This window comes from Streptomyces hazeniae (assembly GCF_031845485.1).
Classification (GTDB): domain Bacteria; phylum Actinomycetota; class Actinomycetes; order Streptomycetales; family Streptomycetaceae; genus Streptomyces; species Streptomyces hazeniae.
In genome coordinates this window covers 230,686-288,356 of sequence record NZ_JAVREQ010000003.1, presented here as the reverse complement: position 1 = coordinate 288,356, position 57,671 = coordinate 230,686, and the positions used below count along the sequence as shown (strand labels likewise).

Annotated in this window: 48 protein-coding genes, 4 pseudogenes and 1 CRISPR repeat array (2 of these 53 only partly in view); of the genes and pseudogenes, 20 read left to right on the top strand and 32 right to left on the bottom strand. The window is 72.2% G+C overall.

The window, feature by feature from the left end:
• The 20 genes and pseudogenes from RM572_RS29845 to RM572_RS06350 all read right to left on the bottom strand — a co-directional run.
• Positions 1-46, bottom strand: the 5' end (the start) of a protein-coding gene (locus RM572_RS29845; protein ID WP_449657210.1) for a recombinase family protein. It extends 230 nt beyond the left edge of the window; only the first 46 of its 276 coding nucleotides appear in the window; its start codon is at positions 44-46; its stop codon lies beyond the left edge, outside the window.
• Between the two features lie 169 nt (positions 47-215).
• Entirely contained in the window at positions 216-383 is a 168-nt protein-coding gene (locus RM572_RS29840) for a zinc finger domain-containing protein (protein WP_449657209.1), read from the bottom strand.
• Between the two features lie 149 nt (positions 384-532).
• Complete coding sequence (locus RM572_RS06430) at positions 533-988, bottom strand: DedA family protein (protein ID WP_394813533.1); 456 nt, start codon at positions 986-988, stop codon at positions 533-535.
• Positions 989-1,004: 16 nt separating this feature from the next.
• A pseudogene (locus RM572_RS06425) lies at positions 1,005-1,246 on the bottom strand (phosphotransferase-like protein); the annotation flags it as partial.
• A gap of 121 nt (positions 1,247-1,367) precedes the next feature.
• Positions 1,368-4,550, bottom strand: a complete 3,183-nt coding sequence (fxlM, locus tag RM572_RS06420) for a methyltransferase, FxLD system (RefSeq protein ID WP_311672298.1) — start codon at positions 4,548-4,550, stop codon at positions 1,368-1,370.
• A gap of 4 nt (positions 4,551-4,554) precedes the next feature.
• Entirely contained in the window at positions 4,555-5,814 is a 1,260-nt protein-coding gene (locus RM572_RS06415) for a lanthionine synthetase C family protein (RefSeq protein WP_311672297.1), read from the bottom strand.
• Positions 5,811-6,383 (bottom strand): thiopeptide-type bacteriocin biosynthesis protein, encoded by a 573-nt coding sequence (locus RM572_RS29725; protein ID WP_394813534.1) that lies wholly within the window; start codon positions 6,381-6,383, stop codon positions 5,811-5,813. The genes RM572_RS06415 and RM572_RS29725 overlap by 4 nt, the downstream gene beginning before the upstream one ends.
• Before the next feature lie 109 nt (positions 6,384-6,492).
• Positions 6,493-6,930 (bottom strand): annotated as a pseudogene (locus RM572_RS29720) (hypothetical protein); the annotation flags it as partial.
• Positions 6,908-7,201, bottom strand: a pseudogene (locus tag RM572_RS06405) (lantibiotic dehydratase); the annotation flags it as partial. The pseudogenes RM572_RS29720 and RM572_RS06405, both read right to left, overlap by 23 nt.
• 413 nt (positions 7,202-7,614) lie before the next feature.
• Entirely contained in the window at positions 7,615-7,806 is a 192-nt protein-coding gene (locus tag RM572_RS06400; protein WP_311672296.1) for a hypothetical protein, read from the bottom strand.
• 320 nt (positions 7,807-8,126) lie between these two features.
• The gene (locus RM572_RS06395) at positions 8,127-8,909 is read right to left on the bottom strand and encodes a hypothetical protein (protein ID WP_311672295.1); all 783 of its coding nucleotides are present in this window, start codon (positions 8,907-8,909) and stop codon (positions 8,127-8,129) included.
• Positions 8,910-8,979: 70 nt separating this feature from the next.
• Positions 8,980-9,744 (bottom strand): hypothetical protein, encoded by a 765-nt coding sequence (locus tag RM572_RS06390; RefSeq protein WP_311672294.1) that lies wholly within the window; start codon positions 9,742-9,744, stop codon positions 8,980-8,982.
• 70 nt (positions 9,745-9,814) lie between these two features.
• Positions 9,815-10,099 (bottom strand): hypothetical protein, encoded by a 285-nt coding sequence (locus tag RM572_RS06385; protein ID WP_311672293.1) that lies wholly within the window; start codon positions 10,097-10,099, stop codon positions 9,815-9,817.
• A 60-nt stretch (positions 10,100-10,159) separates the two neighbouring features.
• Positions 10,160-10,600, bottom strand: coding sequence for an ATP-binding protein (locus tag RM572_RS06380; RefSeq protein WP_311672292.1), 441 nt, complete (start codon positions 10,598-10,600; stop codon positions 10,160-10,162).
• A complete protein-coding gene (locus tag RM572_RS06375) occupies positions 10,600-11,109 on the bottom strand; it encodes a cupredoxin domain-containing protein (RefSeq protein WP_311672291.1) in 510 nt (169 codons plus the stop codon). Before RM572_RS06375 ends, RM572_RS06380 begins: the two co-directional genes overlap by 1 nt.
• Positions 11,106-12,257, bottom strand: a complete 1,152-nt coding sequence (locus tag RM572_RS06370) for a methyltransferase domain-containing protein (RefSeq protein WP_311672290.1) — start codon at positions 12,255-12,257, stop codon at positions 11,106-11,108. Before RM572_RS06370 ends, RM572_RS06375 begins: the two co-directional genes overlap by 4 nt.
• Positions 12,254-13,237 (bottom strand): ATP-grasp ribosomal peptide maturase, encoded by a 984-nt coding sequence (gene tgmB / locus RM572_RS06365; RefSeq protein ID WP_311672289.1) that lies wholly within the window; start codon positions 13,235-13,237, stop codon positions 12,254-12,256. The genes RM572_RS06370 and tgmB (RM572_RS06365) overlap by 4 nt, the downstream gene beginning before the upstream one ends.
• Complete coding sequence (gene tgmA, locus RM572_RS06360; protein WP_311672288.1) at positions 13,234-13,461, bottom strand: putative ATP-grasp-modified RiPP; 228 nt, start codon at positions 13,459-13,461, stop codon at positions 13,234-13,236. The genes tgmB (RM572_RS06365) and tgmA (RM572_RS06360) overlap by 4 nt, the downstream gene beginning before the upstream one ends.
• A 75-nt stretch (positions 13,462-13,536) precedes the next feature.
• Positions 13,537-13,941: a hypothetical protein gene (locus tag RM572_RS06355; RefSeq protein ID WP_311672287.1), complete on the bottom strand. Its 405-nt coding sequence runs from the start codon at positions 13,939-13,941 to the stop codon at positions 13,537-13,539.
• Positions 13,938-14,378, bottom strand: a complete 441-nt coding sequence (locus RM572_RS06350) for a hypothetical protein (RefSeq protein ID WP_311672286.1) — start codon at positions 14,376-14,378, stop codon at positions 13,938-13,940. Before RM572_RS06350 ends, RM572_RS06355 begins: the two co-directional genes overlap by 4 nt.
• A gap of 160 nt (positions 14,379-14,538) precedes the next feature.
• Here RM572_RS06350 and RM572_RS06345 point away from each other — a divergent pair, with 160 nt between their 5' ends.
• Together RM572_RS06345 and RM572_RS06340 are read left to right on the top strand one after the other, a co-directional pair.
• Complete coding sequence (locus tag RM572_RS06345; RefSeq protein ID WP_311672285.1) at positions 14,539-15,945, top strand: XRE family transcriptional regulator; 1,407 nt, start codon at positions 14,539-14,541, stop codon at positions 15,943-15,945.
• The gene (locus RM572_RS06340) at positions 15,942-16,823 is read left to right on the top strand and encodes an aminoglycoside phosphotransferase family protein (RefSeq protein WP_311672284.1); all 882 of its coding nucleotides are present in this window, start codon (positions 15,942-15,944) and stop codon (positions 16,821-16,823) included. The genes RM572_RS06345 and RM572_RS06340 overlap by 4 nt, the downstream gene beginning before the upstream one ends.
• 542 nt (positions 16,824-17,365) lie before the next feature.
• Here the strand turns inward: RM572_RS06340 and tgmC are convergent.
• The 3 genes from tgmC to tgmA (RM572_RS06325) are packed head-to-tail and all read right to left on the bottom strand — an operon-like array spanning position 17,366 to position 19,730.
• The gene (tgmC, locus tag RM572_RS06335; RefSeq protein ID WP_311672283.1) at positions 17,366-18,508 is read right to left on the bottom strand and encodes an ATP-grasp peptide maturase system methyltransferase; all 1,143 of its coding nucleotides are present in this window, start codon (positions 18,506-18,508) and stop codon (positions 17,366-17,368) included.
• Complete coding sequence (gene tgmB, locus RM572_RS06330) at positions 18,505-19,449, bottom strand: ATP-grasp ribosomal peptide maturase (RefSeq protein WP_311672282.1); 945 nt, start codon at positions 19,447-19,449, stop codon at positions 18,505-18,507. Before tgmB (RM572_RS06330) ends, tgmC begins: the two co-directional genes overlap by 4 nt.
• A gap of 26 nt (positions 19,450-19,475) precedes the next feature.
• Positions 19,476-19,730, bottom strand: a complete 255-nt coding sequence (tgmA, locus tag RM572_RS06325) for a putative ATP-grasp-modified RiPP (protein WP_311672281.1) — start codon at positions 19,728-19,730, stop codon at positions 19,476-19,478.
• A 185-nt stretch (positions 19,731-19,915) separates the two neighbouring features.
• Positions 19,916-21,171: a CRISPR direct-repeat array (repeat unit 28 nt; unit sequence GGCAGACCCCCGCGTGTGCGGGGACGAC).
• 672 nt (positions 21,172-21,843) lie between these two features.
• Here tgmA (RM572_RS06325) and RM572_RS06320 point away from each other — a divergent pair.
• Positions 21,844-23,895, top strand: coding sequence for a recombinase family protein (locus RM572_RS06320; protein ID WP_311672280.1), 2,052 nt, complete (start codon positions 21,844-21,846; stop codon positions 23,893-23,895).
• On the opposite strand, the pseudogene RM572_RS06315 reads toward RM572_RS06320, so the two are convergent.
• Positions 23,804-24,196, bottom strand: a pseudogene (locus tag RM572_RS06315) (DEAD/DEAH box helicase); the annotation flags it as partial. The gene RM572_RS06320 and the pseudogene RM572_RS06315 sit on opposite strands and share 92 nt — an antisense overlap.
• A gap of 141 nt (positions 24,197-24,337) precedes the next feature.
• Here RM572_RS06315 and RM572_RS06310 point away from each other — a divergent pair.
• The 6 genes from RM572_RS06310 (at position 24,338) to RM572_RS06285 (ending at position 33,108) form a co-directional block, all read left to right on the top strand.
• Positions 24,338-25,612: a DUF4192 domain-containing protein gene (locus RM572_RS06310; RefSeq protein ID WP_311672279.1), complete on the top strand. Its 1,275-nt coding sequence runs from the start codon at positions 24,338-24,340 to the stop codon at positions 25,610-25,612.
• Between the two features lie 49 nt (positions 25,613-25,661).
• Positions 25,662-26,408, top strand: coding sequence for an NUDIX hydrolase (locus tag RM572_RS06305; RefSeq protein WP_311672278.1), 747 nt, complete (start codon positions 25,662-25,664; stop codon positions 26,406-26,408).
• 89 nt (positions 26,409-26,497) lie between these two features.
• On the top strand, positions 26,498-28,345 hold the full coding sequence (locus tag RM572_RS06300; protein WP_311672277.1) for an ABC transporter ATP-binding protein: 1,848 nt from the start codon (positions 26,498-26,500) through the stop codon (positions 28,343-28,345).
• Positions 28,346-28,467: 122 nt separating this feature from the next.
• Complete coding sequence (locus RM572_RS06295; RefSeq protein WP_311672276.1) at positions 28,468-29,436, top strand: FadR/GntR family transcriptional regulator; 969 nt, start codon at positions 28,468-28,470, stop codon at positions 29,434-29,436.
• 342 nt (positions 29,437-29,778) lie between these two features.
• The gene (locus tag RM572_RS06290; RefSeq protein ID WP_311672275.1) at positions 29,779-31,377 is read left to right on the top strand and encodes an RNA polymerase sigma factor; all 1,599 of its coding nucleotides are present in this window, start codon (positions 29,779-29,781) and stop codon (positions 31,375-31,377) included.
• A gap of 798 nt (positions 31,378-32,175) precedes the next feature.
• Positions 32,176-33,108 (top strand): S1 family peptidase, encoded by a 933-nt coding sequence (locus RM572_RS06285; RefSeq protein ID WP_311672274.1) that lies wholly within the window; start codon positions 32,176-32,178, stop codon positions 33,106-33,108.
• Positions 33,109-33,302: 194 nt separating this feature from the next.
• Here RM572_RS06285 and RM572_RS06280 read toward each other — a convergent pair whose 3' ends face one another.
• Positions 33,303-33,533 (bottom strand): DUF7455 domain-containing protein, encoded by a 231-nt coding sequence (locus tag RM572_RS06280; RefSeq protein WP_136182056.1) that lies wholly within the window; start codon positions 33,531-33,533, stop codon positions 33,303-33,305.
• A gap of 437 nt (positions 33,534-33,970) precedes the next feature.
• Here RM572_RS06280 and RM572_RS06275 point away from each other — a divergent pair, with 437 nt between their 5' ends.
• Entirely contained in the window at positions 33,971-36,097 is a 2,127-nt protein-coding gene (locus RM572_RS06275; RefSeq protein ID WP_027763149.1) for a DNA gyrase/topoisomerase IV subunit B, read from the top strand.
• Between the two features lie 51 nt (positions 36,098-36,148).
• On the opposite strand, the gene RM572_RS06270 is transcribed toward RM572_RS06275, so the two are convergent.
• Positions 36,149-37,798, bottom strand: a complete 1,650-nt coding sequence (locus RM572_RS06270; RefSeq protein WP_311672309.1) for a sensor histidine kinase — start codon at positions 37,796-37,798, stop codon at positions 36,149-36,151.
• A 167-nt stretch (positions 37,799-37,965) separates the two neighbouring features.
• Positions 37,966-38,976, bottom strand: coding sequence for a sucrase ferredoxin (locus RM572_RS06265; protein WP_311672273.1), 1,011 nt, complete (start codon positions 38,974-38,976; stop codon positions 37,966-37,968).
• Positions 38,977-39,108: 132 nt separating this feature from the next.
• Between RM572_RS06265 and RM572_RS06260 the strand changes: the two genes are divergently transcribed.
• The gene (locus tag RM572_RS06260; protein ID WP_311672272.1) at positions 39,109-40,251 is read left to right on the top strand and encodes a CobW family GTP-binding protein; all 1,143 of its coding nucleotides are present in this window, start codon (positions 39,109-39,111) and stop codon (positions 40,249-40,251) included.
• Here the strand turns inward: RM572_RS06260 and RM572_RS06255 are convergent.
• Entirely contained in the window at positions 40,248-42,701 is a 2,454-nt protein-coding gene (locus RM572_RS06255) for a DNA gyrase/topoisomerase IV subunit A (protein WP_311672271.1), read from the bottom strand. The two genes, RM572_RS06260 and RM572_RS06255, sit on opposite strands and share 4 nt — an antisense overlap.
• 211 nt (positions 42,702-42,912) lie before the next feature.
• On the opposite strand from RM572_RS06255, the gene RM572_RS06250 reads away from it, so the two are divergent.
• From RM572_RS06250 to RM572_RS06240, 3 genes are all read left to right on the top strand, one after another.
• Positions 42,913-44,265 (top strand): M16 family metallopeptidase, encoded by a 1,353-nt coding sequence (locus tag RM572_RS06250; RefSeq protein ID WP_311672270.1) that lies wholly within the window; start codon positions 42,913-42,915, stop codon positions 44,263-44,265.
• 29 nt (positions 44,266-44,294) lie between these two features.
• A complete protein-coding gene (locus RM572_RS06245) occupies positions 44,295-45,665 on the top strand; it encodes a M16 family metallopeptidase (protein WP_311672308.1) in 1,371 nt (456 codons plus the stop codon).
• A gap of 202 nt (positions 45,666-45,867) precedes the next feature.
• Positions 45,868-46,668, top strand: coding sequence for a M23 family metallopeptidase (locus RM572_RS06240; RefSeq protein ID WP_311672269.1), 801 nt, complete (start codon positions 45,868-45,870; stop codon positions 46,666-46,668).
• 55 nt (positions 46,669-46,723) lie between these two features.
• Here the strand turns inward: RM572_RS06240 and RM572_RS06235 are convergent, their stop codons facing one another.
• Complete coding sequence (locus RM572_RS06235) at positions 46,724-47,041, bottom strand: HPr family phosphocarrier protein (protein ID WP_311672268.1); 318 nt, start codon at positions 47,039-47,041, stop codon at positions 46,724-46,726.
• Between the two features lie 80 nt (positions 47,042-47,121).
• Here RM572_RS06235 and RM572_RS06230 point away from each other — a divergent pair, with 80 nt between their 5' ends.
• The 4 genes from RM572_RS06230 (at position 47,122) to RM572_RS06215 (ending at position 52,823) form a co-directional block, all read left to right on the top strand.
• Positions 47,122-49,971 (top strand): bifunctional acetate--CoA ligase family protein/GNAT family N-acetyltransferase, encoded by a 2,850-nt coding sequence (locus tag RM572_RS06230; RefSeq protein ID WP_311672267.1) that lies wholly within the window; start codon positions 47,122-47,124, stop codon positions 49,969-49,971.
• Between the two features lie 137 nt (positions 49,972-50,108).
• Positions 50,109-50,708, top strand: coding sequence for a DUF5998 family protein (locus tag RM572_RS06225; protein ID WP_027763157.1), 600 nt, complete (start codon positions 50,109-50,111; stop codon positions 50,706-50,708).
• Positions 50,705-51,922, top strand: coding sequence for an alkaline phosphatase family protein (locus tag RM572_RS06220; protein WP_394813532.1), 1,218 nt, complete (start codon positions 50,705-50,707; stop codon positions 51,920-51,922). Before RM572_RS06225 ends, RM572_RS06220 begins: the two co-directional genes overlap by 4 nt.
• Before the next feature lie 112 nt (positions 51,923-52,034).
• Positions 52,035-52,823, top strand: coding sequence for a thymidine kinase (locus RM572_RS06215; protein WP_311672266.1), 789 nt, complete (start codon positions 52,035-52,037; stop codon positions 52,821-52,823).
• Between the two features lie 21 nt (positions 52,824-52,844).
• Here the strand turns inward: RM572_RS06215 and RM572_RS06210 are convergent, their stop codons facing one another.
• A complete protein-coding gene (locus RM572_RS06210) occupies positions 52,845-53,654 on the bottom strand; it encodes a VOC family protein (protein ID WP_311672265.1) in 810 nt (269 codons plus the stop codon).
• A gap of 127 nt (positions 53,655-53,781) precedes the next feature.
• On the opposite strand from RM572_RS06210, the gene RM572_RS06205 reads away from it, so the two are divergent.
• The gene (locus RM572_RS06205) at positions 53,782-54,612 is read left to right on the top strand and encodes a sulfurtransferase (protein ID WP_311672264.1); all 831 of its coding nucleotides are present in this window, start codon (positions 53,782-53,784) and stop codon (positions 54,610-54,612) included.
• 67 nt (positions 54,613-54,679) lie between these two features.
• Here RM572_RS06205 and sepH read toward each other — a convergent pair whose 3' ends face one another.
• Entirely contained in the window at positions 54,680-55,747 is a 1,068-nt protein-coding gene (gene sepH / locus RM572_RS06200; RefSeq protein WP_311672263.1) for a septation protein SepH, read from the bottom strand.
• A gap of 415 nt (positions 55,748-56,162) precedes the next feature.
• The gene (locus tag RM572_RS06195) at positions 56,163-57,482 is read right to left on the bottom strand and encodes a D-arabinono-1,4-lactone oxidase (RefSeq protein ID WP_311672262.1); all 1,320 of its coding nucleotides are present in this window, start codon (positions 57,480-57,482) and stop codon (positions 56,163-56,165) included.
• 126 nt (positions 57,483-57,608) lie between these two features.
• Here RM572_RS06195 and RM572_RS06190 point away from each other — a divergent pair, with 126 nt between their 5' ends.
• A protein-coding gene (locus RM572_RS06190) for a ferrochelatase (RefSeq protein ID WP_311672261.1) crosses the window boundary here: on the top strand, positions 57,609-57,671 show its 5' end (the start). Its footprint extends 1,050 nt past the window's final position; 63 of the gene's 1,113 nt are visible here — the first part of the coding sequence; the start codon lies at positions 57,609-57,611; its stop codon lies off the right edge, out of view.

Genomic DNA, 57,671 nt, shown 5'->3' with positions numbered 1-57,671 from the left:
TTTTCTCGCTGAAGATCTTGTCCCTCGGGATGCCGTGCTTGCTCAGCGCGTCGAGCTGGGAGCAGAGTTCCTGCCAGAGCGTCGAGCACCGCGCGTAGCCGATGCAGATGTCCGCGCTCGGCAGGTCCGGGTCGATCGGTGCCGGCGGCGGGGTGCCGGGCTGCCACCTCCGGCCCCGGACCGCGGTCGGCCGGGCGGCACCCGCAGCGCCCTCTTCAGCCGGGCACCATCGTGAAGCGTCGGGTGTGGTGGGCGGAGGCGGCCGCGCCGCCGCGCGAGCGGCACGGCGAGCCGGGCTGCGCATCACACTTCGGACAGGCGTGCGCTTCGGCGTTGTCCGCGTCCGACCGGTCGGTCGGGGAAGGCTGCTGAGGGTCCGCCATGAGCCCGGACTTTCGCACACTGCGATTCTCAGAAGAGGGTCTACCACTTTGAGTAAGAACGAGTTCTGCGAACGAATCCGGGTCCGGCGGGGATGCGGTGGCCCATTATTGATCTTGCTCGCGCGAAAGGACCGTTTGTAATTGGTCCATCAGGTGTGGAGGGCGGCCGGGGTGAGGGCTGCGGCTGGGCTCTCGCTGTTGGCTGCGCGGGATCGGCTGCGGCGGATCTTGCGTGCGGCCAGTGCGATGGCCGCGATCACCGCTGCTGCGGCGGCGAGGGTCGGGCCACCATAGGTGATGGCGTGCTGAAAGGAAGTGGCCGCGGCGTATCCGGCTGTGGCCTCGGCGCCGGCCCACAAGGGGGCGGCGAGCAGGCTGTAGGGGGCGATGCGGCGGTAGGGCAAGGCGGTCGCCCCTGCCAGGTGCGGGGTGAGGGTTCGTACCACGGGGATGAACCGGGAAAGGAAAACGGCCTGCCCGCCGCGTCGGGCCATGAGGGCCTGTGCCCGTTGCCAGGCGGCGGTGGGGATGCGGCGGCCGAAGCGGCCGGTGCGCAGGCGGCCGCCATCGCCGCTGCGAGTCCGCTCCGCCGAGTAAGACCTCATCGACGATGATCCGGGCGCCCGCGCGGGCCATCGCGGTGACGCCCGTGATCCACGCCGTCTCCAGTTCCCGGAACGCCGGGCCACGGGCACCTGTCCGTCCGCAGCGAGTTCGATGCCCCGCGTCCGCCTGCATGGACGCGGGCATCGCGGCGACCAGGGTGTCCGTTCCCAGGGTCAGCCACGGTCCGGCAGGACGCGTTGCAGACATCGCGCAATCCCCGACTTCCCGGAGGAAGAGCCACCATTGAGAACGATCATGTTTGTCATCCGATTCACAGTAGAGGCAGCGTCGCGACGCTCGAAGAACCACTCATGCAGGCGGTGGGGGAGGGCTCAGTGAACGCGCAGACCTGCTGCCCCCTACAGATCGCCCCGCCCCTCAGCACGCTTTGCGTTCGATGACGGCTCTACAGACGCGAAGGGCTGGAGGGAGCCCAGCGCAGCAGGTCTGAGGGAGGGCGCCGGTGTCCAGGGCGCAATCGTTGACGATCTGTTTCAGCTGTTCGCCCTGGCTGCCCGTCAGGTGAGCCACTGCGGTGGGGTGGTTCAGCACCTCCCGGGCGGCGTACCCGTCGCACGTGTTGCTTGTGAGTCGGAGGAGCTCGGTGACGATGTCCCGTACGGGCTGGCAGTCGGTGCTTTCGAGGCTGTCGAGGAAGGCGAGCGCGAGACGCGTGTCGAAGACCGCGAGCCCGTCGGCCGCTCCGAGGGCCGTGTACCGGCCCCAAGCAGGCAGTACCTGGTGAGCGGACTGCTGTCCTGCTTCGCGTCGGCTGAAGGCGGTGAGGCAGGCAGTGACGGCGTCTTCCCACGGTTCTCCGGGGGCGGTGTCGTTGAGTAGTGCCAGGGCTTGTCCGTTCTCGCCGGTGCTCAGGGCGGTGACCACAGCGACTTGCCGGCCGTCGAGCATGCGGGAGCCGATTCCGCGGTGCTTCTGGACGTGGCGGAGTGCTTCGGGCCAGCGGCCGGCGCTGGTGAGTGCTCGCGTGCCGTCGGCGATCACCACACGCCACAGCCATCGGCGCACCTCGTGGCGCTCTCCGTCTGTCCGCGTGAGGTCGGCCGGTACGTCGATGCCGTCGAGGACGGTTCCGCGTCCGGTGGAGACGGCTTCGTACAGGGCGAGGAGTAGCGCGTGTCCTTCGTCGTGATGTCCGGCGCGGATGTGGAGGCGAGCGAGGTTGACGAGGGGCTCGAGGCCGCGGATGGCGGGCTTGGCCGGCAGCGGGCGCTGGGCGAGGTAGGCGGTGGCGTGCTCGTGGCACCAGGTCCTCGCGAGGGCGGGCAGGCCGACGTCGGAGGCGAGCAGGGCTGCTTGGTTGTAGACGGTCGAGGCTTTGACGGGGTCTTCCTCGCGCTCGGTCGTGTGGGCAAGCTGTACGAGCTTGCCCACACGGCAGTCGAGTGGGAGGCAGGCGGGCCGGGGCCGTGCGACCAGGGGGAAGCGGGTGGCTATCGGCCCGCGAGCGTCCATGGGGTCACTCCCAGATGACGGTGATGGGGTGGTGGGGCCGTTCCAGGACGAATCGTCCGGCTGCCGGGTCGCTGGCTCGGCGGTGTCCGGGATCTCGAAGCGGACGCTGTGGCTGCGGTAGTCCTTGTTCCAGGTGCGGACGTGCTCGGCGGTCTCGCCCGCCAGGTCCTTTGCTGCCGGGCCGTGGCCGATGACGCCGACCTCGTAGAGCTTTCCGCCGTCCGCAGCCCGTGGCGCGGGGCGGGTGGTGAGGTAGGCGAGGGTCTCACCGCTGGTGGTGGCCATGGTGCCCCACGGGAACATGGGGCTGAGGCCGGTGTTCTCGGCTGCCTCCTTGGTGGCGTTCATGCGCATCAGGGCGTTCGGGAGGTGGAGGCACAGCCACAGGTCCATCCACTCGTAGGGGACTTCGGGCGGGAAGAGGACGCCGGTCCACTCCTCATGCCGCTCGGTGGTCAGGACGCCGTCGAGGGCCTGGCCGTCGACGTCCTGGTCCTTGTGCACCTGGAGGGTGACGTCCTTCGCGGGGGTGAGGGGGACGATGCGGCGGGCGTCGTCGCCGATGCCGCGCAGCGGCATGAACACGGCGAGGGCGCTCCCGCGGCTGACCCAGCGGTCGTCCTCGCGCTCGAAGATGATGCTGCGGGAGTTGGTGCCGCGCAGGCGCAGCGGTACGACGAGGCGGCCGTCGGGGGCGAGTTGGTCGAGCCAGGCCGTGGGGATCTCGTAGGCGCCGACGGTGGCGATGATGCGGTCGTACGGCGCGGCTTCGGCGTGGCCGAGGGCTCCGTCGGCGAGGAGGACTTCGACGTTGTCGATGTCGGCGGCCGCGAGGTTCTTCTGCGCGGCGGCCACCAGGTCGTCGTCTACGTCGATCGTGGTGACGTGTCCGGTGTCTCCGGCGATCGTCGCCATGACGGCGGCGTTGTAGCCGGTCCCGGCGCCCGCCTCCAGCACGCGGTGGCCGGGGGCGATGTCGAGTTGTTCGAGCATGGCGGCGACCATCCACGGCTGGGAGGCGGCGCTGATCCGTGTTCCGTCCGCCGTGGTCTTGGTGTAGACGGGGTTGTCCGCGTACGCCTCTTCCACGGGGAGGCCGGGGAGGAAGAGGTGTCGCGGGGTGGCACGGAAGGCGTTCTCGATGGCGGGTGTGCGCAGGACTTTCTTCTGGCACAGGCGGTCGGCGAGGTCGGCGCGCAGCTGGTCGGCGGAGACGGGACGGCCGTCACTGAGAGTTGTCACGTAGTTGACCCTAGTAGTCGGTTGTGGATGGTCCGGTGGGGGCACGGCGCCCCCGCCGGGGTGGAACACTGCGTCCAACGCCAGCGCGGCCAGGGCTGATTGCTCCTCGGCAGAGAGCCCGGTGCGGTTGGCGTGGAAGATCACGTGGTGCGCGAGGACGGCTCGCAGCCCGCGGCGAAGGAAGCCGTGGTGGGAGAGGTCGCGGAGATCGCGGCCCGCCTGCTGGAAGGCAGCGGCCCACGGCGCACCGTTGGCGAGCGGGCCGCGCGGACCGGTGAGGGGGCGTTCGTCGGCGGACATCAGGCGATGCATCGCCTCGGTGAGGCGCGGGCGCTGGCCGGCCGCGATGGTGCCCGGAGCCAGGGGGCGGAGTTCGGCGACCTTCGACCACACGTCGCCCTGTTCGTACCAGTCCAGGCCGGCGGCGCGGAGCATGGCGCTGCACAGCACCGCCGTGGTCTCGCGCGGGCCGATTTTCGGGGTCGGGGGCTGGAGGATGTGGCGGCTGTCCTGGTGGAACAGCGTGTGGGCGATATTCATGGCTTCGGCGCCGCCGAACGCCGTGGTCTCCGGCTCGTACACGCCGTGGTTCCAGCCCTGGGCCCGGCCGTCGGCCGCGAGCTTGTCCAGCAGGTCGGTGATGGCCGTGGCGGGACGGTCAGCGATGTAGCGCAGCCGCCACGGCCGCTTGCGGACAAACCACCAGGACCGCAGCGCGCCGTCTTCTTCTGCGGCGAGCAGGGCGGGGTAAAGATCGGCCACGGCGACGTGCTGGGCCGTCTCGCGATCGGGGAAGTGGATGTTGTGCTGCTGCCAGGCGTCGAGCACGCGGGTCGGTCCTTCCAAGGGGTCAGCGGATCAGGAGGCAGGTGTCCCAGCCGGTCAGTGGCGGGGACGCCCCGGCGGCGGCAAGGGCCGTGCCGACGGCACCCTCGAGGAAGCCGGGCCCTGCCGCCCCCAACAGGCCCGCGGCGAGGTCCTCGAGAGGCGCGTCGGCCGGCTGCGCCTGCTCGAGGAGGGAGGGCACGCGGGCGAGGATGCGCTTCCCGGTACCGGGTTCTGCGTCTGCGGCTGTGGTGGCGGCGAGGTGCGCGAGCCCGGCGTGCCCGTGGCACAGCGAACCGTCGGTGGTCGCCGCCTGCTGCGTCGGGCTTTCCAGGGCGTCGGCAAGCGCCTGCTCGGCGCGGGTGCGTGCAGCGGCGTCTGCGAGGGCCATTGCGCCGAGCTGCTGGGCACGGGCCAGGCCCGCGGTGCCGTAACACCAGCTCGGCGGCTGCCGTTCGTCGGTGCCACGGCGCCCGGCACGGTACTGGGCGCGGTTGACCCAGTACGGCCACACCTCTCCGCTTGGGGTGCGGGTGCGCCACCGGTCCAGCCAGCCGCAGATCCGGCCGATCGCCTCCCGGTGGCCGTGGACGCTGACGCCGCGCAGGCACGCGAGGGCGAGCAGTGCCAGGGGCCCGGCGATGCCGTGCGCCATCCCCGAGTTCGCGTGTCCGCCGGCGAACCGGGCCCGGCGGCGGCCGGAGGGGGCTGTGAGGGTCCACCAGCCTGGCAGGACCTCACTGTCGTGCCTGACCGGTTCGGTCAGGCGCACCAGGTACTCCAGGCACTGACGGAGGGTCTTCTCGTCGCTGCCGCGTCGCAGGAGATAGGCGCCCATGCCGGTGAGACCGCGGATCACATCGAACTCGGCCAGGGCGGGAAGGTCCCCGCGGTCCAGTCGCGCGTGGGCGTCATCCAGGCGGCGGCCGGTGGTGGCCGCGATCGACTGGTCCAGCCCGGCCAGGGCCTTGCCGTACGCTCCGGGGCGCCCGTCGGCAGCGCAGGCCATGGCGTGCGCGAGCGCGGGGCCGCCGTAGAAGAGGTGACTGTCTGCCCCGGTCGTCACCGGCTTGTCGGCGGCGTAGGCGATCCAGTCGTGCGCGCGTTGCCACGGCCCGTCGCCTGCGGCGGCCCGCTCGATATGCAGCAGCGCGATGCCTGGCGCGCCGTGCGCGACGGACTGCCGCCACCACGGCTGCGTGGCGAGGTGGGCGGGCACGGCCGAGGGCTCGGCGAGCCGGTCGGCGACGGCGGCCGCGAACCTCGCCCCAGGCTGGGGGCTCATGACCGGCTCCAGCTGGTGCGTGCCGTCCACGCCTTCGCGGCTGCACGGGCGAGGTAGAGGCTGGCGGCTTCGTCATCGAAGTCGACCCCGCAGGCGCGCACGAAGCTGACGTGCATCAGCGAGCCGAGCACGTCATCGACCGCGACGCCCTGCGTGTGCGGGCCGGGGAAGTGGCGGCGATAGGCGGCCAGAGCCGCCTGCCGGGGCTCCCACGCGTCGAAGACCGCCTCTCCGCCGGGCGTGGTGCGCAGCGCCGCCCACTGGTCTCTGGGATCGGAGATGCGGACGGCTTCGGTCAAGACCGGTCGCGGGATACGGCACGGCGCGCTCGCCGGCACGTGGTCCAAGAGCCAGTTCATCCCGGAGCGGGTGCTGCCGGTGAACGCCTCAGCGATGGAGACGGTGTGCGCGGCGACCAGCGCTTGCCGGTGCGGCCGCGTGCACAGGCTGAGCTGCCCCAGCAGCGCACGGGAGTCGGCGCGGAACACGTTCTCTGCGGCGGCCCATGCAGGCCCGTCGCCCCACCGGCCGGTCTCCGGGTAGGAGGTGGGGTACTGCACTGCGCGGATCAGCCCGGCCTGGTTCAGCTGCCGGGCCCAGGCGCTGACCGCGCTGGCGGGTGTGGCCGAAGGACGCCGCGTTCGGGAGGGTGATGCGCAGCCGGAGGTGCTGGTCGGGGTCGCGGTAGCGGACGTACCACCAGGGCGGGCGGCCGAGCAGGTCCAGCAGGTCGGGCAGATGCTCGGTCAGGATGGTGTCCTGCCGGCGCAGGTCTCCGTACAAGCTCGCGAGCAGCGTGTGGGAGTCGGCAGGGGCGTGGCCGCGGCCGCGGCCGATGATGCGGGCACGGGTGGGGGCAGGCAGCGGCGGCCACGGCGGCGGCTTCGTGGCCGTGACCGGCACGATCACCTCGTGCGGGCGGCCGCCGCACCAGCCGAGGTCTTCGGTGGACGGAGCTTCGCTGACCACCGCATGCGAGGAGGTGGCCAGATGCTCCCGCAGCAGAACCCGGTGGCCGGCGTGGCCAAGCTGCCAGGGGCAGCAGGCGGTCACCGTCCAGCAGATGCACCTCACGTGGGAGGTGGCGCCGCGAGCGCCACTCGGACAGCACCGCATCCCAGGCCGCGAACGGTTGCGCCGCGGCGGGGAGAGCGGCGGCCTCCAGACGCCACCGAGCCGGAGACAGGATGATGCGGCCGGCCCGAAGTCGGGGCAGGAACGGCAATCGCCGGGCGGCGCCCCAGTCGAACGTGGTCACCTGGGCGCACTGAGCGCGGCTGAGCTCGATGAGGAAACGAGCCAGCGGCGGCGTGTGGGTGCGGAGGTTGAGCGCATGCCATCCTGCGGCCTCCAGCCGGACGCCCTTTCCGGGCGCGGCGAGGTACATGCGGCGGCAGCCGCGGCAGTACACCTCGAGGGCGTCGACGCGCATGCCCTCCGTGGCCTTGAAGCTGCCGCGGCAGTCGGCGACGGATGCGATGCGCGGCTCGACCTGCACCTCGGCGGCGACGACCCACGTGTGGCTGAGGTCCTTCGTGGCCGGCTTCGCCACCGCCGAAGGGGGTGCAGTCACAGTCGCCGGGCGGAGGGCTGGGGCGTTGGGCTCCCGGGATGGCTTCGTTCGCTGAGCGGACTGGTGTACAAGCTGGTCGAGCGCGAGCGACGCGGAGAACAGTGTCTCCTGGCTGCACGCCGTGTCGAGAAGTGCGATCGTCACCCATGCCTCCGCGGACGTGATGCGGGCCGTGACGTTAGGTCAGACCCCCTTGCCCACACGGAACGCCGGGACCGGAAGATCCGTTACACCGCCTGCGTCGAATCCGTCCTTCGTAGACCCCGAAGGATGCGGCGGGAGCGGACCAGGTAGGTGGTGCCGTCGGCGAGGTAAAGGCGGACGCCGTCCCGCAGTGGGCGCATCTTGTTGACCCGCACCGGTCGGCGACCGCGACGGGTCTGTACGTGGTCCCCGATCCGCACGGTGCCAGCGCTCATCGACATCCACGTTGTTCCGGGCGGGGCTTCCTCGGCGTGCCGCCGTGTTCGCTCCTGGCGGGGGCGCGAGGCGGACGCGTCGGTGTAGATCAGGGCACGCCGGACCGTCGCGAGGAGGCGTTCGACGCACGTCCGGCACCCGTACGTCGGTACTTCTCCGTCCTCGACCGGGACGGTGCCGATGGGTGTCACTGGCACGTCGCGGCCACAGCACCAGAGCCAGCAGTCTCCGTGGGCCCACGGCTGTCGGAATGCGGGCCCGTGGGGTACGGGTGCCGCTCGGCCGGACGGGTGTAGGTGCGCCTCCGCAGCAGCGGCGCTCATGTGTCGATGGAGGAGGGCAGCGGCGCGTTGTGAAGATGGTCCGCGAGCCGCTTCAATTCCTCGACCGGCAGCTCGCCGAGCCTGATGGCCGGAAGGCCCCCGCACCGCTGGCAGTAGGGGTGGGCGTAGACGTCGACGAAGACGACGCCGAGGGTCTGCCTGCTGGCGGCGCACAGGCGCTCCGTCGTCTCCTCGATCTCCGGCCAGTCAGCGGTGTGATCGGGTGCCGGGTCGAGTGGGTGCGCGCCGTCACGAGCGCCGAGAAGCCTGGCGAGCCGGTCAGCGGTGTTGATGGACGCCTCGCCGAGGTCGACGACGGGGACCCGGGTGAACTCCTGGCGCCCGACACGCGGTGTGCGGAGATCGTCGAGTCCGTGTTTGGCGATGGCCGCGTTCCAGGCATCTGCTGCGCGCCTGGCGGGTTCGAGGGGACGCTGAAGGAGCCGGATCAGTGCGTCCGCGTCGGCGCGGTCGATGTTGAGGAGCTGGAGCTTCGTTTCTCCTGCGAAGTCGTGATGCTCGACTGCCACGTTGCTCAGGCCGGCAGCGACCAAGGAGTTCCTCAGCGCGTCCGCGAGGTCCGGAACGTCACGGTCCTCGTCCGCCGCCGCCGGGGTGGCGGGCTCGGACTGGATCAGTTCGAGTACGTGCTGGCGGCGGAGGTGGCGGATCGAGATCGTCGTAGTTCCGCCGTCGTCAGGGGTCTCGATCTCCACAGCGCATGCGCGAAGGTGAAGCCCCAGCCTGGTGGCTAGGCGCGGCAGGTCGTCGTGGTGCACGTGGTACTCCTGAGTGGGTGTGTGCGGTGAGGTTGGTGGACTGGATCGGTGACGGTTCGATCGACCGAGATCAGCGTCGGGAGAAGGTCGCCGGCACGTGGTTGCTGGCCCGCGACGCTTCGGTTTCGAGGTCGACGACGGTCACGCCGCCGAGGCGCATGTACATCTGGGAGGCGAGCATCCACGGCAAGACGGGGTTGCCGTACGGGATCGCGCTGCTCAGCTTCTCGATGGGGGCCAGCCCGTCGTCCCTCTTCTTGTAGACGACGCCGTGCACGCCCCAGAGCTGAGGCTTTCGGGCACGTACCGCTTGCGCCCCCTTCGCGAGGTGCGGGCACTCGCGCATGGACTGCTGCGCGTGTGGCACGCACAGCGGTGGGTGCGACGTCACCGCCCCTTCCAGCCCGTACTCCTTCTCCACGCCGGGCGGGACGATGAACAGAGTGCCGAGTTCGTTCGTCGTCGGCAGGTTCTTGACTCTCGGCACGCACACCTGGCACAGGAGCTTCTCCATGCACGCCCTCTGCCGGAAGGGGTGCAGCGACGCGAAGTCGGGCCGCCCACGTAGATCGCCGTCGTTGGTGAGATTGAAGGTGCACCGAGCCCACAGGACGCGCTCGGAGTCGCGGTCGAGTGCGGTCTCGTCCACGTAGTGCAGGCCGTACTCGTCCGCTTCGAGGTAGTCGACGGTGACGGCCTCTTCGCCCTGGCGCGAGACAACGAAGGGGATGGTGGTGGGGCGGCGGAACGTGCTGGCCACGCGGTTCGACTCCTCGGTGTTGTTGCAGGTGATGAGGTGGGGCGGGCTCTCGGTCAGGGCTGGTGCGGGGGACACCGCCGAGAGCCCGCCCCGGTCCGCGTCCCGGCGGGGGCGTGTGACGGGACGCGGAGTAGGTGGGGCAGCGTCACCGCTGCCATGGGGGGACGTCCCAGATCAGGGCCGTGGAGATGATGCCGACGACGGCGAAGCCGAATCCGAGGCAGCCGAGCAGGTCGGCGCGCAGCGACCGGCCCGGGTGCTTGCGCGCGGCCACGGTAGCTCTTCCGGCTTCGAGTGCCTGGAGCCGTTCCATCGGCTTGTCCGGACGCGGGCCCCGACGGGTCCGGCGGTGGGCCGAGGCGGCGGCCGGGCCGAGTACGAGCACGGCGGCGCCGGCGAGCACGATGGTGTCGGCCTGCTGCCCGTTCACTGCGGTTCCTCTCCGAGGGTGGTGTGCTGCCTGGCTGCGCGACGTGGTGGTCGAGCGCGGTCAGGCAGCGGTCTGTGGGTCTCGCCCTGCCGGGCGGGAGGGAAGGGTGAGGACTGCCCAGGTGCGCTGCCCTGTGGCACCGACGTGGTCGACGCCCCACTTCGCGGCGAGCGCGTCGATGAGGAACAGCCCGCGGCCGCTCTCGTCCCCGGGGCCGGGGATATGTCGCTGCGGGGTGCCGCGGCCGGTGTCACCGACGGCGATGTGCAGCTCGGGCCCGTCGAGGACGAGGCTGAGCGTCACGTGGTCGCCGGTCCGGCTGCCGTGGCGGACCGCGTTCGTGAACAGCTCATCGACGATCAGCTCGGCGTCGTCGACCGCGGTGGTGTCCAGGCCCCACAGCCGGGCGTGAGCCGTGGTGAGCCTGCGGACGCCCGACAGGCGAGCGACGTCTGCGGGGAAGGCGTTCTCGTACGCGGCCTGCCGACGCCGGTTCGCCATCACAGCGCCGCACCCTGGCGGGTGAGGCCCGGCACGCGGGGCTGCTGCTCGCGGAGCACCGTGTCGAGGATGCGGGGGCCGACCAGGTGCGTGTCGTTCAGCGGCCGCACCCAGTGCACGCCGGGCGGCATGCAGCGCTGCTGCGGCGGCGTCCACATGCGGCCCGGAGCGGAGACGCACAGCCCGTGGGGGTTGTCCCAGCGGTGGACCGTGCCGGGCGGCATCAGCCACATCAGCCACCCGGAGCCGAGGTCGCAGATGACCGGGCCGCAGCCGCCAGGCTGGACCTGGTCCATGGCCTGCAGCAACCGGTCGCCGGCCGGTCCGGCAACGGTCACGACGACGTCCCACCGCTCGCCGAGCGGCTCGTCGACGAGCTCGCCGTCCGCCCGGGCCGACTCGGCGAGCAGGTCGAGAAGACGCCGGAGCTGGTCGACGGCCCCGGGCGGCTCCCAGCCGGGCGCCGGGCCCTGCCAGTGTGTGCCGGGAGCACGCTGCGCGGTCCTCACCGGGCTCCCCCCGCGGGAAACGGGTTGTTGCCGTCCTCGATCCATAGCCGCTGGCCGTCCTTGTCGACGGTGACGCCGAAGGCGTCCCGGCCGGGGGTGTCCGCGGCTTCCCAGCCGTCGCAGGCGGCTTCGACCGCGTCCCATAGGTGGCGGGGGCCGCTCTGCTGGACGTCGACCCCGTCGACCCGCGCCCACGAGCCGTCCGCGGCCCACAGCTCCGTCGCACGCACGGCTCCGGTTTCCGGTTCGTGCTCGGTGGACCAGGACATGCCGGGCGCGAAGAGAGAGGCGAGGAAGTGCAGCATCTCGTTGCTCGCCCACTCCACCGCGGCGACACGGCTCGTGCTGTGCCGTGGGTCGGCCGGGCGGCCGGGGTGGGGGGCCATACCGGTCTGGCCCGGCTGACGGGCGGCCATGAAGTACGAGGGCTGGGGCAGGAACCGGCCCTCGGCGGTGCCGTCGTGGTCGACGACGAGGCGGACGATACCGCCGCCGAGGGGAGAGACGATGATCCCGCCAGGGCGGGTCTCCTCCACCAGGGCGTACGGAATGGAGTCCATGCCGCAGGTGACGATCGTGCGGTCATAGCCTGTGCGGCCACCCTGCGGCTGCCGGCCGTCACCGATCACGACGCGGGGCGCGTACCCAGCCTGGTGCAGGCGGCGGTCCGCGAGGGCGGCCAGTTCGGGGTCGACTTCCACGGTGGTCACCCGATCTGCGCCGAGGCGTTCACTCAGCAGCGCGGCGTTGTAACCGGTGCCGGTCGCGATCTCCTTGACGCGGTTGCCGTCGCGGACGCTCAGCGCCTCGAGCATGACGGCCATCAGGCCGGGCCCGGTGGAGGAGGAGGTGGCGATGCCGTCGGTCATCTGTGTGATGAGCGCCTGGTCGGAGTAGACGGTCTCGAGCCAGCCCGGCTCGCCACGCTCCACCCGCTGCAGTTCCCCTGTGGCGTCGGGCGCCCAGAAGGCCGGGGCGAAGTCGTGGCGCGGTACCCAGCCGAACGCCCTTCGCCACTCGGGGTCTGTGATCTGCCCACCGTGGAAGAGTCGTTCGGCGAGCTGGCGGCGGAGCCGGAACGCGGACTGCTCCAGTTGTAGCTCGGCGAGGGGGCGGCCGTACGAATCGTGCATCGCGTCGTCGGTCACAGCTTGCTCCGGGTCAGGAAGTCGGTAATGGCAGCGGTGATGGGCAGGCCGGCCCTGGCCTCGATCCATCCCCACTGCCCGGACGGATTGCATTCCAGGAAGGTCCAGCGGCCCGAGTCGGTGACAGCGAAATCGAACGCGCCGTAGCTCAGGCCGAAGTGGTCCAGCCACGCGAGGACCCCGGCGCGGACACGGGCGGGCACATCACACGGCTTGTAGGTGAGCGCGTCGTAGTCGGTGCGCCAGTCCTCGTACGCGGCGTCGCTTCCCGCGTGGATCTCGGTGGCCATACAACGCCGGCCGACGACGGTCAGCCGCACCTCGTACGCCTTGGGCACCCACTCCTGAAACAGGTGCGCCGTCAGCTTCACCGTGTCGTCCAGCTCGGCCGGGTCGATCAGGTGCGTCGGCACCGCCTGCCGACGGCCGTCGCCGTGGTCGAGTGGCCCGCCACTGAGCGGCTTGCACACCACCGGTGCGCCGAGCTCGGCGCACCACTCGCGGGCCATCGCCGGGTCGTTGGTGATGAGCGTGCGCGGAGTGTGCAGGCCGTACTGCGCGGCGACGGGGAGCTGCCCGGGCTTGTGCGCGGCGATGGCGTCGACATCGGGCCGGTTGAGCCACACCACGGACGCCGGGAGGGCGTACAGCGCCCCAAGGAGCCCGGAGAGTGCCTGCTGCCCGGCCCACGTGCGGTACGGCTCGTCGAGCAGTTCCGGGCCGGCCGGGGGCCGGGGCCGCCGGTAGTAGACGGCCCCGACCTCCTCCACCCGCACCCGGCGCAGCCCGTCCTCGAGCACGCCGCGCCACGGCGAACCGCCGTGGTCGATGCTCAGGGCCAGGTGCGCGGGGAAGTCGGCCAGGTCGAACCGCATGACCGGCCGCTCCCGGCGCTCCAGTTCGCGGACCACCAGGTCGGCGGTCGCGTCGCGGTCCTCGGCGACGACGAGGACCGCCCCGGGTGCGAGGGGCCGGCTCATCCGACCGCGTACGGGTCGGACGTCTCGTCGGGGGAGGAGTCCCAGTTGGTGCCCGTCGAGCTGGCGAGCATCTTCGGGTCCGCCGACCACGGCTGGCCGGCCGGGGTGACGTTGTACTGGCGTGCCGCGTCGTACTGGCACGTCCCCGTCTCGACGGTCACGACCGGCGGGGTGTGCTGCACCCTCGCTCCGAACGGCACCAGCGTTCCGGCTCTTGCGCTCATCGCTACGTCCTCCAGCTTCTCGTTCGTCCCCTTCCACCGGGCGGTGGGTGGGGTCGTACGGCCCCCGGGCGGCCATCACAGGCACCGGGAGTTGGTGCACCGGCCCACACCGCACACGCGCGACAGCGCGGCGTGGAGCGAGCCGGAGTTGGTGAGCAGGCGGCCCTCAGCGGGCGGCCGCAGCCAGCAGGGGCCCAGGCCCGTTGTGCGGTCGGCCGGCGGCACGGTGATCCAGCACGCCGGGCCGAACTCCTCGACGTGCGGGAGGGGCTTCCAGCCGCGTACGGCGCCCGGCGGGACCAGCCAGTACAGGCGGTGGCCGTACTCGTCGCGGATCACCGCGCCGCAGGCGTCACGGAGCTGGGTGACGGCCTGCTCGCCGATGCAAGTGGGTGCGGCCACGGCGTCCCACGCGACCCCGGCAGCGTGCTGCCGCGAGTCGGTGCCGTTGTGCGGTTGCCACGGGGCGATGGCGGTCACTGGTCCTCCCCGGGCGCGCGGTGCAGGATGGTTGCCCAGGTGTCGACACCGCTGGACTCGGCGGATACGCCGCTGTCGTCGGCTATGGCTCCCAGCGCGGCCATGAGCCGTGCCGTCGCGGGCGCGGTGGCGGGGCAGTGACGCACGTTGACACATAGGCCGCCCGGCACGCGCTGTACCAGCAGATGTACGTCCTGGCGGGCGTCTGGGCCCGGCGGGAGTGCGGCGGTCAGGAGTGCGGTCACGGCGCGGAGGGTTCGCTCAGGCAGGTCGTCCAGACCGGCGTCCCAGAGCCGAAGGTGATCGGCCACTACGCGACGGACGGTGTGCACGGCCGCGGGGGACAGGCTGATCCGCATGTCGAGCTGCCCGGGCACGCTGTGGGTGATGGCGCGGCGCGCGGCGCTCGGGACGGTGACGCTGGCGAGTTGCTTCATCGCAGTTCCGTCCGTTCTTTCAGAACCCTCACACGAGGATCTCGTTGCGGGGTGTACTGGTGTCGAACCGTTCTGCAACCATTCAGACAGCACGCGGAGCAAACGTGCAGACGCTGATGCCGAGTCCTCCGCTTATCGGCATCAGAGGGAAGGAATGGCCATGCCGCAGCCCGAGAAGAAGCTCGATCCGGCGCGGTCTCCGCAGCATTGGTTCGGGAGCGAGCTGCGCCTATGGCGCAAGCGGCAGCCCGACAACATGTCGGCCCGGCAACTCGGTCTCCTTGTGCAGGTCAGCGGGGACGTGATCCTGGCCGTCGAGAAGGGTCAGTACCCCAGTTGCCGTTACGACTTGGCGGTCCGACTCGATGAGGTGCTGGAGACAGGCGGAGTTCTGGCACGGGCGTGGCCGATGGTGTTCGGCGATGCCGAGAAAAAGCGGCGTGATGCCGATAAACAGCCGGGAAGCAGGGTGGAGCGCCCCACACAGGTGAGCGAAGGCCGCATCCTTGGGAGTGATGCAACACCGCCTCACACGGAAGGCGCTGAGCCCGTGGACCGACGATCGCTTCTCCAAGCCGGCGGCGCTGCTGCCCTCATCCCCACGAACCTCGTGGACCTGCTGACGCCCAGCGCACAGTCCGAGCAGCCCGGCAAGATCCGGCCCAGCCACATCGCCCAGGTGCAGGGAGTAGCGAGCAGCATCCACCGCTGGGACAACGTCTACGGCGGGGGCGGGATGGTCCGTGACGTTGCCGGCCGTGCGATGACGTGGGCCGCCGGTCTGCTCTACGCAGACTGCCCAGACGGGCTGCGCCGGCAACTCCTCACTGCGGTGTCCCGGCTCGGCGTGGTGGTGGGCGCCAGCGCCTTCGACTCCTACGCGCACGACGATGCGCAACGTACATTCCGGTTCGCCGCGGAGTGCGCTGAGGAGGCGGGAAACTGGCACCTGCGGGCCAAGGCCTACAGCTTCCTGTCCCGGCAGGCCATCTGGGTCGGCGAAGCCGATGACGGGCTGACGCATGCGGAGAAGGGCCTCGTGCGCTCGGACCGCATCACCGCGACGGAACGGGCCATGCTGCACACGGCCCGCGCCCGGGCGTTCGCGAAGATGGGCAACGTGCGAGAGACGCTGACCGCGGTGGGGCAGGCCGATGATGCGTTCTCCGACTCCGACCCGTCCGTGGACCCCTCGTGGATGGCGTACTACGACGCCGCCCAGCACTCCGGAGACACGGCGCACGCCCTGTTCGACCTCGCGGTGAAGGGCGGCCAGGACCCTGCTCGGGCTGGGCAGCGGTTCCTCAACGCGATCCACGGGCACGGTGACGCCTTCAAGCGGTCGCGTGCCATCTCCCGCACCAAGCTGGCGTCCCTGATGATGTCCAAGGGCGACCCACGGCAGGCGGCGCAGATCGGACACGACGCGCTCGACGAGGTCGGTCAGCTCACTTCGCGGCGCGCTGCGGACGACCTGCGGCAGCTCGGCCGCTTTTCAGGTAAGCACCCGGCCGTGAGCGACGCGACTGACCTTCGGGAGCGCATCGCCCTTACGCTGCGGGGATGACCACCGACGCTTCACCCGCCGTGCAGGTACTCGAAGAGGCGTGTCGCGCGGTCGGCCTGGACGCAGCCGGCGCGGAACCCCTTCGGATCGCGGAGAACCAGATCTGGCGGCTTCCCGGCCGCGTCGTCGCCCGTATCGCCCGCCCGGGACAGGACGACGCCGCTGCCCGCGAGGTGCGTGTTGCCAGGTGGCTCGCCGAGCACGAGGTGTCGGCTGTGCGCGCATACCCGGTCGAGCAGCCGGTGCAGGCAGGCGGTCGGCCGGTGACCTTCTGGGAGGAGCTGCCCGAGCATCGCCACGGCGCGGTCCGAGACGTCGCCGGCGCCCTCAAGCAGCTTCACAGCCTGCCAGCGCCCCCGTTCGACATCGGGTACCTCGACCCGTTCGTGCGCGTCAGTGAGCGCATCGACGCCGCGGTCACCCTCTCCGCCGGGGATCGCGCGTGGCTGCACCAGCGCCGAACCGACCTTGAGGCGCAGTGGCGTGTGCGGCCGCGCGGCATGGCTGACCGGGCGGTGCACGGGGACGCCTGGGTGGGCAACATCGCGCGCACCGCCAGCGGGCCGGTGCTCATGGACCTTGAGCGGTTCTCGATCGGCCCGCCGGAGTGGGACCTGGTGTCCACGGCGGTGAAGCTGACCACGACCGGCGGCGTCACCCAGCTCGAGTACACGGAGTTCTGCGAGGCCTACGGCACAGACGTCACCACCTGGGAGGGCTATCCGCTGATGGCCGCAGCCCGGGAGCTGCGCATGACGACGTACGCGGCGCAGCACGCGGCTACCCGTCCCGAGTGGCAGGCGGAGGCACAGCACAGGGTGGACTGCCTACGCGGCCGCTCAGCGCCCCGCCCGTGGGTGTGGAAGGGCATCGTGTAGCTCCGTCCGGGTGTACGGACACCGGCCGTTCAGCGCATCACCGCCCGGCCCGGGACGGTGCGCTGTCGGCTTGTCGGGTGAGCAGCGAGGAGGTGCCCGTTCGCTCGCCCGTCGACGTCGTACGCCCCACTACCGGCCTCGGGACTGGTGGGCTCGCATGTTGAGGTGTCGCGTATTTCTCTGTGAGGTAGGTTCTGGTGTCACGGTGCGTGGCGCACCTCGGACAACAGCCGAGCCCTGACAGGGGCAGACCCCCGCGCGTGCGGGGACGACGACGTGGACGCTGCGAACGGGCCACGATGCCCGTCACTCGGCCACCACCGCCCAGCCGTGGGCGACCCGCTACCGGGCCGACGGCGAGACCGCAATGGCCGACCGCCCCGTGTCTGGATGACTCGAGGCTCGGATCCCAGGGTCGAAGCCGGGCGACGTCGCCTTGGGCCGTCCTCGGGGATGCCGAGATCGCCTGGGATCACGGTTGCCCGTTCCGTTCTCAGAGTCGGGCCCAAAGTCGCCCGCTGGAGCGTGGCTGCCCGGGTTGTTCAGGCGGGTAGTGTCCAGGAGGTTCCTGACGGTGCGCCGATCCAAACGGTTTGCGTGTCGTCTTCGCTGATAGTCATTCCGAAGTCCGACTGGTCTGGCATGCCGGCCCGCTGCCAGGCTCCGATGCCTTGTTCGACCTGGTCCCACAGCCGCAGCGGACCGTGCTGGTGGACTCTCCAGCTGCTGGTGCCGTCGGGTTCCGTCCATGACTGGGAGCCGGTGGCCACGTCGATGAGGATGACGTTGTCTGCGGTGGCGATCATCTCCGCGGAGGGCGAGGAAAGCTGCGCGACGAAGCGGCCTGTCCAGCTCTGGGTGAGCTCGGGGTCGATGCGTGTGGGCCGGGGTTCGCCGGCTACGGGGAAGAACTTGGGGCGTGGCGGCGGCTGGTGGGGACGGGCCAGCATGTAGGAGAGCGGTTCGCCGGTGAAGCGGCCGGTGAAGGTGCCGTCTTCGGCGATCGTGAGGTTGATCAGGCCGGCGGCCTGCATCCAGCCGCCGAGCCCGAAGGTGATGCTCCCGGTGTCGGCGAGCTGCCACAGCAGCGGCAGCGGCACGCTGCGCAGAGCGCAGGTGAGGACGATCCGGTCGTAGTCGGCGCCGGGCGGGTGCCCGTTCAGGCCGTCGCCGGTGACCAGGTGCGGCTGGTAGCCGGCAGAGTGGATTCGATCGGCCGCCAGGGTGGCCAGGGCGGGGTCGTACTCGATTGAGTAGACGTTCCCTTCACCGATCCGGTGGCACAGGAGGCTGGTGGAATACCCGGTCCCGGTGCCGATTTCCAGCACCTTCTCGCCTTCGCGGATTCCGGCCAGTTCCAGCATCCGGATGACCAGAGACGGCAGTGTGCTGGAGGAGGTCGGGCTGCCCGAGACCGGGCCGGGGGCGTCAGCGGCGTTGAGGCCGTCGATCTGGGTGACGAGTGTGGCGTCCGTGTAGGCCGTGCGCAGCCATTCCTCTGGTGGGCACGAGTCGCGCAGCAGCGGCTCCCACCCCCTTCCGGTCTGGCGGTACACGGCAGGGCCGAGGAACAGCTCCCGTGGAACCTGCTCCACGGCGGCCCGCCATCTGTTGTCGCGCAAGGTTCCGCGGTCAAAGAGCGCGGCAGCGAGCTCTGCGCGGAAGGTGTCGACTGGGCGGTTCACAGCAGGGCCTGCCGGGGGTGTTGAAGCTGGTCGGCCAGGGCAGCCGCGATGCCCTGCGTGATGTGCTGCGGGAACCAGGCCCACTGGCCGTTGGGGTTGCACTCGTACCACCAGAATCTGCCCCGGGCGTCCAAGCCGAAGTCGAAAGCGCCGAAAGTCAACCCGAACGCACCCATGTAGGCGTGCACCGCCTTCGCCACCTCCCCGGGCACGTCGATCACGGTGTAACTCAGGTCCTCGTAGTGCCGGCGCCAGTCCACCCCGGGAGATCCGTCGATCCGCACCGCGAAGAACCGGTCGCCGACGACGGTCAGCCGCACATCGGCCACCTTCGCCACGCGCTGCTGGAAAAGGTGCGCCGTCGCGGCCACCCCCTCATCGATGTCGTCGGCTCTGGCGTCCTCGACCCACACGGTCAACGTCCGCCCCTCACCGTCGCGGTAGCCCGTCTCGCGCAGCGGTTTGTACACCACCGGGGCGTGCTCGCGCGCGAAAGCACGAGCACGCCCCGGGTCGTTCGTGATCAACGTCGGCGGCACCCTCATGCCGCAGGCAGCGGCAGCGCCCAGCTGCGCCGGCTTGTACTCCGCGTCGCGGTTGCGCCAGGGATGGTTGACGAACAACGCCCCGGGTATCGCGGCCAGCACCCCTCCGACCCCGTACCGGGCCTGCTCCACCGCCCACCGCTCGTCCTCGCCCTCCAGCCCAGCCCCGGCCCTATACGGGCTGGGCCGCCGCCAGTAAACGGACCGCACCTGCGACAAGCCGACGGTGCGCGTCGCGGTGAACAGATCCCCCCGCAAACCCTCACTGCCGAACTCGGCGCACAGCGTGACCTGTTGGGGGAACGCGCCCGGATCCAGCCTGGCCACCGGAACGCTGCGCCGGTTCAGCTCCGCGATCACTTCGTCGGCCGTGGGATCATCGAGTTGAGTGACCACCAGGACGGGACCGTCACCCGCCGACATCAGTCGGTGTCACCGGACTGATCGTGCCCTTCGTCAGGGATTCCGTCCGAGCTGGTTTTCGTCTTCGTCTCGTTCGCGGTCTCCGACCTCTTGTGTCTTGCGGACGCAGGTAATGGGGCGCCGTCCTCGCCGATCCACTGGGCGGTCTGCGTATCCGGGTCGAGGAGAACCCCCACCCGTGGCAGGACGGCGGCGGGTGGGTACGGCTTCATACGCGAAAGCCCCCAGGGGGCGAGGCGAGAGTCAGCAGGCATAGTGGTGTTCCCTCCCGTATGCGGCGGCAGAGCGACCGTGCACCACCATCGTCCCGCCGTAGACGGCACTCCGGAAGACGGCCTCACGCCAGCAGCCCGCTCCCGACTGCCACCCGGTCACGGCCTCCCCCATCCGCTGGACATGGCCCGGGCACCGCTCTGTGACCAGCAACGAGCAACCTTCGGGCAGACCCCCGCGTGTGCGGGGACGACGTCATCCCGCCGGGCGGGATGCACACGTAGGCGCACAGCGTGGCAGACCCCCGCGTGTGCGGGGACGACACGGACCGGCCCGCACCTGCCACCACAACCCCGGGCAGACCCCCGCGTGTGCGGGGACGACGCGCCGTACGCGGATACGGATGCGGCAGTGAACGGCAGACCCCCGCGTGTGCGGGGACGACGGGCACCGTGAGCTGCACGACCAGGTCGTGCTCGGCAGACCCCCGCGTGTGCGGGGACGACCCAGCCGAGGCCGCGGGTGCCGTGGGTGAGGAGGGCAGACCCCCGCGTGTGCGGGGACGACACGTCCCGGTTCATGAGGCGCCTCCTGGTGTGAGGCAGACCCCCGCGTGTGCGGGGACGACGGTGACCGGAGCGACGCGGACTGGCCGGACCCGGGCAGACCCCCGCGTGTGCGGGGACGACAGTGCGGGTGTCGGCACTTCGGGTCGGCGTACGGGCAGACCCCCGCGTGTGCGGGGACGACACCTCGGCGGGGCCGAGGACGCGTACGGCGCTCGGCAGACCCCCGCGTGTGCGGGGACGACACCTCGGCGGGGCCGAGGACGCGTACGGCGCTCGGCAGACCCCCGCGTGTGCGGGGACGACGACGTCGAACCCTCCTGCACATCACGCGTGGGGGGCAGACCCCCGCGTGTGCGGGGACGACACGACGAAGGAGGCCAGAAGGTGGCTCCCGAGAGGCAGACCCCCGCGTGTGCGGGGACGACCCGCCGGGTCTGATCTGCGGAGACGGCGGGGGCGGCAGACCCCCGCGTGTGCGGGGACGACCCCAGCGCCCTGGCCCTGGGCGCGCTCGTCGCGGGCAGACCCCCGCGTGTGCGGGGACGACGCGATCTCGGGGTCGACCTGGGGGTAGCCGGCCGGCAGACCCCCGCGTGTGCGGGGACGACGTCGCGCAGGGAAGGCAGACGGCTGCTGATGGCGGCAGACCCCCGCGTGTGCGGGGACGACGGCGTCACGCTCCTGTTCCTCGTCGTCCTTGAGGGCAGACCCCCGCGTGTGCGGGGACGACAACGATCGGCATCAATAGGCAACAAGGTAGCCCGGCAGACCCCCGCGTGTGCGGGGACGACCCCCGTCTGGCCTTCGGGCCGGGCGGGGGCGCAGGCAGACCCCCGCGTGTGCGGGGACGACGCCGCCATCTCCGCCCGGTGCGCCAGGCGTTCCGGCAGACCCCCGCGTGTGCGGGGACGACACTTATTGACCTGCAGCTTCTCGCGAGACGAGGTGCGTTTGCAATCAGTGCCCTCGGGTCCGGAGGGAGTGGTTCCACGACCTCCTGCTGCTCACAGCGCGGCCTGCTGGCTCAGGATCTCCCGCCACCTAGTCTCATCTCCCGCAGGGCGATGTGGCGCGACCCGTGTGACAGGGGCAGGGTGTGAGACACCATTGCGGGCGCCAATCTTTAACACGTGAACGCCTGTTAGCCAAACAGCGAAAGCTGAGGACCATCGAAAGGAAAGCAGACGAGGTCGCGCCTGGTGGCGTGCACCGAAGCTGCGCTATCGAGTCTGCTCAGCTATCGACGGATATGTGATCCTATGCAGTCAGCACCAGGTGTGACGCCCGTTGCGCACCCGGGCACAGTCGGCACAAACAGGCAGCCTGTGGAGGTGGGAGCTCCCGACCGCTTTGCAGCAGCTGTCCCACGCCAGTCAAGCGCGCCGGACGACTTGCAATACCGCAAACGAGCTGCCACCCCACTTGGACGCCGGCTCCCGCCGGGAGCTTACCGTCGAATTCTTGAGATGCTTTTCGGGTCGGACCCTCCATAGTCGCAACGTAATGTAACATCCCTAGGTGATCCGGCGGGCATAGAACGCCGGCCGATAGACCGGCCTTGGGGGAGAGCTTGCCTAAAAACCTTATGGCTGCCGCAGCAGTGCGCCGCGCCAGCACCAAATTCCGCGCCGTCGACTACCTTCGAGTCAGTACTGAAGAACAGGTCAAGGGTTACGGAATCGCCTACACCGGCAAGCGCACTAAGAGGCATATTGCCACGAAAGGCTGGCGACACGCCAGAACCTACGCAGATGAAGGTTTCAGCGGGAGCCTGGAAGCCCACGAACGCCCTGATCTCAACCGCCTAATGCAAGACGCGCGACAGGTGCCTCGCCCCTTCGATGTCGTCTGTGTGGCTGAAGAGCGGGCGATCGGCCGGGCAGGACGAGCCTTCTGGCCCTGGGTGTGGGAACTCGAAGACCTCGGAGTCTTCGTCGCAATTGTCAAAGGCGACTACGACAACACTACGGCCGAAGGCCGATCCCGGATGCGCAAGGCGGCCGACAGGGCCGAAGACGAGCGCGAGACCATCCGCGAACGGACCCAGGGCGGCCTCCAGGAAAAGGCCGAGGATGGCGGCTATATAGGCGGAAAAGTGCCTTACGGGTACCGCGTCATTAACCGCGGCGTTCGTGGAGAGTCACGACTCGTCATCGACGACCACCAAAGTTGCCCTGTCAACTGTACGGCCATGCACGAAGCTGAATGTCTCCGAGATGGGCGACAGTGCTACGTCGAAACGCGCGACTGGGAAGAAGTCGCTAAATCCCTCAATGCTCGTGGATACCGACGCCGAAATGGTCAACCATGGGGCTACCATGCGGCGCGTCAACAGATCCTCAGCGACATAATCCTCGAAGCCAGACAGCTCTTCAGGGGATCCCACTACGTACAACGCGACGCCGACGGAAAGACCACCTATGGAGAACCCGTCACTATCAAACTCGACCCGATCTTCACCCCAGATGAGGTTGCCGAACTTAGGAGCGCAAACCAAAAGCCTCCGCGGAAGCCTTCCACCTTCCGCGTCTACACGCTCAGCGGGCAAATTCACAGTCCTTGCGGAAAGCGCTACGTTGGCGGTGGAAAAGGTCGGCGAGAAAGGCAATACCGCTGCCAAGGACGCACTGCAGCGTACCCAGGAGCCACCACTTGCGAATGCGCATACCTGCGCGCAGAACCGATTGAACAAGAGGCATGGAAAAGAATTCAACACCTCCTAGGTGACCTGGGTCAACTCAAGGCGATGGCTGAGGACTGGCTTGGATACCGATCAGGAAGTCGAGTCAACTTCGCCGAGCGCATCGCCGAGCTGGACAAGCAGATAGCAGCACAACAGAAGGCGGTCAACATCACCATAAGTGTGACCGCAAAACAGGTTGCGATAGAAGAAGAACTATCTGAAGAAGAATCTGAGAGGCGACTCGCTGAAGTCATCGCGCCACTTCAACAGGAACTAACCAAGCTCAAACGAGACCGAACCGACGTCGCCTCCTGGCAGGAAGAGTCTGACGACGCCGAAGACCGTCTAACGCAACTCGTCCAACTAGCCGAGATGGCCCAGCACCGACTGCACAACATGCCACTCGACAAACAGCAAGAACTTATGACTGTCCTCAACTGTGAGGTCACGCTCATCGCCGACCTCCCCCAAGGCCGTAAGGGCCAACCCTGCGCACTCGCATCCTGGTTCTCCCAGCGAAACATGGGGGTGCCACTCCTGACCGAGAACGCCTGGGAGAAAGTTGCCCCGCTCATCGACTGGCAGCCGCGTAACCTGTCGCCCCGCACTGTGCTCGCAGGCATTCTCTATAAGGTGCGCACCGACACTCCGTGGAAGAGCGTCCCGTCTGTTTTCGGCAGCCCGGCAACACTCCAGACCTACTGGACGCGATGGCGTAGGTCGGGCTTCTGGGAGCGCGCGATGGAAGCCCTGGCTGATGAGCCGTGGACGGCTCTGCCAAGCCCGCCGTCTCCGAAGCTCACGCTGCGATGCTTGATCGAGCCGCAGGTGCTGCTGGAATCCGAAGGCCGCCCCGTTGAGTCAGCCGCTCCGGGCTCACCAGCAGCACGTCGACCTCGCCGTCGGCCACCTCCTGCTGCACGGCATCCCACTCCTCGGTGTTCGCGGAGTTGATGGTGCGGGCCCGGATCCCCGCCCGCTCTGCGGCGGCGACCTGGTTGCGCATGAGCGCGAGCAGCGGCGACACGATCACCGTGGCGCCCTCGCCCCGGTGCCGGAGCAGCGCCGTGGCGACGAAGTACACCGCCGACTTGCCCCATCCGGTGCGCTGCACGACCAGGGCGCGGCGGCGGTGCGCCACCAGCGCCTCGATGGCCCGCCACTGGTCGTCTCGCAGGCGGGCGGTGCCACTCTCGTCTCCCACGAGGCGGGCCAGGACGTCGTCCGCAGCGGTACGCAGATCCGTGTCGGTCATGCGCTCCATGCAAGCCCATCGCACCGACAGAAGCGAACGCGCCCTGGGGAAAACTCAGCGTCGGTCCGCTGATCACATGAGCAGGCCGTGCCTGTGGACGAAGCCGGGCGGAGATCGGCGCAGGCAGGGCACAGTCGCGTCATGACACAGCACAGCGGGGGATCCGCACCCGACAGCCCGCCCACCGACCCGGTCACACAGGTCTCGCTGCGCGGGCCCGCCGAACTCGCCGACGCCCTGCCCTATCTCCTCGGTTTCCATCCCGACGACTCCGTGGTGCTCGTCGCCGTACACGGGGAGGAGAGCCGTTTCGGCGGGCGTATCCGGCTCGGCATCCCGGCAGAAGCGGGGGAGTGGGAGGAGGTCGCCCGTCACCTCGCCCGCTGCCTGTCGGACGGCTCGCAGGTGCGCGGTGCACGGCCGGAGGGGGCCGTGCTCTACCTCTGCCGGGACCCGGCGGAGGGGGAGACGGCGCGCGCGGTCGCCGAGCGGCTCCGCCCGTTGGCGCAGGCGCTGCGCCGGGCGTGCGGCGAACGGGAGATGCCCGTCTACGAGGCGCTCTGTCTCTCCGGCGGCCGCTATTTCTCCTACTGCTGCCCCGATCCGGCGTGCTGCCCGCCGGAGGGGGCCTCGCTGGAGAGGGCGGGGACCTCGCCCATGGCCGCCGCGGCCGTGTATGCCGGAATCCGGGTACGCGGTTCGCTGAAGGACATGGAGGCGCGGATCGCACCGCTCGGACCGGTCCTCGCCGAGGCACAGGAACGCGCGCTGGACACGGCGGCGGCCGAACTCGTGCCCCGCATGTTCGCCGCCGAGGGCGCCACGGCCGTCCGGGCTCGGACGGTCGTGCTGGCGCGGCGGCTGATCGCCCGCTTCCGTGCCGCCGTGCCCGGGCCCGACGCGGTGGCCGCGGCGCAGGACGCCGCCGACGACGCGCTCCTCAGGCCGGAGGAGGCCGCCACCCTCATTCTGGGGCTCCAGGACCGGGGCACGCGGGACCAGGCTGCGGAGTGGATGGAGGGCAGGGACGCCCAGCCCGCCCTGCGACTGTGGCGTGCGCTGGCCCGGCGCTGCACCGGCCCGTACGCCGAGCACGCCCCTGCGCCGCTCACTCTGGCGGGCTGGGTCGCCTGGTCGACGGGGGACCAGCCGGCTGCCCGCGTGGCGTTCGTGCGGGCGTTGGAGACCGATCCCGACTACGTCTTCGCCCAGTTGTTGCACCGTGCCTGCAACGACGGCCTCGATCCGGAGCCGTTGCGGCGCTGCATGCGTGAGGAGCGGGCCGCGCGGCGACGCCGGAGCCATCGCGGGCGGAAGGGAGGACCGGCGAGGCGCGGGGGCCGGAGAGCCCGTGCCGACCGGAAGGTCCGTGCCGGGAGCAGGGCCCGCGCGGAGCGGAGCGCCGGTCACCGATGAGGTCGGCAAGCGCCCTTTTTATCGTCAGGCAGACGACTATGATCATGCCATGCCCTATGACCCGTCGGCCTTCCCGCCGTTCGCCGTCACCGTCGACCTGGTCGTGCTCACCGTCCGCAGGCACGCGCTCTGCGCACTGGCGGTACGGCGTGGCGAGCCGCCCTTCCAGGGGCGGTGGGCGTTGCCGGGCGGGTTCGTCCGGGCGGACGAGGACCTGGCCGGCGCGGCGGCCCGCGAGCTCAACGAGGAGACGGGGCTGCGGGCCCAGGACCCCGGCGACCACACGGCCGAGGCCCATCTGGAACAGCTCGCCACCTACGGCGACCCCGACCGAGACCCGCGTATGCGGGTGGTCAGCGTGGCGCACCTGGTCCTCGCCCCCGACCTTCCGTCGCCGACACCGGGCGGCGATGCCGACAGCGTCCGCTGGGCTCCCGTCGAGAGCCTTCTCCAGCCTTCCGGCACGGAGGAGGACCCGCCCGAACCGCTCGCGTTCGACCACGGGCGCATTCTCGCGGACGGCGTGGAGCGGGCCAGGTCCAAGATCGAGTACAGCTCTCTCGCCACCGCCTTCTGCCCGCCGGAGTTCACCGTGGGCGAGCTGCGCCGCGTGTACGAGGCGGTCTGGGGCGTGGTGCTCGACCCGAGGAACTTCCACCGCAAGGTCACCGGCACACCGGGCTTCCTGGTGCCCACCGGCGGCACGACCTCGAGGCAGGGGGGCCGCCCCGCCCAGCTCTTCCGGGCCGGCGGCGCCACGCTCCTCAACCCGCCGATGCTGCGACCGGACGTCTGAGCCACACCCGTCGCGTCATTCCCGGCAAAACGGGCATTTCATCGCTATCTTGCAGGGGTGCGTCCCCCATGTGCCCTGCGGGAGCAGCGATGATTCAGGCGATCGGACTGACCAGCGTTCCCCGCCGCGGCCGGCGCCCGGCGGTCGACGACGTGACCTTCGAGGCGCCTGCCGGCCGGGTGACGGCTCTTCTGGGCCCGTGTGGCGCGGGCAAGTCGACGGCACTGCGGCTCCTTCTCCAACTCGAGCCGGGCCGCGGCGTGGCGCTGTTCGACGGGCGGCCCCTCCACCGGCTGGAGCATCCGGGGCAGGAGGTGGGTGTCCTGCTGGGAGACGTGCCGGGCCACCCGGGGCGCACCGCCCGCAACCACCTGCGGATGCTCGCCGCTGCGGCGGGCGTCCCCGCGGAGCGGGCCGACGAGATGCTCGAGATCGTCGGGCTCGGGGTCCTTGCCGAGGAGCGGGTCGGTGCCTTCTCCCTGGGCATGGACCGTCGCCTGGGCATGGCCGCCGCGATGCTGGGCGACCCCCACACCCTGGTACTCGACGAGCCGGCGCAAGGGCTGTCCCCTCGCGAAGCCGGCTGGCTCCACGGACTGCTGCGCGGATACGCGGCCCAGGGTGGCGCCGTGCTCGTCACCCTCCGCGACCCCAGGGAGGCGGTCCGCGTCGCCGACCGGGTCGTCAGCATCGAGGAGGGACGGCTGCTCGCCGACCAGGAGGCGGAGGACTTCGCCCGTACGCGGCTCCGCCCCAGGGTCGCCGTGTCCACGCCGCACGCCGGACGCCTCGCCGATCTGCTCGTCCAGCAGGCCCGGAGCGCCCCGCGTACCGGCGCCGACGGGCGCGAGCGCGACGAGATGGAGGTGGTGGCCGAGTCCGGCACCCGCCTCTGCGTCTACAACAGCGACTGCGCCTCGGTCGGCGAGACCGCCTACCGTCACGGCATCCTCGTGCACCGCCTCGCCGAGGAGAGCGGTGACGACGGCGCCTCCGTGGTGACGGCCCGCGCTGAACGGGCCGCGCCCGGATCACGCACGGCCCAGGTCGTCGCGGAACGTGCGGCCCTCGCTCCACCGCGGCAGCGCACGGCCGCGCCCCGGCGGAGCGACGCACCCCGACTGCACAGCATCGCCCCGCCCGGCCCGGCTTCACCCCTGCGCTACGAGGTCCGCCGCATGCTGAGCGTCCGCACCCCCTGGTGCGTGCTCGGCTGCGTGCTGGCCGTCGCACTGACCGCCGGCCTCGGCCTCGCGTTGTCCGGTCCCGACCCCGACACCGACGAAGCGCTGCTGCGCCTCCTCGCCGGCTGGCCCGCGACCTTCCTGTTCCCGCTGCCGCCCGCCGCGGCCGGCGCGGGGCTGCTCGGAGCGCTCGCCTACGGCCAGGAGTGCCGCTATCCCTCGCTGGTCCCCGCCGGAGCGTCCGTGCCGCGCCGGCTCGGACTGCTGCTCGCCAAGGTCGCCGTGACCGCGGCCGGTTCGCTCGTGCTGTGCCTCGCCGTCCTCGCCGTGAACGGGGCGGCGCTGTTGCTCCTGTTCGGCGGCGAGGTGCTCGTCCCGTCGGACGGGCTGCGTGGCCTGCTCGCCGCCGTCGCCTGGTCCGTCGTGCTCGCCGTCGGCTGCGGCTGGGCGGGCCTGCTGGCGGCAGGAGCCGCCCGGTCCACCGCCGTCGGGCTGGCCGCGGTGCTGGCCGTGCCCCTGCTGGTGGTGCCGATGGCGAAGCGCATGTTCCCCGGCGGCGACGGCCCGGTGCTCGACGGCCTGGCCGGGCGGCTGGAGAGCGCGCTGCTGTCTCCGTGGCCCTCCGGAGTCGACGGCTGGGTTCCGGTCGCGGTCAGGCTGGTCTCCCAACCGGTCGGCCAGGCCCTCGCGATGTCGTTGACCGTGCTGTTGGCCGCCTACCTGCTGCTCGGCCTCCGTGGCCGGACGTCGTGACCCCGCGCGAGGGTCCTCGGGGGGACCGCTCGTCCCGGTCAGGCGATCGAACGCGACACTGGTAAGCCTCTTTCTTTCCGATAAGGCGTCAATTGTGCGGAAGTCAGCGATCACCCTTTCGTGTGCTTTTCACCAAAGCCCTCAAGGCGGCCTGTGACCAGGCCGACAAAGGGTTCGTGACTACCCTTGCGCACACCTCGATGACCTCCGCCCGCTCCGCCGGCTCCGGCCTCGCCGGCCCGGGAGAGCTGGACCGCTACGCCTACGCCGAATCCTCCGGAGCGGCGCGCACCACCAACGCCCCCGCCTGGGAGGGGGCCGAGGCCGACATGGGCCGCCTGGGCCGCCGGTCGTCCGGCAACCGCGGCCGTGGACTGCACGGCCAGCTCGTGCAGCAGCTCGGCCAGATGATCGTCTCCGGGGACCTGGGCGCCGACCGTCCGCTGGTCCCGGAGGAGATCGGCCAGCGGTTCGAGGTCTCCCGCACCGTCGTCCGCGAATCGCTCCGGGTCCTGGAGGCGAAGGGCCTCGTCAGTGCCCGTCCGAACGTCGGCACCCGGGTCCGTCCGGTCAGCGACTGGAACCTGCTCGACCCGGACATCATCGAATGGCGGGCGTTCGGCCCGCAGCGGGAGGACCAGCGCCGCGAACTGTGCGAACTCCGCGCCTCGATCGAGCCGCTGGCCGCCCGCCTCGCCGCCGCCCGCAACCGCGACGAGGTGCAGCAGCGCGTCGCCGACATGGTCGGCATCATGGGACAGGCCCTGACCCAGGGAGACTCGCTCACCTTCTCCCGCGCCGACGCCGAGTTCCACGGCCTGCTCCTGCAGTCTGCGGGGAACCGCATGCTGGAACACCTGGCCGGCATCGTGTCCTCCGCGCTCCAGGTCTCCGGCGGCCCCTCCACCGGCTGCGTTCGCCCGAGCGAGGCAGCCGTGGCCCAGCACCAGCAGATCGCCGACGCGCTGGCGGCAGGGGACGAGGGCGCGGCCGAGTCCGGGATGCGCGGCCTCTTCTGCGGTCAGGCGGACGCCGTCGCCCAGCAGGCCCCGGGCGCCGACCACGTCGTGCCCGCGCCCCGCGAGCACTGAGACGGCGAGCGGTCCGTTCCGCTGTGCGGCAGCGCCGCCGGGCTCCCCGGCGGCGCTGCCGCACGTGACGGCGCTGCCGGGAGCCGGACCGGAGCGCGCGCGGAGACGGCGTTCCGCACCCGGCCCGGTTCGCCCGGTCCCCGTCGCTTGGGCCGGGTACACGGTGTGACTCGGGCCACGCACGGCGTGCGTAACGCTTCCCGCCGTCGCGCGATGACTCAAGAGGTGGCAGCCGAAGAGGGAGCTGATCCGCGCCTCCGCGCTCTCCCTTCCCGGCTCTGCCCGCGCCGTCGGTGCATCCCGCCGGCGGTCCGCCGTTTCCATCGTTCCGAGAGGTTGTTCGTGTCGGCCAGCACATCCCGTACGCTCCCCGCGGAGATCGCCGAGTCCGAGTCCGTGTTGGCGCTCATCGAGCGGGGAAAGGCCGAGGGGCAGATCGCCGGCGATGACGTCCGTCGGGCCTTCGAGGCTGACCAGATCCCGCCGACCCAGTGGAAGAACGTCCTGCGAAGCCTCAACCAGATTCTGGACGAGGAGGGTGTGACGCTCATGGTGAGTGCCGCCGAGGCGCCCAAGCGCACCCGTAAGAGCGTGGCGGCGAAGGCCCCGGCCAAGAAGACCGCCACCACGTCGGTCCGCGCCAAGACCGCCGCTCCGAAGAAGGCCACGAAGTCCGCAGCGAAGAAGACCGCCGCCGAGGCCCCCGCCCCGCCGGAGACCGCCGCCGCGGACGACGCCGTCGAGGCGCCTCCGGCGAAGAAGGCGGTGGCGAAGAAGACGGCCGCGAAGAAGACGGCCGCCAAGAAGGCTCCAGCCAAGAAGGCGGCCGCCAAGAAGGGCGCGGCGAAGAAGTCGGTCGTCGACGAACTGCTCGAGGCGCCGGACGCCGAGGCGGAGGAGCCCGGCGCGAAGCCGGCCAAGAGCGCTCCGCAGGACGGGCCCGCCGTCGAGACCAAGAACGAGAACGAGGGCTTCGTCCTCTCCGACGAGGACGAGGACGACGCGCCCGCGCAGCAGGTCGCCGCGGCCGGCGCCACCGCCGACCCCGTCAAGGACTACCTGAAGCAGATCGGCAAGGTGCCGCTGCTCAACGCCGAGCAGGAGGTCGAGCTCGCCAAGCGCATCGAGGCGGGTCTCTTCGGCGAGGACAAGCTGGCGTCCGAGGAGAAGATCGCCCCGAAGCTCAAGCGCGAGCTGGAGATCATCGCCGAGGACGGCCGCCGGGCGAAGAACCACCTGCTGGAGGCCAACCTCCGTCTCGTCGTCTCGCTCGCCAAGCGCTACACGGGCCGCGGCATGCTCTTCCTGGACCTGATCCAGGAGGGCAACCTCGGTCTGATCCGTGCGGTCGAGAAGTTCGACTACACCAAGGGCTACAAGTTCTCGACCTACGCGACGTGGTGGATCCGTCAGGCCATCACCCGCGCCATGGCCGACCAGGCCCGCACCATCCGCATCCCGGTGCACATGGTCGAGGTCATCAACAAGCTGGCCCGCGTGCAGCGTCAGATGCTCCAGGACCTGGGCCGCGAGCCCACCCCGGAGGAGCTGGCCAAGGAGCTCGACATGACCCCGGAGAAGGTCGTCGAGGTCCAGAAGTACGGGCGCGAGCCGATCTCGCTCCACACCCCGCTCGGTGAGGACGGCGACAGCGAGTTCGGTGACCTCATCGAGGACTCCGAGGCCGTCGTCCCCGCGGACGCGGTCAGCTTCACCCTTCTGCAGGAACAGCTTCACTCCGTCCTGGACACCCTCAGCGAGCGCGAGGCCGGCGTCGTCTCGATGCGCTTCGGCCTCACCGACGGCCAGCCCAAGACGCTGGACGAGATCGGCAAGGTCTACGGGGTCACCCGCGAGCGCATCCGTCAGATCGAGTCCAAGACGATGTCCAAGCTGCGGCACCCCTCCCGTTCGCAGGTCCTGCGGGACTACCTGGACTGACCCTCGCAGCGAGAAGCGCCTCCGACGTGCACTGATGCGGGTTCGGGGGCGCTTTCGCTGTGGTCCCCGCCCTCCTCCCTCTCGCGGGGGCGCATCACCTCGCCCGAGGGCGGAGGCGAACCCTCGTGACCGGGTGGTGGCCCTGCTCACCCCGCCGCAGTCGCCCGCTCCTCACGCCTCGTCAACTCACCCTGTGACGCTACGACCAGGATCGGCACCGGCGTCCTCCCGGGCAGGCGGAAGCAGCGTCTCCGACGGCTTCCCGGAGGCTGGGCCTGAAGGCACCGCTGGGCAGGGTCGTTTCGGAGGCTCTCCACGTCGCGGCCGAGGATCTGACGGGTTACGCGACCAGAGGGCCGGCGAAGCCCTGATCGGCCCAGACCTTCAGGCACCCGAACGGCGGAGGCGGGTTCACGGCAGGGGGCGGCGAGCGCCGTCACGGTCCTGGGCGTTCTCCGCAGCCACGTGGACCGCCGGGAGCGGGCCGAGGGCATCGGCGACGAGGGACCGCCGGCGGCCACCACGGTGAGGCTGGAGCAGCGCAGGACGTCACGAGTACGGCGCTGATATCCGGCCGGGGCCCTGACCAGGCCACATCGGCGCGCAGCACAGGGCCTCAGCAGGTCGTGCCGGGCGTCTACCCGGCCTGACGGGGGGCCGCACGGCGGACCGGGGACGACCGACGGGCCGGCGTTCCCCCGAACGGGGTCTTCGGGCCGTGCCCGTTGCTCCGGATGCGGAGGGTGTTCCGGGGGTCGACCCTGGGTGGTCACGACGCCACCGACCTGGGGAGGCCGCGTGCGAGACCGCCTGCTCCGCCCGCTCATATGCCCGCTTCTGCTGCTGGCCTGCACCGCGCCCGCCGTCCCTGCGCAGCTCCGGGAGGCCGGGAACCCGCGTGACCACGCATCCGCCGCCCCTGCGGTCACCGACACGGTCGCCGGGGAGACGGCGGACGCGAAGAATCCCGCCGCGGTCCGGGACGGGGACGTCGTGGGCGGCCGGGACGTGCGCGTGGCCGAGCACTCCTGGACGGTCGCCCTGGCCAGCCGGGAGCGCTTCGGGGACACCCGCTCCGGCCAGTTCTGCGGAGGCGCGCTGGTGGGCCCGCGTACGGTGCTGACCGCCGCGCACTGCCTGAGCACCGAGGTGCTGGGCGTGGACCGGCGGCAGGTCACGGACCTGCGGGTGATATCGGGACGGGACGACCTCACGGCCGGGGCGGGACGGGAGACGCCGGTGTCCGACGTCTGGGTGAATCCCGGGCACGACCTGCGCACCAACGCGGGCGACGTGGCGATGCTGACCCTGGCCGAACCTCTCTCGGGCGCGCGCCCGATCGAGCCGGCCGCAGCGGGGGACGAGGCCTACCGGCCCGGCACCGAGGCCACCGTGTACGGCTGGGGCGACGTGCGCGGGGACGGCAGCTTCGCGGACACGCTGCACGCGGCCCGGGTGCGCCTCCTGCCCGACGGCGCCTGCGCCGAGGCCTATCCGGGCAGTGTGTCGGGCACCTACCAGGCCGGCTCCATGCTGTGTGCCGGACTGCCCGCCGGCGGTCCGGACGCCTGTCAGGGCGACAGTGGAGGGCCTCTGGTGGCCGACGGCCGGCTGGTGGGGCTGGTCTCCTGGGGCACCGGCTGCGGCGAGCGGGGCCTGCCCGGCGTCTACACCCGGATCTCCGCGATGCTCCCCCTGCTCCCCGCACCCGCCCCGGAGAATCACTCCTGACCGGCAGACCGGCGCAGAACCCCTGTGGAGGCCCGCAGGACCTCCTGCGAGTGCGAGGGCCCGCACACGACCGACGGGCGGCTTCCCGGTGCTACCGGGAAGCCGCCCGTGGTGTCCGGCCCTGTGGCCGGTCCGAGCTCGTCCGACGCTGTGGTACGCCGGGGTCCGGCGTGTCCCGCGCCTGAGGCGGGACGTCAGCGCTCGTCTTCGCCTGCGGTGGCCGGAGTCGCGGTGAGCTTCTCCGTCTCGTCCTGTATCTCCGCGGCGATCTTCTTCAGTTCCGGCTCGAACTTGCGGCCGTGGTGCGCGCAGAACAGCAGCTCTCCGCCACTGAGGAGCACGACGCGCAGGTAGGCCTGCGCGTTGCAGCGGTCGCAGCGATCGGCTGCCGTCAGCGGGGTCGCGGGGGTCAGAACAGTAGTCACGTCGCCTCTTCTCTAGCTCGACGAGCTGTCGTACCAGGGTCAACATCCAACCAGCCCGAAAACGTTCCCGCTCCGGACTTTTCCAGGAGGATTTCTCCCTCCGTGACGGCCGGAATGCTGCCGGTTGGCGGCGAATGAGCCGTGGTGCGTCGGTTGCCGGTGGTGCTCGGTTCGTGATGCAGGGTGTCGAAGGTGTGGGGTCGGTGTCGGTCGTGGTCACGATCCGGTTCAACGGTTCGTGTCAGAGGACGTGCCCGGAGCCTAAACGGTTCATGCCTGGATGTGAACGTGATGTACGCGTCACCCGTCCGAGTTATCGAACGTGCATGCGACGCTGCGCTACCATGGGCGCCCTGCACAACGGCTCAACTGGGCCTCGGTACCCTCTCATCCGGCACCACCGCCACACGAGCAGAATTCAGCGAGGAGCGAACCGCGTGACCGCCGAGACCTCAGTGTCGTCTTCCACCGCCCTGCTGTCCGGAGCGGACCGGGACGGCGGGTCCAACTACACCGCGCGGCACCTGCTCGTCCTGGAGGGGCTCGAGGCGGTCCGCAAGCGCCCTGGCATGTACATCGGGTCGACCGACAGCCGCGGCCTGATGCACTGCCTCTGGGAGATCATCGACAACTCCGTCGACGAGGCGCTCGGCGGCCACTGCGACCACATCGACATCGTGCTCCACGACGACGGCTCGGTGGAGGTCCGGGACAACGGCCGCGGCATCCCGGTCGACGTCGAGCCGAAGACGGGGCTCTCCGGCGTCGAGGTCGTCATGACCAAGCTGCACGCCGGCGGCAAGTTCGGCGGCGGCTCGTACGCCGCCTCCGGCGGTCTGCACGGCGTCGGCGCCTCCGTGGTGAACGCGCTGTCCTCCCGGCTCGACGTCGAGGTGGACCGCGGCAGCCGCACCCACGCGATCAGCTTCCGCCGCGGCGTGCCCGGCATCTTCACCGAGTCCGGCCCGGACGCGCCGTTCGACCCCGCAACCGGGCTGCTGAAGAACAAGAAGATCCCCAAGACCCGTACGGGCACCCGCGTGCGGTACTGGGCCGACCGGCAGATCTTTCTCAAGGACGCCCGGCTCTCGCTGGAGACGCTGTACGCGCGCGCCCGCCAGACCGCCTTCCTGGTGCCGGGTCTCACGCTCGTGGTGCGCGACGAGCGCGGCCTGGACGGTGCGGAGGCCACCGAGGAGGTCTTCCGCTACGACGGCGGCATCAGCGAGTTCTGCGAGTACCTCGCGCAGGACCGCGCCGTCTGCGACGTGCTGCGGCTGCAGGGCCAGGGCACGTTCAAGGAGACGGTCCCCGTCCTCGACGACCGGGGCCACATGATCCCCACCGAGGTGCAGCGGGAACTCGCGGTCGACATCGCCCTGCGCTGGGGCACCGGTTACGACACCACCGTCAAGTCCTTCGTCAACATCATCGCCACGCCCAAGGGCGGCACCCACGTCACCGGCTTCGAGCGTTCGATCGCCCGCACCGTCAACGAGGCGCTGCGGTCGGCCAAGCTGCTGCGCGTGGCGGAGGACGACGTCGTCAAGGACGACGCCATGGAGGGCCTCACCGCCGTGGTGACCGTCCGGCTCGCGGAGCCGCAGTTCGAGGGGCAGACCAAGGAGGTGCTGGGCACCTCGGCGGCCTCACGGATCGTCGCGCAGGTGGTGGCGAAGGAGCTCAAGGCCTTCCTGACGTCGCACAAGCGGGACGCCAAGCAGCAGGCCCGGTCGGTGCTGGAGAAGGTCGTCGCGGCGGCCCGCACCCGGATCGCCGCCCGGCAGCACAAGGAGGCGCAGCGCCGGAAGACGGCGCTGGAGTCGTCCGCGCTGCCGGCCAAGCTGGCCGACTGCCGCAGCGACGACGTCGACCGCTCCGAACTGTTCATCGTCGAGGGCGACTCGGCGCTGGGCACCGCAAAGCTCGCGCGGAACTCGGAGTTCCAGGCCCTGCTGCCCATCCGCGGCAAGATCCTCAACGTGCAGAAGTCGTCCGTCTCCGACATGCTCAAGAACGCCGAGTGCGGGGCGATCATCCAGGTCATAGGAGCCGGGTCCGGCCGGACCTTCGACATCGACCAGGCCCGCTACGGCAAGGTGATCTTCCTTGCTGACGCAGACGTCGACGGCGCGCACATCCGCTGCCTGCTGCTGACCCTCTTCCAGCGGTACATGCGGCCGATGGTGGAGGACGGACGGGTCTTCTCGGCCGTGCCGCCGCTGCACCGCATCGAGCTGATCAACCCCAGGAAGGGGCAGGACAAGTACCTCTACACCTACTCCGACAACGAGCTGAGGCAGACCCTGCTCGACCTCGAGCGCCGGAACGTCCGCTACAAGGACAGCATCCAGCGGTACAAGGGCCTCGGAGAGATGGACGCCGACCAGCTCGCCGAGACCACCATGGACCCGCGGCACCGCACGCTGCGGCGCATCAACATCAGTGACCTGGAGGCGGCGGAGGAGGCGTTCAGCCTGCTGATGGGCAACGAGGTCGCGCCGCGCCGCGAGTTCATCACCACGTCGGCGGCCACGCTGGACCGCTCCCGCATCGACATCTGAGCGGCGAGCCGCCCGGGCCGTCGGGTCCGCGCCCGCCCGAGGCCCCCGGCCTCAGGCGGCACCGTCCGCGCCGCCCGCGGCCGCGCCCGCCCGGTCCGCGACGGTCGGGTCCGCGACGGCCGGGTCGGGCGCCAGCGCGTCCGGCAGCACCACGGTGAGCTCCGCGCCGCCGCCGGGCGCCTCGCCCACCCGCACGGTGCCGCCGTGCCGTTCCGCCAGTCGCTTCACCAGCGCCAGGCCGAGCCCTCGCCTGCCGTGCGCCGGCGGCGGTTTCGTCGACCAGCCCTCGGCGAACACCTGCTCCCGCCGCTCGGGCGGAATCCCGGGCCCGCTGTCGGTGACCCGCAGCCGGACGCCCGTGCCGCCGATGGGGAGCAGCTCCACGCCGACCTCCGCCCGTGCGGTGCCGGCCGCCGCGTCCAGCGCGTTGTCCACCAGGTTCCCCACCACGGTGACCATCTCCCGCGCGTCGACCAGACGGTCCGGGAGCAGCGTCCCGGACCGGACACGCAGCGCCACGTCGCGTTCGGCCGCCACGGTGGCCTTCCCCACCAGCAGCGCGGCCAGCTGCGGGTCGCGCACCTGACCGGTGATCTGCTCCGCCGTGGCCCGGTGCACGCCGACCACCTCGGACAGATAGGCGGCGGCCTCGTCGTACAGCTCCAGTTCCAGCAGGCCGAGCAGGACGTGCAGCCGGTTGGCGTGCTCGTGGTCCTGCGCGCGCAGGGCGTCCACCAGCACCCGCGAGCTGTCCAGCTCGCGGCCCAGCTGCTCCAGCTCGGTCCGGTCGCGCAGGGTGACGACCGCGCCGCCGTCGTCGGTCGGCATCCGGTTCGCCACCAGCACCCGGCCGCTCCGTACCGTGAGCAGGTCCCGTCCGGTGACGCGCCCGGTGAGCACGTCCGCCGTACGCCCGGGGCCGAGCGCCTCCTCCAGCGCCCGTCCCGCATCCCGCGGGGCGAGGTCGAGGAGCCGCTGGGCCTCGTCGTTGACCAGCCGGATGCGGCCCGCCCCGTCGAGCGCCACCACGCCCTCACGGATGCCGTGCAGCATGGCCTCGCGCTCGGCGAGCAGGGCGGAGATGTCGGAGAACGCCAGGTCGTGGGTCTGCCGCTGCAGACGGCGGGAGACCAGCAGCGCCGCGAGCACGCCGACGCCCAGGGCGCCCCCCGCGTAGGCGAGGAGCTCGGGGACGGCGCCGAGCAGCCGTTCGCGGACGCTGTCGTAGGCGATGCCGACCGACACCGCGCCGACGATCCGGCCCTCGTCGTCCCGCACCGGAACCTTGCCCCGCGCCGACCGTCCCAGCGTTCCCACGTCGATGTGCCGCACCTCGTGCCCGGCGAGTGCGCGGGCGGGGTCGGTGGAGACGTACCGTCCGATCCGCCGCACCTCCGGGTGGGACCAGCGGATGCCGCGGGTGTCCATGATCACCACGTAGCTGGCGCCGGTGGTGCGTCGCACCCGTTCGGCGCGTTCCTGCACCGGCCCGTCCGCGGACGGGCCGCCGGGGGAGCGCAGCTGCTCTGGCAGGCCCGGTTGCACGGCGGTGGACCGGGCGATGGCCAGGGCGCGCTGGGTGGCGCGGTCGTCGAACTCGGCACTCAGCGGGGCCAGGAAGAGACCGGTGACCAGGGCCGTCACCCCCGTGATGATCGCGAGCTGCATCACGAGGACCTGGGAGAAGACCCGCCGCGGCATGCCGACCCGCAGCGCGCGCGGCGACAGCCCGATCGGGACACGCGGCCGCACCGGTCCGATCCGCCGCCGCGAGGCCGTTCCGGACCGGTCCGGCGGGCCGTCGATCGTGGCCTGCCCGGCCTGCCCGGCCTGCCCGGCCTGCCCGGTCTCCTCGTCCGGCGTGGCCGTCACCGAGCCGGGCGCTCCGCTCCCTCGCCCGCGGCGCACGGTGCGCCCGTCGGCGCCGCCGCCACGGGCACGAGCGCCTCGACGTCCTCGACCCGCATCTGCGGCGGCAGCCCCAGCGCGGCGCCGCAACTGGGCGCCGTCTGCGGGGCGTCGTCGGCCACCGCGGCGATGTGCACCCGCCAGCGGCGCCCGTCCCGGTGCACCACGGTGACCGCCCACCGCTGTCCGCCGGAGCCCTCAGAGGCCTCCAGCACGTCCACCACGTCCAGCGCGTCCGCCTGCTGCTCGCCGGTGGCCTCCCGGACGGCCAGGTCGGCCGCCTGGCCGGGCCGGTCCCAGACCGAACGTCCTCGGCAGCCCTCGGTCACCACACGCCCCTCGCGCACCGCCTCCAGCACCGCCTTGACGGTGTGCGCGGCGGCGCGCCCATAGGCGTAGCCGTACGGCAGCACCAGCAGGGTGGGGGAGAAGCGGTGGCCGCCGATGTGCGTGATCTCCCAGACGTCGGCGTGCGCGGACGCGGCGAGTTCCGCGGCCAGCGGGCGGCCGAGCAGGGCGCAGCAGCGGTCCCGCTTGCCGTTGGTGCACACCAGCGCCAGCGGGTCGCCCCGGTGGTCGTGCCAGCCGGGGCCCGCGCCGGCGCGGATCCCGGCGCCGAGGGCGGCGAAGTCCATGTCCGGCAGGGACGTGACGGGGTCCACCCCGGCGGTCGCCTCGCGGGTGAGCACCCAGGAGGCGCCGGGTGCGGTGTGAGCGAGGTGGATGCGCCGGTCGTGGGGCTCGCCGCGGTCGGCGTGCGGTCCCGGTCGGCGGATGAGCGCGACGCGCACGCCGTGCGGCGCGGCCGCCCGGTCCAGGGCGGCGCCCAGCGCGGGATCGAGGTGGCTCTCCGTCAGGGCTTTGCAGCCCCAGGGGCCGGGCTGTTCGATCAGCAGCCAGGTGCGTGCGGTGGCGGCCGTGGCCGCCAGGGGCTCGCTCAGCACCCGGGACGCTGTGGCGCACGTTCTCACAGAGGCGAGCCTAACCGAACCTGTTCCAGGTCACTCCCCGGGCCGCGTCCCCACGGCCGGGCTGCGACCGACCGCAGTGGCTCGACTACGATCGGGCCCCGCCCGCCCCGTCCCGACACGCTGGAGGTCCCCGTGGTCACCCGCCGGATTCCGGTCGTCGTTCTCGCCGGCTTCCTCGGCTCCGGCAAGACCACCCTCCTCAACCACCTGCTGCGGCGCAGCGGCGGCACCCGTATCGGCGCCGTCGTCAACGACTTCGGCAGCATCGAGATCGACGCGATGACGGTCGCCGGGCAGGTCGACTCCATGGTGTCGCTCGGCGACGGCTGCCTGTGCTGCGCCGTCGACACCGAGGACCTGGACGGTGTGCTGGACGTCCTCGCGCGGCCGTCCGCGCGGATGGACGTCGTCGTGGTCGAGGCGAGCGGGCTCGCCGAGCCCGAGACGGTGATCCGGATGATCCTCGCCAGCCGCAATCCGCACATCGTGTACGGCGGGCTGGTGGAGGTCGTCGACGCCGCCGAGTACCCCGCGACACGGGAACGCCATCCGGAACTGGACCGCCATCTGCGGGCCGCCGACCTGGTGGTGCTCAACAAGACCGACCGTGCCGACCCCGGGACGCTGGAGACCCTGGAGGCGAGCCTGCGGGAACTCGGCCCCGGTGGTCCGGTGGTGCGCGCCGCCTACGGGCGGATCGACCCGGGCCTGCTCTTCGACCCGCCGGAGCGCCGTCGGCCGGCCGCCGAACAGCTCTCCTTCGACGCGCTGCTCCGCGCCGGCGACGAGTCCGCGGGGGACCACGCCGGCCACCTCCACGCGGCCTACCAGAGCGTGGAGTTCAGCACCCGGGAGCCTGTGGACCCCCGCCGGCTGCTGGAGTTCCTGGACCGGCGTCCTCCGGGCGTCTACCGGATCAAGGGCTTCGTCGACTTCGGCGACGCCGACCCGGAGCGGCGCTACGCGGTGCACGCGGTGGGCGGCTTCCTGCGGTTCGCGCCCGTGGAGCGGGCCGGGCCCGGGTCCGCGGGCACCGAACTGGTGCTGATCGGCACCGGCGTGGACGGCCCCGCGCTCCGTGACGGGCTCGACGCGTGCAGGGCCGACCCCGCAGCCCCCGCCGATCCGCGCGCGATGTGGGGCGTCCTGCGGTACGTCGACGACCCCGCCGCGAAGGACGCGACGGGGCCGTCGGAGACGGGTGAGGAGCCCGGTGACGCGTGGGACGACCTGGACGAGGCGGAACTCGTCCTCCCCGAGCCGTTCCAGCCCTAAGCCGGCCCGGCCAGCGCCGCGACGGGCTTGGCCAGCGGCACACCGGAGCCGTCCCGGCGCGGGTCCGGCTCCGGCAGCTCGGCCGGAGCGCCGGTGCGGGTCGCCGCGCGGACGGGCGCCGGTCCCGCCCAGGCCATGGTCAGGCAGTCCTCGCCCTTCAGGAACCGCTGGCAGCGCACGCCGCCGGTCGCCCGGCCCTTGCGCGGGAACTGGTCGAACGGGGTGAGCTTGGCGGTGGCCACCGAGTCGTCGAGGGTGCCGTGCGAACCGGCGACGGTGAACACCACGGCGTCGGCCGACGGATCGACCGCGGTGAACGAGAGGACCTTCGCGTCCGGGGCGAGCTTGATGCCGGCCATGCCGCCGGCCGCCCGGCCCTGCGGCCGCACCTGCCCCGCCGGGTACCGCAGCAGCTGGGCTTCGCTGGAGACGAACACCAGGTCCTCCTCGCCCGTGCGGAGTTCGGCGCCGCCGACGACGCGGTCGCCCTCCTTGAGCGAGATGACCTCCAGCTCCTCCTTGTGCGCCGGATAGTCCGGCACGACACGCTTGACGACGCCCTGCGCGGTGCCGAGCGCCAGCCCGGGTGAGGACTCGTCCAATGTCGTCAGGCAGATCAGCGACTCGTCCGCCGCCAGCGTCAGGAACTCCGACACCTGAGCGCCTCCGGAGAGGTTCGGCGGCCCTCCGGTCTCCGGGAGCTGGGGCAGGTCCACCACCGCCAGCCGCAGCAGCCGCCCGGCCGAGGTGACCGCGCCGATCTCGCCGCGGGTGGTGGCGGGAACGGCCGAGACGATCACGTCGTGCTTGACGCGCTTGGCCTCCGCGCCCGCTCCGGTGTCCGCGGTGCCGTTCTCGGCACGGGCCAGCAGGCCGGTGGAGGACAGCAGCACACGGCACGGGTCGTCGGCGACCTGGAGGGGGACGGCGGTGACCGGCGACTCGGCGGAGTCCAGCAGCTCGGTGCGGCGCTTGGTGCCGTACTTCTTGGCGACGGCGGCCAGTTCGGAGGAGACCAGCTTGCGCAGCTCGGCGTCCGAATCCAGGATGCGCGTCAGCTCCTCGATCTCCTCCCGCAGCCGGTCGCGCTCGCTCTCCAGCTCGATGCGGTCGAAGCGGGTCAGGCGCCGCAGCGGGGTGTCGAGGATGTACTGCGTCTGCACCTCGGAGAGTCCGAAGCGCTCCATCAGCGTCTGCTTGGCCTCGGCGGCGTTCTCGCTGCCCCGGATGAGCCGGATGACCTCGTCGATGTCGAGCAGCGCGACGAGCAGGCCCTCGACCAGGTGCAGCCGGTCGCGTCGCTTGCTGCGCCGGAACTCGCTGCGCCGCCGCACCACCTCGAAGCGGTGGTCGACGTACACCTCGAGCAGCTCCTTGAGCCCGAGGGTCAGGGGCTGCCCGTCGACGAGGGCGACGTTGTTGATGCCGAAGGTCTCCTCCATCGGCGTCAGCTTGTACAGGTGCGTGAGCACGGCCTCCGGGTTGAAGCCGTTCTTGACCTCGATGACCAGCCGCAGCCCGTGCTCGCGGTCGGTGAGGTCCTTGACGTCCGCGATGCCCTGGAGCTTCTTCGCGTTGACGAGGTCCTTGATCTTGGAGACGACCTTCTCCGGACCCACGGCGAACGGCAGCTCGGTGACGACCAGGCCCTTGCGCCGTGCGGTGACCTGCTCCACGGCGACGGTGGCGCGCATCTTGAAGGTGCCGCGCCCCTTCTCGTACGCGTCCCGGATCCCGTCCAGTCCGACGATCTTCCCGCCGGTGGGCAGGTCGGGGCCGGGCACGAAGCGCATCAGCGTCTCGAGGTCGGCGCCCGGGTGACGGATCAGGTGCCGGGCCGCGGCGACGACCTCGCCCAGGTTGTGCGGCGCCATGTTGGTCGCCATGCCGACCGCGATCCCGGACGCGCCGTTGACCAGCAGGTTCGGGTAGGCCGACGGCAGCGCGACGGGCTCCTGCTCGCTGCCGTCGTAGTTCGGCGCGAAGTCGACGGTGTCCTCGTCGATCGATTCGACCATCAGTCCCGAGGCCGGGGCCGACCGGCACTCGGTGTAGCGCATCGCGGCCGGCGGGTCGTCGTTGCCCAGCGAACCGAAGTTGCCGTGCCCGTCGACCAGCGGCACGCGCATCGAGAACGACTGCGCCATGCGCACCAGCGCGTCGTAGATCGCGGAGTCGCCGTGCGGGTGCAGCTTGCCCATCACCTCGCCCACCACGCGGGCGCACTTGACGTAGCTGCGCTCGGGGCGCAGGCCCATCTCGTGCATCTGGTACAGGATGCGGCGGTGCACGGGCTTCAGGCCGTCGCGGGCGTCCGGCAGGGCGCGCGAGTAGATGACCGAGTAGGCGTACTCCAGGAAGGAGCCCTGCATCTCGTCGACGACGTCGATGTCGAGGATGCGCTCCTCGAAGTCGTCCGGCGGCGGGGTCTTCGTACTGCGGCGGGCCATCGCGGCGAGCGCTCCTTCGTCCGGGTGGTCTGACGAGCTGGGTCAGGGAGAGCTGAGACTGACGCGGACCATTGTGGCCCGCGGGTCCGACAACCGGTCGCGCGGGGAAGGTCCTGGGCACGTACCGTACGGGAACTTCGCGGACAGTCGGAGCGCTTGCATACAGTGACGGAAAGAATCACCTCTCGCGATCGAAGGGACTGAGCGGCCCATGGGTCACACGGCCACGCCCCCGCCTTCCACCGGCGGGCTCACCGCGACCGAGCACCGGCTGGCCAACGGCCTGCGCGTGGTGCTCTCCGAGGACCATCTGACGCCGGTCGCCGCCGTCTGCATCTGGTACGACGTGGGCTCCCGGCACGAGGTGAAGGGCCGTACGGGCCTGGCCCACCTCTTCGAGCACCTGATGTTCCAGGGCTCGAAGCAGGTGCCGGGCAACGGCCACTTCGAGCTGGTCCAGGGCGCCGGCGGCTCCCTCAACGGCACCACCAGCTTCGAGCGCACCAACTACTTCGAGACCATGCCGGCGCACGAGTTGGAGCTCGCCCTCTGGCTCGAGGCCGACCGGATGGGTTCGCTGCTGGCCGCCCTGGACGAGGAGTCCATGGAGAACCAGCGCGACGTGGTCAAGAACGAGCGCCGTCAGCGGTACGACAACGTGCCCTACGGCACCGCCTTCGAGCGGCTGACCGCCATGGCCTTCCCCGACGGCCACCCCTACCACCACACCCCGATCGGCTCCATGGCCGACCTGGACGCCGCCTCCCTGGAGGACGCGCGCCAGTTCTTCCGCACCTACTACGCGCCGAACAACGCGGTGCTGTCCGTGGTCGGCGACATCGACCCGGAGGCCACGCTCGGCTGGATCGAGAAGTATTTCGGCTCCATCCCGGGCCACGACGGCAAGCAGCCGCCGCGCGACGGCGCCCTGCCCGAGATCATGGGGGAGCAGCAGCGGCAGGTGCTCCGCGAGGAGGTGCCGGCCCGCGCCCTGATGTCCGTCTACCGGCTGCCGCAGGACGGCCTGCGCGAGTGCGACGCCGCGGACCTCGCGCTCACCGCCCTCGGCGGCGGCGAGTCCTCCCGGCTGCACAACCGCCTGGTCCGCCGGGACCAGAGCGCGGTCAGCGCCGGCTTCGGCCTGCTGCGCCTCGCCGGCGCCCCCTCGCTGGGCTGGCTGGACGTGAAGACGTCCGCGGGCACCGAGGTCGCCGACATCGAGGCGGCCGTCGACGAGGAGCTCGCCCGGTTCGCGGCCGAGGGACCCACCGAGGAGGAGATGGAGCGCGCCCAGGCGCAGCTGGAGCGCGAGTGGCTCGACCGGCTCGCCACGGTCGGCGACCGCGCCGACGAACTCTGCCGCTACGCGGTGCTGTTCGGCGACCCGCAGCTCGCGCTGACCGCCGTGCAGCGGGTGCTGGAGGTCACGGCCGAGGAGGTGCGCCAGGTCGCCGCCGCCCGGCTCCGGCCGGACAACCGCGCCGTCCTGGTGTACGAGCCGACCACGCCCGAGACCGCGTCCGAGGACGGGGACCAGACCGCAGCCGAGGAGACCGGCCAGTGAGCGACGCCGCCAACACCCCAGGCATGACGATGGACTTCCACCCGCGCCCCCGCGGCGGCGAGCCCAAGCCGTGGGCCTTCCCTGCACCCGACCGCAGCACCCTGCCCAACGGCCTGACCCTGCTGCGCTGCCACCGGCCCGGCCAGAAGGTCGTCGCCGTCGAGGTCAACCTGCTCGCCCCGCTGGACGCCGAGCCGGAGGGCCTGGACGGCGTGTCCAACATCATGGGCCGCGCGCTCGCCGAGGGCACCGACAAGCTGGACGCCGAGGCCTTCAACGCCGAGCTGGAGCGCTGCGGCGCCACCCTGGACACGCACGCCGACCACCCCGGCGTACGGGTCTCCCTGGAGGTCCCGGCCTCCCGCCTCGACAAGGGGCTGAGCCTGCTGGCCGACGCGCTGCGCGCTCCCGCCTTCCGCGACGACGAGGTCTCCCGGCTGGTCCGCAACCGCCTGGACGAGATCCCGCACGAGCTGGCCAACCCGGCCCGCCGCGCCGCGAAGGAACTGGCCAGGCAGCTCTTCCCGGCCGCGTCCCGGCACTCCCGCCCCCGTCTCGGCACGGAGGAGACGGTGCAGCGCATCGACGCTGCGGCCGTCCGCGCCTTCTACGAGGCGCACGTGCGTCCCGCCACGGCCACCGCGGTCGTGGTCGGCGACTTCACCGGCGTCGACCTGGACCAGGCCGTCGCCGACACCCTGGGCGCCTGGACGGGCTCGACGACCGAGCCTCGGCCGGTCCCGGCCGTCACCGCCGACGACACCGGCCGCGTCGTCATCGTCGACCGGCCCGGCGCGGTGCAGACCCAGCTGCTCATCGGCCGCATCGGCCCCGACCGGCACGACCGCGTCTGGGCCGCGCAGGTCCTCGGCACGTACTGCCTGGGCGGCACCCTGACGTCCCGTCTGGACCGCGTGCTGCGTGAGGAGAAGGGCTACACCTACGGTGTCCGCGCCTTCGGCCAGGTGTTGCGCTCCGCGCCGGACGGCTCGGGGGCGGCGATGCTCGCCATCAGCGGTTCCGTCGCCACCGACGTGACCGGTCCCGCCCTCGCGGACCTGTGGCAGGTGCTGCGCACCCTCGCCGCCGACGGCCTCGACGACGAGGAGCGGGACGTCGCCGTGCAGAACCTCGTCGGCGTGGCCCCGCTGCGGTACGAGACGGCCGCCGCCGTCGCCGCCACCCTCGCCGACCAGGTGGAACAGCACCTCCCGGACGACTACCAGGCGAATTTGTACCTCCGCCTCGCCGAGACGGGCACGGTCGAGGCCACCGCCGCCGTCGTCAACGCCTTCCCCGAGGACCGTCTGGTCTGCGTCCTCGTCGGCGACGCCGGACAGATCGCGGACCCGGTGCGCGCACTGGGCATCGGCGAGGTGACCGTCGTCCCCGGCACCTGAGGGCGCGTCCCGCGCGCACGCACGCCTGAGCCGCGCTCTGTCCGCTTCGGGGGCGAGATGCCCGGTCTGTGCTGTGGCATGCGCGACAATCGGCCGATTCGGTTTGGCTGTTGGCAGATGTCCTGATTAGCGTCCCTCCGGCTCACGTCAGCAGGCGCCGCCGCCGCGGCCCGCGTGCAGCCGGAGAGGAGCCCGCCGCAGCATGGCGACCACCACTGGCCCCGGGAGGCAGCGCACCCCGGGCAAGCACCGCCGGCCGGGCCGCGCCTGCCGTGCGGGCGCCCGCATCGCCGGCGTGGCCGGACTCGCCACCGCGAGCGTCGCCGGCTCCCTCGCCGCCCCGGCCGCCGCCGCACCCGCGACACCCGCCGTTGCGGCCGAGGAAGCCTCCGGGCGCCCGGACACCGGTCTGACGCAGGCCGCCGCCGTGTCGGACTCCCTCGCCGGCCGCATCGCGGACCAGGCGCGCACCCAGCGCAGCGCCGCGGAGGCGGCGGCCGAAGAGGCGGCCCGGAAGGCGGCCGCCCGGGCCGAGCGCGAGCGCGAGGAGGGGGAACGCCGCCGCGCGGCCCGCGCCGCCGAACGCGCCGCCCTGCACCGCTACGTCGCCCCGGTCGCCGGCTCCCACGTCTCCACCGCCTACGGCGCGGGCGGCGCCATGTGGTCCTCCGGCAGCCACACCGGCGTGGACTTCCACGCCGCGTCCGGCACCACGGTCCGCTCCGTCGCCGCCGGCGAGGTCGTGGAGGCGGGCTGGTCCGGCGCCTACGGCTACAACGTGGTCGTCCGCCACGCCGACGGCACGTACACCCAGTACGGCCACCTGTCGTCCGTCACGGTCGCGTCCGGCGCCCGGGTCGGTGCGGGCGATCGGGTGGGGCTTTCCGGCTCCACCGGCAACAGCAGCGGCCCGCACCTGCACTTCGAGGTGCGCACCGGCCCCGACTACGGCTCCGACATCGCCCCGCTGCCCTACCTTCGCGAACACGGCGTCGACGTCTGACCCGGCCGGGAGCTCGGGACCGCTCGCGCAGCAGCGGGCGGGGGCCGCGCCGTGCCTACGCCGGCAGCTCGTCGAGGCCCTCGGCGACCATCCGGGCGAGCCGGTCCAGGGCGGAGTGGTCCGCGTCCCCGTCGCCCTCGGAGGCGAGCACGATCTCGTCGCCCCGCTCGGCGCCCAGCGCCATGACGCCCAGCATGGAAGCGGCGTCCACGGCGGGCGCGCCGTCCCCGTCGGCGTCACCCCCGGTCCCGTCGCCGGACGGCCTCCGTACGGTCATCCGGACTCCGGTGGCCATCGCCGCCCGCGAGAACATCGCGGCCGGTCTGGCGTGCAGGCCCTCCTGCCAGCCGACGGTGACACGGCGCTCGGCCATCCCGCTCTCCCCTCCCCACGACTCGGAACCCGGGTGCTGGCCTACGACACTACGCCGCACCCGGCCGTACGCTGTCACTCATGCAGACTCCGGCGGACCGGGCGTATCCCGCCCACTGGGAGGCCGACGTCGTGCTCCGCGACGGCGGCACGGCCCGGATCCGGCCCATCACGCCCGACGACGCGGGCCGGCTGGTCGCCTTCTACGAGCAGGTCTCCGACGAGTCCAAGTACTACCGCTTCTTCGCGCCGTATCCACGTCTTTCCGACCGCGACGTGCGGCGGTTCACGCATCACGACTACGTCGACCGGGTCGGGCTCGCCGCCACCGTCCGTGGCGAGATCATCGCCACCGTCCGGTACGACCGCATCGACGACGACGGCCGCCCCGCCCACACCGCTCCGACCGGCACCGGCACCGGGGACGGCACAGGTGGCGGCACCGGGGACGGCGTGCCGCAGGACGCCGCCCCCGCGGGCCAGGCCGAGGTCGCCTTCCTCGTCCAGGACGCCCACCAGGGGCGGGGCCTCGCCTCGGCCATGCTGGAGCACGTGGGCACGGTGGCCCGCGAACGCGGCATCCGGCGCTTCATCGCCGAGGTGCTGCCCGCCAACACCAAGATGATCAAGGTGTTCACCGATGCCGGCTACTCCCAGCGCCGCAGCTTCGAGGACGGCTCCGTCCACCTCACGCTCGACCTGGAGCCCACCGAAGCCTCCCTCGCCGTCATGCACGCCCGTGAGCAGCGCGCCGAGGGCCGTTCCGTGCAGCGCCTGCTCGCCCCTGCCTCGGTCGCCGTCGTCGGCGTCAGCCGCACCCCCGGCGGCGCCGGGCGCACGGTGCTGGAGAGTCTGCGCGCCGCCGGGTTCACCGGGCGCACGTACGCGGTGAACCACGCGCTCGACCCGTCACCCGACCGCGCCCTCGACCTCGGCGGCGCGGCCGCGTTCCGCTCGGTCCGCGACGTGCCGGAGAGCGTCGACCTCGCCGTCGTCGCCGTCCCCGCCGCACAGGTGGCCGATGTCGTCGCCGACTGCGGCGAACACGGCGTGCAGGGTCTGGTCGTGCTCTCCGCCGACTTCACCCGCGACGGACAGCGCGAACTCGTCCGCCACGCCCGCTCGTACGGCATGCGCGTGATCGGGCCGAACGCGCTCGGCATCATGAACACCGCCCCGGACGTGCGGCTCAACGCCACACCGTCGCCGCAGATGCCCCGGCGGGGGCGGGTCGGTCTGTTCACCCAGTCCGGCGCGATCGGCATCGCGCTGCTCGAAGGGCTGCACCGGCGCGGCGCGGGCCTGTCCACCTTCGTCTCCGCCGGCAACCGCGCCGACGTCTCCGGCAACGACGTGCTCCAGTTCTGGGACGAGGACCCGGACACCGACGTCGCGCTGATGTACCTGGAATCCATCGGCAACCCGCGGAAGTTCACCCGTCTCGCCAAACGGATCTCCGTCCGCAAGCCCGTCGTCGTGGTCAAGGGCGCCCGGCACAGCGGCAGCGCCCCGCCGCCCGGGCACGCCGCACCGGCCTCCCGTACGCCCGCCGCCACCGTGTCCTCACTGCTGCGGCAGGCGGGGGTGATCACCGTCGACACCGTGACCGAGCAGGTGGACGCGGGAGCGCTGCTGGCGTCGCAGCCGCTGCCCGCCGGGCCGCGCGTCGCGCTGCTCGGCAACACCGAGTCGCTGAGCCTGCTCACCCACGACGCCTGCCTCACCGACGGACTGCGCCCGCTGCCGGCCCGCGACCTCACCACCGCCGCCACCGCGGGCGACTTCCGGGAGGCGGTCCGCGAGGCGCTGGCCGAGACGCAGACCGACGCGGTCGTCGTGACCGCCATCCCCGGCGTCGGCGAGGTGCCGGTCGGGTCGCTCGCCGAGGCCCTGGCCGACGCCGCATCCGGTGCGGAGAAGCCGCTGGCCGTCGTGCATCTGGCGATCGCCGGGCTCGACGAGGCGCTGGCCGCCCGGGGCATCCCCAGCTACCCCTCACCGGAACGGGCGGTGCGCGCCCTCGCCCACGCCGTGCGGCACGCCGCATGGCGCCGCGACGCACAGGAGCCGGGCCGCGTCCCGCAGTTCGACGTGGACGAAGGGGCCGCCGCCCGGCTGGTCGCCCGCGCCACCCGCGGCGACGGGCCCGGGGAGGACGACCCCGGCGTCCGTACGGCCCACCCCGCGGCAGCACGTGAGGCCCGGCCCACGACGGTGGCCGCCGCCGAGTCCGGGCTGCACCGCAGCCTGCCGCTGGGCCAGGCCGGGACGGCCGAGCTGCTCGGCCACTACGGCATCGCCGTCCAGCCCACCCTGCCCGCCGCCTCCGCGGACGACGCCGTCGCCGCGGCCCGCCGGCTCGGCTACCCGGTGGCGCTCAAGACCACCGCCCCGCACCTGCGGCACCGTGCCGACCTCGGGGGCGTACGCCTGGACGTGGCGAGCAAGCACCAGCTCCGCCGGGCGTACGCCGACCTGACCTCGTCCCTGGGGAAGCCCGCCGAGCTGCGGCCGGTCGTGCAGGCCATGGCACCGCGCGGCGTGGACACCGTGGTCCGCGCGGCCGTCGACCCGTCGATCGGCGCCGTGCTGTCCTTCGGCCTCGCCGGGGCGCCGTCGGAGCTGCTCGGCGACACGGCGCACCGCCTGGTCCCCGCCACCGACCGGGACGTCCAGGGGCTGGTCCGGTCCCTGGGCGCGGCCCCCCTCCTCTTCGGCTGGCGGGGGGCGCAGCCGGTCGACACCGCCGCGCTGGAGGACCTGCTGCTGCGCGTCTCGCGGCTGCTCGACGACCACGCGCGGATCGTCGCGGTCGATCTGGAGCCGGTGGTGGTGGCGCCGCGCGGGCTGACCGTGCTGGGCGCAGCCGTACGGGTCGCCGAACCGCCGCCGCGCGGCGACCTCGGCCGCCGCACCCTGCCCGCGTACTGACCGGGCCGCCGCCCCCGCCGGACCCGGCCGCCGTCCCGGGTGCCGCCCGCCCGGCCCCGCGGCATACCGGCCGGGCGGAGCGAGCGCCGCCGTACGGACCGGCAGAACCTTCCCTCGCAGGCCCTAGGATGGTCCGCATGGCGAAGACCGGTACGACGACCCAGGGACTGCGCTCCGCGATCGAGCGCAGCGGCTACTACCCCGCCCTCGTCGCCGAGGCGGTCGAGGCGGCCGTCGGCGGCGAACCCGTGTCGTCCTACCTGGTGCACCAGGAGACGACGTTCGACTCCAACGAGATCCGCCGGCACGTCACCGTCCTCGTCCTCACCGGCACCCGCTTCCTGGTCAGCCACACCGACGAGCAGCCGGCCGACGGCACCTCCGCCTCGCCGTACGCCACCACCTCCACCGAGTCGGTGAAGCTGGAGCGGATCGCCTCCGTCGTCCTCTCCCGCGTCGTCGCCGACCCGGAGTCCTACACCCCCGGCACCCTGCCGCGCGAGGTGGTGCTGACCATCGGCTGGGGCGCGGTCTCCCGCATCGACCTGGAGCCCGCGGCCTGCGGCGACCCCAACTGCGAGGCGGACCACGGCTACACCGGCTCCACCACGGCCGACGACCTCTCCCTCCGGGTGAGCGAGGCGGGCGACGGGCCGGAGACCGTACGGCAGGCGCTGGCCTTCGCGCAGGCGCTCTCCGAGGCGACGGCGGCGGCCCGCCCGGGTGCCCACCGGTGACACCGCCGCACACGGCGCGACCCGTCCCGGAGGACCCCCACCCGGCCGACGAGGCGGCCCCACTGGATCCGCGCACCGCTCCCGTTCCCCGCTACGGCGACGGCTCGCTGGCCGACCTGCTGCCGACCCTCGCCTCCGGACTGGGGGTGCCCGGCCTGGAGGCGGGTCTCCCGCTGGAGCCGGCCGACCGGGTCTGCGTGTTCCTGGTCGACGGCATGGGGTGGGAGGCCCTGGCGGCCCACCCCGAGGAGGCGCCGTTCCTCACCTCGCTGCTGCCGAGTTCGCTGGGCGGCAGCGGACGCCCGCTCACCAGCGGATTCCCCTCCACCACCGCCACCTCGCTGGCGTCGGTCGGCACCGGCCTCCCACCCGGCGCGCACGGCCTGCCCGGCTACACCGTCCGGAACCCGGACACCGGCACGCTGATGAACCAGCTGCGCTGGCGCCCGTGGACGGACCCCCACCTGTGGCAGCCGCACCCCACGGTCTTCCGCCTCGCCCACGCCGCCGGCGTGGCGACCTGCCAGGTCACCGCGCCGCACTTCGAGCACACCCCGCTGACCACGGTGGCCCTCTCCGGCGGCACCTTCCACGGGCGGCTGGCCGCGGAGGAGCGGATGGACACCGCCGCGGAACGCCTCGGCGCCGCCGACCGCACCCTGGTGTACACCTACTACGCCGAACTCGACGGTCACGGCCACCGCTACGGCATGGACTCCGACGCCTGGCGCGGCCAGCTCCAGTACGTCGACCGGCTCGCCCAGCGCCTCGCCGAGCAGCTGCCGCCCCGCTCCGCGCTCTATGTCACCGCCGACCACGGCATGGTCGACGTACCCGAAAGCCCGCAGTTCCGCTTCGACTTCGACGAGGACTGGGAACTCTCCGCCGGCGTCGCCTCGCTCGGCGGCGAGGGACGCATGCGGCACCTGTACGCGGTGCCCGGCGCGGCGGGCGCCGTCGCCGACGTCTGGCGCGAGGTGCTCGCAGGCCAGGCCTGGGTCGCCACCCGGGAGGAGGCCGTCGCACTCGGCTGGTTCGGCCCTCGGGTGGAGGACCGCGTCCGCGACCGGCTCGGCGATGTCGTCGTCGCGATGAACGGGAACGCCGCGGTGGTCGCCACCCGGCGGGAGCCCAACGAGTCGGCGCTGATCGGCATGCACGGCTCCGCGACCAGCGCGGAGCAGATGGTCCCGCTGCTGGAGGTCCGCACCTAGCGCAACGCCGCACGACGGACCCTCACGTCCCCACCGTCACGCCCCACCGCCACCACCGCCACCGCGACTGCGACCGCCCACCGCCCCCGACCCCGAAAGGTCCGTCTTCTCCATGCCCGAGCTGGTCTTCTTCTCCGGCACGATGGACTGCGGCAAGAGCACCCTGGCCCTCCAGATCGAGCACAACCGGTCGGCACGCGGCCTCCAGGGCATGATCTTCACCCGGAACGACCGGGCGGGGGAGGGGCTGTTGTCCTCCCGCCTCGGCCTGGTGACGGAGGCGGTCGAGGCGGACGAGGACTTCGACTTCCACCTGCACCTCGTCCGGCACCTGACCGCGGGCGGCCGCAGCGACTACGTGATCGCCGACGAGGCGCAGTTCCTCTCCCCGGAACAGGTCGACCAGCTGGCCCGCATCGTCGACGACCTCGGCATAGACGTGTACGCCTTCGGCATCACCACCGACTTCCGCACCAAGCTCTTCCCCGGCTCCCAGCGGCTGATGGAACTGGCCGACCGTATCGAGGTGTTGCAGGTCGAGGCGCTGTGCTGGTGTGGTGCCCGCGCCACCCACAACGCCCGTACGGTCGGCGGGCGCATGGTGGTGGAGGGTGCGCAGGTCGTCGTCGGGGACATCGGCGGACGCGGCGGCCCGGCCGCGGAGATCGGCTACGAGGTGCTGTGCAGGCGCCACCACCGCCGCCGGCTCACGGCGGTGACGGCAGGTGCCGCGACGCTCTCCCCGGACGTTCTGCCCGTGGACGCCGTGGCCGGGCCCCCGCCACCGGGCCCGGTTCCGGGCGGAGTGAACGGCTCGGCCCCCGCGAACGGCTCGGCCCCCGTGAACGGCTCGGTCCCGGCGCCCGAGGGCGTGCGGGGGCCCGGAGGCTCACCCACCTGAGACGGCCGGTCCCGCGCCCCTTCAGGCCGCCCCGCCGGCCGCACCCGGCTGCTCGCGTACGCTGAACTCCGCCCCCTCGGCGTCCGCCACCGTCGCCCGCACGCCGTACGGCGTGGGATGCGGCTCCCGGACGAGTCGGCCGCCCAGTTCCCGGGCCCGCCGCACCGTGTCCTCGGCGTCGCGGACGGCGAAGCAGGTCTTCCAGTGCGGTCCGTGCGCCGACGGCCGGGCCCCGTCCGTGCCGCGCACGGTCGCCACCGGCCGGTCTCCGACGAGCAGTGTCAGCCGGTCCTGCTCGTCGCCGTCCGGGTCGGGTTCGGTCCCGTAGCCGAACACCGACGGGTAGAAGGCACCCGGCCCCGCGGTCGTGTGCGTCAGCAGCTCGAACCACACGGGCGTCCCCGGGGCGTTCTCCACCACCTGGAGGCCGGTGTCCTCGTCGCTCTGCCAGACGCCGAACGCGGCGCCGCCGGGATCGGCGGCGACCACCAGCCGCCCCGTGTCGCCGAAGTCGAGCGGGCCCACGGCGACGGTACCGCCGCACAGCCGGATGAGGCCCGCCGTCTCGTCGGCGTCGTCGCTGGCCAGGTAGGGAGTCCAGGCGGCCGGGAAGCGCCGGCCGGCCGGAGTCTCGCCGAGCCCGGCCACCTCGCGCCCGTCGAGCACCGCCCTGACGTACGGGCCGAGCTGCTGCGGTCCGGCGGTGAACTCCCAGCCGAAAAGGCCCTGGTAGAAGTCCCGGCTCCGGTCGAGGTCGCGCACCATGAGACTGGCCCAGCACGGCGTGCCCGGAGTCTGCCGGCGCTGCCGCGCGCTGACTGTCTGCGTCATCTGCTGCTCCCCTGACCATCGTCGGTGCGGTCTCTTCCGTGTACCCGTGCGGTGGATTGTGCCATCCGGTCCCTTGGCGCGGGCGGAGGCGCGGGACGGCGCGACGCCGTTGCGGGAGGATGGCGTCATGACCGCACTCCTCACCGCCTCCGCGCTGGCAGCCGAACTGGCCGGTCCCCGGCCGCCGGTGCTGCTCGACGTCCGCTACGTCCCCGGCGGCCCGCCCGGCCGCCCCGCCTACGCCGAAGGCCACCTGCCGGGCGCCGTCTACGTCGACATGGACACCGAACTCGCCGCGCCCGTGGGGCCGGGCACCGGACGCCACCCGCTGCCCGCGCCGGAGGTGTTCGGCGCCGCGATGCGCCGCGCCGGCGTGACCGCCGACCGTCCCGTGGTCACCTACGACGGGGGCCTCGGGTGGGCCGCCGCGCGCGCCTGGTGGCTGCTGCGCTGGGCCGGGCACCCGGACGTGCGCGTGCTGGACGGCGGCCTCCCGGCCTGGGACGGGCCGCTGACGAAGGACCTGCCCGAGCCCGCCGAGGGCGACTTCGCGCCCGTGCCCGGTTCCCTGCCCACGCTGGACGCGGACGCGGCGGCGGAGCTCGCCCGCCGCGGGGCGCTGCTCGACGCCCGTGCCGGCGAGCGGTACCGCGGCGAGGTGGAGCCGCTCGACCCGGTCGCCGGACACATCCCCGGCGCCCTCTCCGCGCCCACCACCGCGACCGTCACGGACCGGGGCACCTTCCGCCCGGCCGCGGAACTCGCCGCGCACTTCGCCGCGCTCGGCGTCACACCGGGCACCGAGGTCGGCGTGTACTGCGGCTCCGGCGTGTCGGCCGCGCACGAACTGCTGGCGCTCGCCGAGGCGGGAATCGACGCCGCGCTCTACCCGGGCTCGTGGAGCGAGTGGACCGCCGATCCGGCGCGGCCGGTGGCCACCGGCCCGGAAGCGGGCTGAGACCGGTCCGGGCGGCCGGCCCCGCGCCTCCGCGAGAAGTCCGCGCGGGGAGCGGCCGGCCGCCCGGTCACTCCTTCTTGCGCCGCGTGCCGAAGACGATCTCGTCCCAGCTGGGCACCGCGGCCCGCCGACCGGGCCGGACGCCGTCCGCCTCGGCCTGCCGGTCGGTGTTCCCGGTGAGCCGTTCGCGGTGCGCCTTCACCGAACGGGGCATCAGCACGTCCGCGTAGGCGGAGCCCGCGCTGGCCGCGGGGGCGGGCGGATCGATCTGCTCCCGGTCCTCGTCGGACTCCCGGTCCGCGACGGCGGTGCCGTCCTCCTCCGCGTCGGCCGACTGCACGGCGGCAGGCCGCTCGGGCACGACCAGGTCGCCCCGGAAACTCGGCACCGCCTCCAGCAGACTGGTCAGCGAGTCGGCGGCTTCCGCGGGGGCGCCGTCGGCCGACGCGGGCGGCAGCGCGGCGGGTTCCAGCTCCGGCCGGTCCCCGCGCTCGCCCCGGTCCCCGCGGTCCCGCGGCAGTCGCGCGATGCGCGGCACGAAGGGGAAGCTCGGCTCGGGGGTGTCGTCGGTCTCGCCGATGAGCGAACGCGCCTCGTCGTCCACGGCCTGCACCAGCCGTCGCGGCGGGTCGTACGTCCAGCCGGCCGAGTGCGGTTCGCCGGCGACCCGGTAGGCGAGCACCACTTCCCAGGTGCCGTCGTCCCGGCGCCAGGAGTCCCACAGCACGGTGTCCTTGTCCGCGCCGCGCAGCAGCAGCCGCTCGGCCACCACCTCGCCGAGCTGCGGGCCGGTGCTCTCGCCCGGGCGACGCACGGGGGTCTTCCGGGCGCGCTCCGCCATGAACGCGCGCTCGGCCAGAACCGGGCCCTCGAAGCGGCGGACCCGCTCGACGGGGATGCCGGCCATCTGCGCGACCTCTTCGGCGGTGGCGCCGGCTCGTATCCGGGCCTGGATGTCCCGGGGGCGCAGGTGGCTCTCCACCTCGATCTCGATCTGCCCCAGGCGCGCACGGTCGTTGCGCACCGCAGCGCGCAGCCGTTCGTCGATCGGAAGGGTGTATTCCGTGTTGTCGGCAGCCTTGAGCACCAGCCGTGTGCCGTCGTTGCTGACGGCCACGACACGCAGTTCGGGCATGGGAACCTCCCCGGTGGTGCCTGCCGACGTCACGTGCGTCGCTGCTCCCGCTTGGACGAGTGTGGCCTGCCCGGGTGCAGCCTGCCACAACCTTGCCGACTCGCCCGGCGTGTCGAGCCCCGGTCCCGTTCCGCCGGTATGGCACGGTGACACGTTGACCACTCAACGTGACGGGCTGTCACGCTGGGCGGCGAAGCCAGGGTCGGGGCCGAGGCCAGGGCTCGTCACACTACTCCATTCGGACCATCCGGGTGGGGGTGACGCGCCGCCGAACTCCCGTACGCGCGGGGCTTCAAGGGCTCGGCGAGCCGTCGCGCGCCGCCTCGAGTCGTCCGGATATTCACTAGATCGACACAAGCGGAAGGATGTGATCCGGCCTCTGGGGAGTGGCGGTGTCCCGCCCGACTCCGCTCAGTCAGTCCCCGAGCACCCGGCGCAGGTAGTCGTTGCCGAACGCCCGCCCCGGGTCGAGACGGTCACGCAGCGCCAGGAACTCCCCGAACCGCGGGTACGCCTCCGCCAGCCACGTCGCGTCCCGCGTGTGCAGCTTTCCCCAGTGCGGGCGCCCGCCGTGCGCCGTCATGATCCGTTCCGCGGCCGTGAAGTACGCCTCGTGCGGCGCCCCCCGGTACATGTGCACGGCGAGGTAGACGCTGTCCCGCCCGCTCGCCGTCGACAGGGTGATGTCGTCGGCCGGCGCGGTGCGCACCTCGACGGGGAAGCTCACCCGGAAGTCCGACCGCTCGATGAGAGCCCGGAGTTCGCGCAGCGCCGCCATCCCGGCCTCGCGCGGCAGCGCGTACTCCATCTCGAGGAACCGCACCCGCCGCGGCGTGGTGAACACCCGGTGGGGGACGTCGGTGTAGCTGCGCGCGGACAGCGCCCGGCCGGCGATCCGGGCGGTCCCGGGAACCGTTCCCGGCACCGCCCGGCCCAGTGCGCACACGGCGCGGAACACGCCGTTCGACAGCAGTTCGTCGTCCACCCAGCCGCGCACGCGGGGCAGCGGCCTCGGGGGGCCCGGACTGCGGTTGTTGCGCTTGGTGTTGCAGTGCTCGGTGTGCGGGAACCAGTAGAACTCGACGTGCTCGTTCTCCGCCGCGAGCTGGTCGAACTCCTCGGTCACCCGCCGGAACGGCATCGGTTCCTCCCGGGCGGTGAGCAGGAACAACGGCTCGACGACGAAGGTGAGTTCGCTGATCACGCCGAGTGCGCCCAGACCGACGCGGGCGGCGGCGAACACGTCGGCGTTCTCCTCGGGCGAGCACCGCAGGACCGAGCCGTCCGCGAGCACCAGCTCCAGCCCGACGACCTGCGCCGCCAGTCCCGCCGAATCACGGCCCGTGCCGTGCGTGCCGGTGCTCACCGCCCCGGCCACCGTCTGCTCCATGATGTCGCCCATGTTGGTCAGCGACAGACCCTCGCCGGCGAGGGTCTCGTTGAGCTGCCACAGCGGCGTGCCCGCCGCGACCGTGACCGAGCCGGCCGCCCGGTCGATGCTCCGCACCCCGCACAGCCGCTCCGGGCGCAGCAGCACACCCTCCGTCGCCGCGACCGTGGTGAAGGAGTGGCCGGTGCCCGCCGCCTTCACCGGCAGGCCGTCCTCCGTCGCCCGGCGCACCGCCTCGGCCAGCGCCGCCGTCGAGGACGGCGCCACCGTGCGGACCGGACGCATCCCGACGTTCCCCGCCCAGTTCCGCCACGTCGGCGAGCCGCCCCTGCTCGGTGCGCGCATACCCGACCCCCTCCTGCTGCGGACTCCTCGTACGGACCGTGCGCACGGGCCGCCCCCTGCGGCTGCGGGGATCATACTCACGGGCCGTGCGCGGTTCGGGGCGGCCCGGGTGGCAGGATCGAGGACATGTCCGACGCGCTCGATGCCCGCCCCTACGACGCCCTGCTCCTCCTCTCCTTCGGCGGCCCG

What these genes read in the sequence shown, in the direction of transcription:
- RM572_RS29840 (WP_449657209.1), bottom strand. Translation starts at nt 383, where the DNA reads ATGGCGGACCCTCAGCAGCCTTCCCCGACCGACCGGTCGGACGCGGAC.
- RM572_RS06430 (WP_394813533.1), bottom strand. Translation starts at nt 988, where the DNA reads ATGAGGTCTTACTCGGCGGAGCGGACTCGCAGCGGCGATGGCGGCCGC.
- RM572_RS06415 (WP_311672297.1), bottom strand. Translation starts at nt 5,814, where the DNA reads ATGAGCCCCCAGCCTGGGGCGAGGTTCGCGGCCGCCGTCGCCGACCGG.
- RM572_RS06400 (WP_311672296.1), bottom strand. Translation starts at nt 7,806, where the DNA reads ATGAGCGCTGGCACCGTGCGGATCGGGGACCACGTACAGACCCGTCGC.
- RM572_RS06380 (WP_311672292.1), bottom strand. Translation starts at nt 10,600, where the DNA reads ATGGCGAACCGGCGTCGGCAGGCCGCGTACGAGAACGCCTTCCCCGCA.
- tgmB (WP_311672289.1), bottom strand. Translation starts at nt 13,237, where the DNA reads ATGAGCCGGCCCCTCGCACCCGGGGCGGTCCTCGTCGTCGCCGAGGAC.
- tgmA (WP_311672288.1), bottom strand. Translation starts at nt 13,461, where the DNA reads ATGAGCGCAAGAGCCGGAACGCTGGTGCCGTTCGGAGCGAGGGTGCAG.
- RM572_RS06350 (WP_311672286.1), bottom strand. Translation starts at nt 14,378, where the DNA reads ATGAAGCAACTCGCCAGCGTCACCGTCCCGAGCGCCGCGCGCCGCGCC.
- RM572_RS06345 (WP_311672285.1), top strand. Translation starts at nt 14,539, where the DNA reads ATGCCGCAGCCCGAGAAGAAGCTCGATCCGGCGCGGTCTCCGCAGCAT.
- RM572_RS06340 (WP_311672284.1), top strand. Translation starts at nt 15,942, where the DNA reads ATGACCACCGACGCTTCACCCGCCGTGCAGGTACTCGAAGAGGCGTGT.
- tgmA (WP_311672281.1), bottom strand. Translation starts at nt 19,730, where the DNA reads ATGCCTGCTGACTCTCGCCTCGCCCCCTGGGGGCTTTCGCGTATGAAG.
- RM572_RS06320 (WP_311672280.1), top strand. Translation starts at nt 21,844, where the DNA reads ATGGCTGCCGCAGCAGTGCGCCGCGCCAGCACCAAATTCCGCGCCGTC.
- RM572_RS06310 (WP_311672279.1), top strand. Translation starts at nt 24,338, where the DNA reads ATGACACAGCACAGCGGGGGATCCGCACCCGACAGCCCGCCCACCGAC.
- RM572_RS06305 (WP_311672278.1), top strand. Translation starts at nt 25,662, where the DNA reads ATGCCCTATGACCCGTCGGCCTTCCCGCCGTTCGCCGTCACCGTCGAC.
- RM572_RS06300 (WP_311672277.1), top strand. Translation starts at nt 26,498, where the DNA reads ATGATTCAGGCGATCGGACTGACCAGCGTTCCCCGCCGCGGCCGGCGC.
- RM572_RS06270 (WP_311672309.1), bottom strand. Translation starts at nt 37,798, where the DNA reads ATGCCGCGGCGGGTCTTCTCCCAGGTCCTCGTGATGCAGCTCGCGATC.
- RM572_RS06255 (WP_311672271.1), bottom strand. Translation starts at nt 42,701, where the DNA reads ATGGCCCGCCGCAGTACGAAGACCCCGCCGCCGGACGACTTCGAGGAG.
- RM572_RS06250 (WP_311672270.1), top strand. Translation starts at nt 42,913, where the DNA reads ATGGGTCACACGGCCACGCCCCCGCCTTCCACCGGCGGGCTCACCGCG.
- RM572_RS06245 (WP_311672308.1), top strand. Translation starts at nt 44,295, where the DNA reads ATGGACTTCCACCCGCGCCCCCGCGGCGGCGAGCCCAAGCCGTGGGCC.
- RM572_RS06240 (WP_311672269.1), top strand. Translation starts at nt 45,868, where the DNA reads ATGGCGACCACCACTGGCCCCGGGAGGCAGCGCACCCCGGGCAAGCAC.
- RM572_RS06235 (WP_311672268.1), bottom strand. Translation starts at nt 47,041, where the DNA reads ATGGCCGAGCGCCGTGTCACCGTCGGCTGGCAGGAGGGCCTGCACGCC.
- RM572_RS06230 (WP_311672267.1), top strand. Translation starts at nt 47,122, where the DNA reads ATGCAGACTCCGGCGGACCGGGCGTATCCCGCCCACTGGGAGGCCGAC.
- RM572_RS06225 (WP_027763157.1), top strand. Translation starts at nt 50,109, where the DNA reads ATGGCGAAGACCGGTACGACGACCCAGGGACTGCGCTCCGCGATCGAG.
- RM572_RS06215 (WP_311672266.1), top strand. Translation starts at nt 52,035, where the DNA reads ATGCCCGAGCTGGTCTTCTTCTCCGGCACGATGGACTGCGGCAAGAGC.
- RM572_RS06210 (WP_311672265.1), bottom strand. Translation starts at nt 53,654, where the DNA reads ATGACGCAGACAGTCAGCGCGCGGCAGCGCCGGCAGACTCCGGGCACG.
- RM572_RS06205 (WP_311672264.1), top strand. Translation starts at nt 53,782, where the DNA reads ATGACCGCACTCCTCACCGCCTCCGCGCTGGCAGCCGAACTGGCCGGT.
- sepH (WP_311672263.1), bottom strand. Translation starts at nt 55,747, where the DNA reads ATGCCCGAACTGCGTGTCGTGGCCGTCAGCAACGACGGCACACGGCTG.
- RM572_RS06195 (WP_311672262.1), bottom strand. Translation starts at nt 57,482, where the DNA reads ATGCGCGCACCGAGCAGGGGCGGCTCGCCGACGTGGCGGAACTGGGCG.